Source organism: Bacillus sp. FJAT-49736 (genome assembly GCF_018343615.1).
Lineage (GTDB): Bacteria > Bacillota > Bacilli > Bacillales > Bacillaceae_C > Margalitia.
The window spans coordinates 862,474-920,144 of record NZ_JAGYPI010000001.1; the positions used below are offsets into that span (position 1 = coordinate 862,474).

Here is a 57,671-nt window from a genome sequence, read left to right on the forward strand (position 1 = left end):
CCAGGAGGTTTTATCAAAAGAGAAGGCAGGCCAAGTGAAAAGGCAATATTAGCAAGTCGACTAATTGACCGTCCTATTCGCCCACTTTTTGCTGATGGATTTCGCAATGAAGTTCAAGTTGTCAGTATTGTAATGAGTGTGGATCAGGATTGTCCAACAGAAATGGCAGCTATGTTTGGTTCTTCCCTTGCTCTTTCTGTATCAGATATTCCATTTGAGGGCCCAATCGCTGGTGTAATTGTTGGCCGAGTAGACGGCAATTTTATTATTAATCCTACAGTTGAGCAAACCGAAAAAAGTGATATGCATTTAACGGTTGCAGGTACAAAGGATGCCATTAATATGGTTGAAGCAGGTGCGAATGAAGTGCCGGAAGAAACGATGCTAGAAGCAATTATGTTTGGTCATGAAGAGATTAAAAAGCTAATTGCTTTCCAAGAAGAGATCGTTGCTAAAGTCGGAAAAGAAAAAATGGAAGTTGCTCTTTATGAAATTGATCCGCAAATTGAAGCAGAAGTGCGTGAAATTTGTGAAAAAGAGATGATTGCAGCAATCCAGGTTCAAGAGAAGCATGCACGGGAAGATGCAATTTCAGAAGTGAAAAAGAAAGTTATTGCAGTGTATGAAGAAAGAGAAAATCTCGAAGAAGAAACAATTAAGCAAGTGAAAAAAATTCTAGATAAATTAGTGAAAAATGAAGTACGGAGACTAATTACGGAAGATAAGGTTCGCCCTGACGGAAGAAGTATTGATGAAATTCGTCCGTTATCATCTGAAGTGGGAATATTACCACGTACGCATGGTTCCGGTCTCTTTACTCGAGGACAAACTCAAGCTTTAAGTGTGTGTACATTAGGTGCGTTAGGAGATGTACAAATTCTTGATGGATTAGGAATTGAAGAGTCCAAACGCTTCATGCACCATTATAATTTCCCGCAGTTTAGTGTGGGGGAAACAGGGCCGATGCGTGGACCGGGTCGCCGAGAAATTGGACATGGTGCATTAGGAGAACGTGCCCTCGAGCCGGTTATCCCGAATGAACAGGAATTTCCATATACGATACGTTTAGTATCAGAGGTTCTTGAATCAAATGGATCGACATCACAAGCAAGTATATGTGGAAGTACCTTAGCCATGATGGATGCAGGTGTGCCGATTAAAGCTCCAGTTGCTGGAATTGCAATGGGACTTGTGAAGTCCGGAGAACATTATACTATCTTAACCGATATCCAAGGGATGGAAGACCATCTAGGAGATATGGACTTTAAAGTAGCAGGAACAGAAAAAGGTGTTACCGCTCTACAAATGGATATTAAAATAGAAGGATTATCCAGAGAAATATTAGAGGAAGCATTGCAGCAAGCAAAACGTGGTCGTATGCAAATTCTTGCTAGTATGATGTCCACCATTTCTAAGCCTAGAGAAGAGCTTTCCGTATATGCGCCAAAAATATTAACCATGACTATTAACCCTGATAAAATCCGTGATGTAATTGGACCAAGCGGTAAACAAATTAATAAGATCATCGAAGAAACTGGAGTAAAAATAGATATTGAACAAGATGGAAAAATCTTTATTTCTTCTGCTAATGAGGAAATGAATAAAAAAGCCAAAAAAATCATTGAGGATATTGTCCGGGAAGTAGTTGTAGGACAAGTCTACCTAGGAAAAGTAAAACGAATTGAAAAATTTGGAGCTTTCGTAGAAATCTTTAATGGTAAAGATGGCCTGGTTCACATTTCAGAATTAGCGGAAGAACGTGTGAAAAAAGTGGAAGATGTGGTGAAGATAGGCGACGAAATTCTCGTTAAAGTCACCGAAGTAGATAATCAAGGAAGAGTAAATCTATCCCGCAAGGCAGTTATCAAGGAGCAAAAGGAAAAAGAACAGCAAGCATAGAAATAAAAAGTCAGGGATTCCTGACTTTTTTCATTGAAAAGAGGATAATTAAATCATTATTCTATGGCTTCAAGCATTCCAGCTTTTCGTTCTACCTTGTCCTTCTTCAACATAAAGTATAGATGAAGGAGGAAGGTGACCATGAAAAACAGGAAAAGCTTGATTGGAATCATTGTGATTGCTATTCTAACAGTAGTCCTAATTCAAAATCCATTATCAAATCAATATCTTGCAAAATTAAAACAAGGTACAGTTTACATATATGCTGATCAGAGTGATTTATACAATCAAATAGAACTAGCAGCAAAACAATACGCAAAACAACCGCAGGATGCAAAGGTTGATAAAATTTGGAAGGCAATACCAGGCTATAATGGACTTAAGGTGGATGTAAAAGCATCATATAACAATATGAAAAAGGATCATAAATATGATAAAAATAAATTAATTTTTACACAAATCCCGCCTAAGGTTCATTTGAAGGATTTACCCGCAAGTCCAATTTATAAAGGCAATCCCGAAAAACCGATGGTAAGTTTTTTAATTAATGTTGCATGGGGCAACGAATACTTGCCAAAAATGCTTGAAACATTAAAAAAGCATAATATTCATGCCACCTTCTTTTTAGAAGGAAGATGGACACAACAAAATCCGGAATTAGCTAAAATGATTGTAGAGGATGGTAATGAAATAGGAAACCATTCTTTTTCTCATCCTGATATGAAAATTTTAACTGCTGACCGAATTCGTCAAGAGTTAATAAAAACAAACCAAGTAATAGAAGCAACCACAGGGAAAAAAGTGAAATGGTTTGCTCCACCAAGTGGCAGTTATCGAGATGAGGTAGTTGATATTGCAGATTCCATGGATATGGGTACCATCATGTGGAGCGTGGATACCGTAGACTGGCAAAAACCTTCTCCAAATATCATTATTAACCGAGTAATGACAAAGGTTCACCCTGGTGCACTTATATTAATGCATCCAACTGATTCAACTGCAAAGGCATTGGAACATCTCATTTTAGAAATAAAGAAAAAGGAATACAGAATTGGGACTGTAACGAAGCTAATGGATGAAGAAAGAATCATAAAAAAATAATGATGGAAAACGAATAAAAGGAAAAGATAAGAAAAAAGCTTTTCGTAAGGTTTGTATTTTCCTAGTAACCGGTGGGGATTTCATCGATTAGGTAATGCAGCATGAATGAAGGAGGAATAATCGTGATAAAGAAATATACTTGTCAAAATGGTCTAAGAATTGTACTAGAAGAAATTCCAACCGTTCGTTCAGTAGCTATTGGGATTTGGATCGGAACAGGTTCCAGACATGAAACTAAGATTAATAATGGGATATCGCACTTTTTGGAGCATATGTTCTTTAAAGGAACTAAAACGAGAACAGCTCGTGAAATAGCGGAAGCTTTTGATTCTATAGGGGGACAGGTCAATGCCTTTACTTCTAAAGAATATACATGCTACTATGCAAAGGTCTTGGATAATCATTCTCAATTTGCCTTAGAAACTCTTGCGGATATGTTCTTTCATTCGACATTTGTGGAAGAGGAATTAAAAAAAGAGAAAAATGTTGTATATGAAGAAATTAAGATGTATGAAGATACGCCGGATGATATTGTCCATGATCTTTTAAGCAAAGCTGTATATGAAAATCATCCACTTGGATACCCAATACTTGGCACGGAAGAAACATTGGAAACCTTCAATAGCGACACTTTACATCAATATATGCATGATATGTATACCCCTGATCGGGTAGTAATATCTGTTGCAGGGAATGTTAACGAAGAATTTATAAAGAAAATCGAATCACTATTTGGCTCCTATACTGGTGGAAACGACAGTCGAAATGAATTAGTACCGATTTTCCATGCTGGTCAAATGGTTAAAAAGAAAGAAACAGAGCAAGCCCACCTTTGTATAGGGTATGAAGGTTTACCAGTGGGCCATAAGCAAATTTACGATTTAATCGTGTTAAACAATATTTTAGGAGGCAGCATGTCATCACGTCTTTTTCAAGAGGTAAGAGAGCAACGTGGACTTGCATATTCTGTATTTTCCTATCATTCTTCCTATAAGGATACAGGTATGGTAACTGTATATGGAGGAACGGGAGCGAACCAATTAGATCAATTATATGATACAATTTGTGAAACACTGGAAAAGATCAAAAATCAAGGTGTAACAGAAAAAGAAGTGCAAAATTGTAAGGAACAATTAAAAGGAAGCCTTATGCTCAGCCTAGAAAGCACTAATAGCCGGATGAGCAGAAATGGAAAAAATGAGCTTCTATTAGGCTATCATCGTTCATTAGATGAAATTGTCGAAGTGATCGATCAAGTAACAATGGATAAAGTAAATTCACTTTCGAAAAAAATATTCTCAAAGGAAAGCTCTATTTCTTTAGTTAGTCCAAATGGCAACTTACCACAAAATGCTTAAAAATCCCCAGTTGGGGATTTTTTATTTTCTCATAAATATAATTCTAAAAACCATATACGAGCTATACATTGATAATAAGACAATATTAAAAGGGGGATTTATATGCGGCTAAGTGAGTTAAGTGGAAAAGAAATAGTTGATTTCAAACGTGCCCAAAGGCTTGGTATATTAGGACAGACAGATTTGGAAATAAATGAGGCAACCGGGCATATTCAATCACTTATCATTCCAACTGGGAAATGGAGAAAAAAACATGTTGGAGAAATAAGGGTGCCTTGGCAGCAAATCCGTACGATTGGAACAGATATGATTATTTTAGAAGTTCCTAATTAGTAAGAATAAGTAAAATTTTGACCTCGCTATAGAAGCGGGGTTTTTTGCTTTTTTCATAAGATTAGTCTTTATCTAACACCAAGTGAAATTGGCACTTCAAATTTCACCAAGTGAAATTGGCACTTCAAATTTCACCAAGTGAAATTGGCACTTCAAATTTCACCAAGTGAAATTGGCACTTCAAATTTCACCAAGTGAAATTGGCACTTCAAATTTCACTAGCGCCTATCGGATGATCAAGGCGCTTCCACATTTCTTTTCACCGTTTACCCAATTCTTACATACTATGTGTAAGGTATAAACCCAATCAACATTGAAGAAGGTGACGATATTGATGTTGACAGGACTGCAGATTGCTGTGATTGGTGGAGATGCACGTCAATTAGAGGTAATCCGTAAATTGTCTGAGTTGGATGCAAAACTGTCATTAATCGGATTTGAACAATTAGATCATGTGTTCTCAGGTGTTAGTAAAGAGAAAATACACGAAGTGGATTTTTCGGAAATAGATGCTATTATTCTACCCATCACCGGCACGGATGCAAATGGTCAGGTAGAAATGATTTTTTCTGCAGAAACAGTCGAAATTACAGAAGAAATGCTACTAAAAACACCTGCCCACTGTACCATTTATACGGGTATTAAAAATGCATTCTTAGAAGAAATGACGAAAAAAGTGAAAAGGCGTTTAGTTATGTTATTCGAAAGAGATGATGTTGCAATATATAATTCGATCCCTACCGTAGAAGGCACTATTATGATGGCTATTCAGCATACTGAATTTACTATACATGGTTCCACAGTGGCTGTTTTAGGTTTAGGTAGGGTAGGGATGAGTGTAGCGCGTTCTTTTCACCACCTTGGCGCAAAAGTGAAGGTGGGGGCAAGAAAGAGCGAACATTTAGCAAGAATTACAGAAATGGGACTTGTGCCATTTCATCTAAATGATATTGATAAAGAAGTGCGAGATATTGATATTTGCATAAACACAATTCCACATCTGGTTGTAAATGCTTCTGTCATTCAAAAGATGCCAACCCATACATTAATTATTGATCTAGCCTCGAAACCCGGGGGAACAGACTTCCGTTATGCGGAGAAACGTGGAATTAAAGCATTGCTAGCTCCTAGCTTACCAGGAATAGTAGCGCCAAAATCTGCCGGACAAATTTTAGGAAATGTCCTAGCCCAATTACTGGAAGAAGATGTTGTGAAACGAAAGGGGAAATTAATATGAGTTTAAATGGTAAACGAATTGGTTTTGGATTAACAGGATCCCACTGTACGTATGATGCGGTATTTCCTGAAATTAAAAGATTGGTGGATTCAGGTGCTGAGGTAATACCAGTAGTTACCTTCACAGTAAAAAATACAGAAACACGCTTTGGAAGCGGTGAAGATTGGATAGATAGAATAGAGGAAGTGACGGGCAGAAAGGTAATTGATAGCATTGTCGGCGCAGAGCCGTTAGGGCCAAAACTTCCACTTGATTGTATGGTAATAGCGCCATTAACAGGGAATTCCATGAGTAAAATGGCAAATGCCCTTACTGACTCTCCTGTATTAATGGCTGCAAAAGCAACCTTAAGAAACAGAAAGCCTGTTGTTTTAGGTATTTCTACAAACGATGCTCTTGGTTTAAATGGAGTAAATTTAATGCGGCTAATGTCAACAAAAAATATATATTTTATTCCATATGGTCAAGATGATCCGATTAACAAACCAAATTCAATGGTTGCTAAAATGACTTTACTTCAAGAAACAGTAGAGGAAGCGATCGAGGGCAGACAATTACAGCCGGTAATCATTGAAAGGTTTCGAAATGAATAAACAATAAACGGATCTCACAGTAGCTCGCCTCATCGGCGAGTTTTCTATGGTACTCCGAAATATAGTACAAAAGTTTACTGTCTTGAGGTATATACCTAAGCCTTCCACTTTGCTATGTAATATGATGAATTAGAGAAAATGATATAATATCGTACGTTAATATGGTAAAATAAAATCGTTATTTTCTCTAGTTAAAGGCTTTTTTCATACACAATGTTGCATTTGTAGACGAAAACTTTAAAAATATCCTTAATTAGGTTAAGAATGAATAATATTTTAAAGAAAGATTCTTTTCAAAACTTTGTTACTTTTGGTAAGGAACATATCTCAATGCTTACTTTGGTTAAGACTCAGGTAAGTCATCGAAAGATGCCCAGAAACCAAATCGATATTAGGATGTAACAATATTTGCGAAAAAACATGAAGTGAAACTTAGCCTGAATTAGGATTCATAACAATATATGAACTGCAACATGTTAAAATCTCTTATAGATTTAACAGTCATACGAAAACAGCCCAAATAAAAATTTCGTGAAAAGCTTTATATAAATGAAAAGGGGAATGCTAAATGTCAATATCCAAAGGATTTCACGTGGCAGTGCTTGGTGCCACTGGTGCAGTTGGACAACAAATGATTAAAACGTTGGAAAAAAGAGAGTTTCCTATTAGCAAAATTTCATTCTTATCTTCAGCGCGTTCAGCTGGTACTGTAATAAAATTTAGAGGTGAAGATGTTGTAGTGGAAGAAGCAACACCAGAAAGCTTTAATGGAGTTGACATCGCTTTATTTAGTGCAGGCGGAAGTATTTCTAAATTGTTCGCACCGGAAGCTGTTAAACGTGGTGCAATTGTCATTGATAATACGAGCGCTTACCGAATGGAAAAGGATGTTCCTTTAGTTGTTCCGGAAGTCAATGAGGAAGATTTAAAGCTTCATAATGGAATTATTGCAAATCCAAATTGCTCAACGATACAAATGGTGGTTGCGTTAGAACCAATTAGAAAAGCTTACGGTTTAAAGAAAGTAATTGTTTCCACTTATCAAGCAGTATCTGGTTCTGGAACTGCGGCTATTCAAGAATTAAAGGAACAAACAAAGGCTATCATTAATGGTGATACATTTGACCCTAAGATTTTGCCTGTAAAGGGCGATAAAAACCATTATCAAATTGCATTTAATGCCATTCCTCAAATTGATACATTCATGGATAATGGATTTACTTTTGAAGAAATAAAAATGATTAATGAAACGAAAAAAATTATGCATATGCCAGAATTAAAAGTGGCAGCTACTTGTGTTCGTCTTCCGGTAGAAACAGGGCATTCTGAATCAGTATATTTTGAAGTGGAAAACGAAGGGCTGACAGCCAAACACGTTCAAGATGTGCTTATTACTGCAGAAGGTGTTGTTTTGGAAGATAATCCTGCTGAACAAGTTTATCCAATGCCGGCAAATGCGGTAGGAAAAAATGATGTATTTGTAGGCAGAATCAGAAAGGATTTAGATGAAGACCGCGGGTTCCATATGTGGGTTGTGTCCGATAACCTATTAAAAGGTGCTGCCTGGAACTCTGTTCAAATTGCTGAAAGCCTTATAAAGCTTGGTCTTGTTTAATCTGTATTGATAACTTCCATATTGGTTTACTGTCTAACCTCATCATGAAAAAAATATATACTTTATATAGAGGTGTTAGCATGAAGTTGATTGTGCAGAAATTTGGAGGCACATCTGTACGCGATGAAAAAGGCCGAACTCAAGCAATAAAGCATATTAAAAATGCTCTTCAGGATGGTTATAAGGTAGTGGTGGTTGTATCAGCAATGGGCAGAAATGGTGATCCATATTCTACAGATACTTTGCTTTCCCTTGTACAAAATCCCCAAACACTAATAAATAAGAGGGAACAAGATTTGCTTCTTTCGTGTGGAGAAGTAATTTCAAGCCTTGTATTTACGAACATGCTTCTTGAGGATGATATTAAAGCTACTGCTTTGACAGGATCTCAGGCAGGATTCAGGACAAATGGAGAGCATACTAATGCCAAGATTATAGATATGAAATGTGAAAGACTCATAAAAGAACTAAATACACATGATGTTGTAGTGGTCGCCGGATTCCAAGGATCAGCAAAAAACGGGGATGTTACAACAATCGGTAGAGGTGGCAGTGATACTTCTGCAGCTGCACTTGGTGCTGCTTTAAAGGCAGAATGGATTGATATCTTTACAGATGTAGAAGGAATTATGACTGCAGATCCAAGAATTGCGGATAATGCAAGAAAATTGCCAATCGTAACTTATACGGAAGTTTGCAATATGGCCTATCAAGGTGCAAAGGTTATCCATCCACGTGCTGTTGAAATTGCCATGCAAGCAAAGGTACCAATTCGGATTCGCTCCACCTATTCAGATAATTTAGGTACTCTTGTAACCTCGTTAAATAAACAATCAAGGGGAACGGATATTCGCGAAAGACCAGTAACTGGTATTGCCTATGTATCAAATGTTTCGCAGATAAAGGTGTATGCTAAGGAAGGTCAATATGAGCTTCAGTCTGAAGTGTTTAAAGCGATGGCAAACGAAAATATTAGTGTAGATTTCATAAACATCTCCCCAACTGGTGTAGTTTATACAGTTGCAGAGGATGCGATTGAAAGAGCTATTTCTATATTACAAAAAATGGGATATAAGCCTGAAGTCGAACGGGAATGTGCTAAGGTTTCCGTTGTAGGTGCAGGTATTCATGGTGTACCAGGGGTTACATTCAAAATTGTATCGGCATTATCGGAAAAAAGCATTCGGATATTACAGTCAGCTGATAGCCATACAACAATTTGGGTATTAGTAAAAGAAAACGATTTAGTCGCAGCTGTGAATGCATTGCATGATGCATTTAATTTGCAAGAAGAAACCTTCGAAGTGAATATATAGAGTCTGTAAATGGACAATGTAAATCTTTGAATAGATCTAACGGAAAAATAGAGGGAGTGTTCAATATGAGTCGTTTTGGTAGAATTTCTACTGCCATGGTTACTCCATTCGATGCAAAAGGGAATGTTGATTTTCAAAAAACTACTCAGCTAGTAGAATTTTTAATGGAGAATGGATCAGATTCTCTTGTTATTGCTGGTACAACGGGTGAATCACCTACCTTATCAACGGAGGAAAAGCTTGCATTATTCAGCCATGTAGTAAAAACCGTTAAAGGAAGGGTGCCAGTTATTGCAGGTACTGGAAGCAATAATACTCACGCAACAGTGGAGTTAACGAAAAAAGCAGAGGAAATCGGTGTGGATGCAGTATTAATCGTAGTCCCTTATTATAATAAACCAAATCAAGCGGGACTATATCAGCACTTTAAAACTGTTGCCGAAAATACTAATTTACCTGTTATGCTGTATAATGTTCCTGGTCGTACGGTTGCTAGCTTGCAGCCAGAGACAGTCATTAAATTAGCGGAAATACCAAATATTGTAGCCATAAAGGAAGCGAGCGGAAACTTAGACGCAATGGCTGAAATTATTGCTAATACACGTGAGGACTTTGAATTATACAGTGGCGATGATGGTCTAACTATCCCTGTACTGTCCATCGGAGGTAAAGGTGTTGTGTCTGTTGCATCTCACATTATTGGTAGGGAAATGCAAGAAATGATTAGCTCATTTTTAAATGGATCTAACGAGGCAGCAGCCAAACAACATCAAAAACTGCTTCCACTAATGAGAGGATTATTTGATGCCCCAAGTCCCGTTCCTGTAAAGACCGCTTTACAGCTTAAGGGTCTTAATGTTGGGTCTGTTAGACTTCCATTAGTTCCATTAACCGAGCAGGAAAGAGCAAACTTAGTAGCGTTATTAAATAAACTTTAATCATAGATAGGGAAGGGTGTTTTTTTAGCCCTTTCTTTTTTTATTCACTTTTGTATGTATTATTGGAATAAGTGGTAAAATAGAATCTCTTAAGAAAGTTTTCTTTTTTATATATTTAGCTCAAATTCTGAAAAAAATGGTAATATAATTATATATACCACTTTAGGAAGAAAGGCGAGCATGTAATGATTTTCATATATTTTCTTGCATACATATTTGGGCATATACTTTCAGCACATATAGTTGGGCGAATTTTTTATAATAGAAATATTTTCACGGAAGGCAGTGGAAATCCAGGTGCAAGAAATGCTGGAAGATCGTTTGGGAAAAAAGGATTCATGATTGTTTTATTCGGTGATATGTTGAAAGTAATCGTTATTTGTTTACTTGCAGAATATTTCAAAATGAATTTTTTGCAACAGACAATTCTTTTGCTGTTAGTTATTTTAGGACATATGTACCCTATTTTATATAAGTTTAAAGGCGGGAAAGGTGTGGCTTCTTTTATAGGAGGCATCCTCTATATTTCACCGCTGGCAGCATTGTGCCTCGGACTTACCTTCCTTATTACTTATCCATTTGTAAAATCGTTTACAAAAGCAGGGCTTGCAGGCATTGCATTAACGCCAATATTCACCTTTTTTTTTCATCATAATATAGCAGGAAGCCTCGTCATCTTCTTAATTATATTGCTTATAGTTATGAAACATAAAGAAAAACGGGTAATTGTGGGGGATGGAATATGAACTATACAATAAAAATCGCTAGAACTGCAAAGGAATTTGAGGGGATATTTCAACTCAATTATGATACTTTTGTGGAAGAAATTCCACAGCATCATGAAAACACGGAAAAAAAATTAGTCGATCAGTTTCATGATGAAAATGAATACGTTATTTGCAAGTTGGACGAGGAAGTTATTGGAATGATGGCGATTAGAGATATACGTCCTTTTTCATTAGATAAAAAACTAGGTAGAATTGAAAATTATCTTGACCAAGCCTTTGAGCGACCTTGTGAAATTCGGCTGTTGTCTGTTAAACAAAAATATCGAAACGGACGCGTATTTGCAAGTCTTACTGGCGCATTAATCCGCTATTGTCTACATAAAGGCTATGATATTGCTTTTATTTCAGGTACTACAAGACAATCAAGGCTTTATAAACATATAGGCTTCGAATCGTTTGCACATTTAGTTGGCCATGAAGATGTATTGTTTCAGCCAATGTATTTGACAAAAGATATGTTTTTTCAAAAGGAACATTTAAGATCTCTTTCTTTCATACATACCTTTTTGCCAGGCCCAGTAATGGTTGATAACAAAATCCAATCTGTTTTCTCTTCCCAGCCGGAGTGGCATCGGTCACAAGAGCATAAACAGCTTGCATCAAATGTATTTTCAAAGTTAAAAAAATTAACAAATGCACAAAATGTTTCCGTATTAACAGGCACTGGTACGGTTGCAAATGATGCCGTTGCAGCACAACTACATTCCCTTGGGACAAAAGGATTAATTTTAACAAACGGAGAATTCGGAGAACGCTTAGTTGATCATGCGAATCGTTTTGAGCTTCAATTTGATACATTTGCAGCCCATTGGGGGCAAGCGTACAATTTAGGAGAAATAAGAGCTTTATGTGAAATTAACCAATATGATTGGATTTGGTTTGTTCATTGCGAAACATCGACCGGGATGTTAAATGACTTTGAAGGTTTATCCGGTCTTTGCAGGGAATATTCAATCAAATTGTGCATGGATGCTATAAGTTCAATAGGGGCAGTTCCTTTAAATCTTGCAGACGTATATTTGGCATCAGGTGTTTCTGGGAAAGCGATTAGTGCAGTAACCGGTCTTTCCTTTGTATTCTTTAATCAGCTGGAATTAGGCTCTAGGCAGGTTCCACGTTATCTTGATATACTGTATTATCAAAAATGCGAAGGCATCCCTTTCTCGCAAAATTCCTATTTATTCAAGGCATTAGATATGGCATTGGATAAATTATTTAATCTTGACTATTTCGAAAATAGACTTAAGAGATTTTCTTTTGTTTATGATTCGTTAAAAAATCTTGGTTTTACCTTTGTTGTAGAAAAGAATCAATCTTCTCCATGTGTTATTACGATAGCTTTTCCTAAAGATGTAAAAGCAACTGATTTTGGTTTAGATTTATATTTGAATGGGTATCAAGTGCATTTTCTTAATCGTTATCTAATAAAAAATAATTGGATTCAAATTGCTTTGATGAATACAGATGAAAATACCGTGATAGTGGACCAGCTTCTACGTACATTACAAATATTATTAAGTGAAAATGCTGGAATGGCATTAGTGAAATAATCTAAAAGAATGAAATTGTAAAATCATATTGAACAGTAATTTCTTCTTCAAGTATAATGAGCTTAACTGATTTAGGTCGGAAAAACAGCATTGGAGGAACAAGAATTTGAAAAAGAAAAATGATTCTATTAAAATTATCCCACTTGGAGGAGTGGGAGAGATCGGAAAAAATATGTATGTCATCGAAGTGGATGAGGATATATTTGTCATTGACGCCGGGCTTATGTACCCGGAGAATGAGATGCTCGGAATCGATATCGTTATTCCTGATATTACATATTTAGAGGATAATAAAGAAAGAGTAAAGGGAATATTTTTAACACACGGACATGAAGATGCGATCGGATCCCTTCCATACTTGTTGATGAAATTAAATGTTCCTGTCTATGGAACAAAATTAACTATTGCATTCGCAAAGGAAAAACTGAAGGATGTAGCTATCAATAAAGAGGTTCAATTTATTGTCATTCATTCGGATACATCTTTACAATTTGAAACAGTGGATATTACTTTCTTTAAAACTACCCATAGCATACCAGATTCAATTGGTATTTGTATTCATACATCTGAAGGCAATATTGTCCATACAGGGGATTTTAAGTTCGATCAAAGTGTATCTAAAAACTATCAATCAGATATAGCAGAGATGGCAAAAATCGGGAATGAAGGTGTTCTTTGTCTACTGTCTGACAGTATTGAAGCAGAGCATCCTGGTGTAACAACTTCTGAAATGGTTATAGCTAGTGAAATGGCAAATGCTTTTTACTCCGCAAAGGGAAGAATTATTGTTGCATGCTTTGCCTCTAATTTGATTCGACTTCAACAAGTTTTTGATGCGGCTTTTGAAACCGGCAGAAAAGTAGTGGTGGTTGGAAAAAGCCTAGAAAGAGTTTATGAAATTGCTGTTTCTTTAGGATACCTTGATATCAAAACAGATGATTTAGTAATCCCTATTAGTGCCCTTAATAAATATTCGGATGAAGAAATTGTCATTCTAACAACCGGAAACCAAGGTGAACCGTTTTTAGTGTTACAAAAAATGGCCAAACGCACTCATAAATATATTAATATACAAAAGGGTGATACCGTCTTTATTACAGCATCACCATCTCCAGGCATGGAGCTAATTATGTCGAAAACGGTGGACATGTTATACCGTGCTGGTGCAGCGGTACTATCAGAACGGAGAAAAGTTCATGTAACGGGACATGGCTGTCAAGAAGATTTAAAACTAATGCTTAATTTAATGAAGCCTAAGTATTTTGTTCCTGTTCAAGGCGAATATAGAATGTTAGTGGCCCATTCAAGACTTGCGGAACAGGTTGGGATATCGAAGGATAGAATTTATATTCCTGATAAAGGGGAAGTACTCGAATATAAAAAGGAAAAAATGAGTTATAGCGGTAAAGTTCCATCTGGGAATGTGTTGATCGATGGAATTGGAGTTGGAGATGTCGGTAATATAGTATTGCGGGATCGAAGACTACTGTCTCAAGACGGAATATTAATTGTGGTGGTTACTTTAAGTAAACATAAGAGGACCATCGCTGCCGGTCCAGAAATTATTTCGCGCGGCTTCGTGTATGTAAGAGAATCTGAACAGCTCATGAATGATTCCACTTCATTAGTTCGCAGTATAGTGGAAAAAAACATGGAAAAAGATGCTTTTGATTGGTCAAGTATAAAGCAGGATATTCGTGACCAATTGAACTACTTTTTATTTGAGAAAACAAAACGCAGACCAATGATTTTGCCAATTATTATGGAAGTATAATGATATCATTACGGAACACCGACTTTTTGTCGGTGTTTTTTTTCTTTGAATCAAATTACTTCCGTAAGAGGATACTAATATTATTATGTAAAAATATAGTACCTTAAAAATATAGAAAAAGGAGCTTTTCTGATGACAAAAGATTTTCGTATGGAACAGCCGGGACCTGAAAAGGAGCAAGGGGACAATGATGTTAAATCTGGAATTGTTGAAAAGATTCAACAGCTTGGACAAACGAATGTTCCACAACTGCCACCGGAAAGTAATGTCCATTGCTTAACAATCGTTGGTCAAATCGAAGGGCATATGCAGCTGCCACCACAAAATAAAACAACGAAATATGAGCATATAATCCCACAGCTAGTGGCAATAGAACAAAACCCAAAAATTGAAGGTCTGGTCATTATATTAAATACAGTTGGTGGAGATGTCGAAGCAGGATTAGCTATTTCTGAAATGATCTCCTCCTTATCAAAGCCAACAGTATCCATTGTTTTAGGTGGAGGACATTCCATAGGAGTTCCAATCGCTGTATCAACTGACTATTCCTTTATTGCAGAAACTGCTACGATGACGATTCATCCTATCCGTTTAACAGGATTAGTAATAGGTGTTCCGCAAACATTTGAATATTTGGACAAAATGCAGGAAAGGGTCATAAAATTTGTTACAAGGAATTCCAAAGTAAAGGAAGAGGTTTTCAAGGACTTAATGCTAGCAAAAGGAAATTTAACCCGCGATATTGGAACAAATGTAGTCGGAGAAGATGCAGTTAAATATGGATTGATTGACGAAGTAGGTGGAATTGGAAAAGCATTAAAAAAATTAAATGAACTGATTGAAAGTAAAAAATCACAACACCACCATGAGGGGCTAATACAATGATACTTCATACTACTGTACCGTTAGAATTAATTTTTCCAACAGAGCTCTCCGAATACGAAAAGCAGGAATATATTACGTACAATGGAATACCAATGATTGTTGAGGCAATGGGAGAAGAAAAAAGAGTAATTAGAATATTAAGTACAAACCCAGAAGATTACTTAAACAATAGTATTATGCCGGGACAAATGATTTCAATTAATAAAGGTTATGATATAATGAAATAAAAGGGTAAGCAGCCTTAATATGGCTGCTTTCTTATATATTTGTAAATTATTTCAAAAGATTTCTGAGGGTGATGTCATGGCCAAAACAAAAAGAAGAACGAGAAAGGAAAAACAAATTAAATCGAATATACGCTTTGAATTAACTGGAATGATATTAATCGCTGTAAGTATCATTTCTATTATTAAATTAGGAGCTGTTGGCAAAGCGCTCGTTTTTTTCTTTCGCTTTTTTCTTGGGGAATGGTATATATTTGCGTTAGTTGGCATCATTTGGCTCGCCGGCTATTTAATGATAAAAAGAAAGATGCCAATTTTCCTAACAAGACGTCTAATAGGTACATATATTTTTATTATGAGTCTATTATTGCTTAGTCATGTTAAATTATTTGAACTAAAGGCTCAAGAAGGACATTTATCGAATGCAAGTGTTGTTACAAATACATGGGAAATTTTTTGGCAGGAAGTAATGGGAGAAACGTCTACTCATGATTTAGGCGGTGGGATGATTGGTGCTGTTTTATTTGCTGCATCTCATTTTTTATTTGATTCCCTAGGAACAAAAATAGTTTCTATCGTTTTTATCTTAATTGGTTTTATATTAGTAACAGGAAAATCTCTTGGACCTTTATTCGAGAAAATGGGCACAAAGCTTGCTGAATTTATTAAAGGGCAATGGAAGTTGTCTAGAGAAGATATCAAGGCTTGGAAAAACAATCGAAAGGAAAGAAAAGAATCTAAGCAGGCGAAGGAAGCCCCAGTGCCTGCTGAAGTGACTATTAAAGATTCAAGAGCAGAAAGTACAAAAGGAGCTGCTCCAATTATTTCAAGCTTTACCGAAAGAGCATACACTCCAGAAGAAAACGGAGCTGTAAATCATAATATGGTATCTACTGAAGTGATGGAGGATGATCAAGAGGATGATCTGCCACCAAATATTAGCTTTACAGAAATAGAAAATGAAGACTATCAGCTTCCGTCTATTACATTATTAAAAAGACCTAAAGCAACGGATCAGAGCAGTGAATATGAACTGATACATGCCAATGCGGCAAAGTTAGAAAGGACCTTTAATAGTTTTGGCGTAAAAGCACATGTAACTCAAGTTCATTTAGGCCCTGCTGTTACTAAGTATGAAATTCATCCTGATATAGGTGTTAAGGTAAGTAAAATTGTCAGTTTAAGCGATGATCTGGCATTGGCATTGGCGGCTAAAGATATACGAATGGAAGCGCCTATTCCAGGAAAATCAGCAATTGGAATTGAAGTTCCAAACTCAGAGGTTGCAATGGTTTCCTTAAGGGAAGTATTGGAATCTAAAACTAATGATAACTCTGACTTGAAATTGCAAATAGCACTTGGAAGGGATATTACTGGTGAGGCAGTTTTGGCGGAATTGAATAAAATGCCGCATTTGCTTGTAGCAGGTGCAACAGGTAGCGGAAAAAGTGTTTGTATTAATGGAATTATTACAAGTATTTTAATGAGAGCGAAACCTCACGAAGTGAAGCTTATGATGATTGATCCGAAAATGGTAGAGCTAAATGTGTACAATGGTGTTCCGCATCTTCTCGCACCAGTAGTAACAAATGCCAAAAAAGCATCACAAGCATTGAAAAAAGTAGTAAGCGAAATGGAAAGAAGATATGAATTATTCTCACATAGCGGAACTCGTAATATCGAAGGATATAACGACCATGTTAAGCGCAGCAATCTGGAAACCGGGGAAAAACAACCGCTGTTACCATATATTGTCGTCATTGTGGACGAGCTTGCTGATTTAATGATGGTTGCTTCCAATGATGTGGAAGATTCTATTACAAGGCTAGCACAAATGGCTCGTGCTGCTGGTATTCATCTAATCATTGCTACTCAGCGTCCATCCGTTGATGTTATAACTGGTGTCATAAAAGCAAATATTCCATCCCGGATTGCCTTTGCGGTATCATCTGCAACTGATTCCAGAACTATTTTGGACATGGGTGGTGCAGAAAAGCTTTTAGGGCGCGGTGATATGCTATTTCTACCAGTTGGTGCCTCAAAGCCTGTCCGCGTTCAAGGTGCTTTTCTATCAGATGAGGAAGTAGAGAGTGTGGTAGATTTCGTTATCTCTCAACAAAAAGCTCAGTATCAAGAGGAAATGATACCGGACGAATTACCGGATGTTGCGGAAGAAGTAGATGATGAATTATACGATGATGCTGTACAATTAATAGCAGAAATGCAAACAGCATCTGTATCCATGCTCCAAAGACGTTTTCGAATTGGATATACTAGGGCCGCACGATTAATTGATGAAATGGAAAATAGGGGAGTAGTGGGTCCATATGAAGGAAGCAAGCCAAGAGTTGTTCTAATACCGAAACCATCTGAAGAACAAACTTCATAAATAAATAATTAAATAAAACAGAAGATGCCGTTTCTAATGAACTTAACATCCCAAGACTTAATGGGGAAAATAGCAACGGCATCTCTCTTTGATTATTCTCAATATTTATTTTAGTAAGAAAATAAGTAAATTGGAAAAAACATCGAACTTTCTATCATGTTATTTCGATATTTTTCGACAAACATTTAAATTTCTATTTATTATACCTTTAAAAAATGTTATAGTATTTTCGATTAGTAGGAATAATACATCAGAGGTCTGATGTCTTAAGAAAATATGGGGTGTTTCTTCAAATGTCGGTCAAAGCAGATAATCGCCATTTATATCTTCAAGTCATTGATCATTTAAAAAATGATATAGAAAATGGCGTATATAAAGAAAAAGAAAAGCTGCCTTCAGAGTTTGATTTGGCAAAAAAGCTGGGAGTCAGCAGGGCAACACTAAGAGAGGCTCTACGTATTCTCGAGGAAGAAAACGTAATAACGAGGAGGCATGGTGTCGGCACATTTGTAAATGCAAAGCCATTGTTTACCTCTGGCATAGAGCAACTAAATAGTGTTACTAATATGATTCTTCAAGCGGGAATGGACCCTGGTACTATTTTCTTAAGTACAACAACTTTAGGACCTTCAGAAGAGGATATCCGACGATTTTCCTGTCAAAAAGAAGATGAGATTGCAGTAATTGAACGGGTTCGCACAGCAAATGGAGAACCGGTAGTCTATTGTATTGATAAAATTCCAGCAAATCTATTTCCGTGGAATTTTTCAAAACATGACGGGTCGATTTTTGAAACATTAGAAACGTATAGCAAAAAGAAAATTGCGTATGCGGTTACACAAATCGAACCAATTGGTTACCATGATAAAATTTCTCCAATCTTGGATTGTGATCCCGAAACGGCATTACTGATTTTGAAACAGCTTCATTATGATGAGGAAGACCAACCGATATTATTCTCTGTAAATTATTTTAAGGCGGACAAATTCAGCTTCCATGTTCTAAGGAAGAGAATTTAGTATGCTTAATGACGTATTTCTACTAAATCACAAATATAGGAGGAACAAAGGTGAAAAAGCGTAAAATTGGTTTAGCTCTCTCACTAGTATTGGCTGCTGGTACACTTTTAGGTGCTTGTGGTACAAGTTCAAAAAACGAGGGGAAAAATGGGAAAAGCGACCATTTCACTGTAGCAATGGTTACAGATACTGGTGGTGTTGATGACAGATCATTCAACCAGTCTGCGTGGGAAGGTCTACAAAAATTTGGAAGCGACAACAACCTTACTAAAGGTACAAATGGCTTTAATTATATTCAATCAACAAGTGATGCGGATTATGTAACTAACTTAAATACAGCTGTTCGTAATCACTATAATTTGGTATATGGAATCGGATTCAAAATGCAAGATGCGGTTTCAAAAGTTGCTAAACAACGTCCAAATACTGAATTTGCTATCGTAGATAGTGTTATTACAGACCGTAACAACGTTGCTTCCATCACTTTCAAAGAAAATGAAGGATCATTCCTTGTAGGTGTTGTAGCAGGATTAACAACAAAAACAAATAAAATCGGCTTTATCGGCGGAATTGAAAGCGATTTAATTAATAAATTTGCTGCTGGCTTCCAAGCTGGTGTGAAAGCGGTTAATCCAAATGCAAAGGTAGATATTCAATGGGCTGGATCCTTCGATGATGCTAGTAAAGGTCAATCCATTGCTTCTGCAATGTATAAATCTGGTGCAGACGTAATTTATCATGCAGCTGGTAACGTTGGTAAAGGTGTATTCGCTGAAGCGAAAAACATTAAAAAACAAGATCCTAATAAAAATGTTTGGGTAATCGGTGTAGACCGTGACCAAAATGACGAAGGTAAAGTTACTGTAAATGGCAAGGATTATAATGTTACGTTAACATCTATGGTTAAGCGTGTAGACTTAGCAGTTGAAGATTTATCTAAAAAAGCAAAAGATGGCAACTTCCCTGGTGGAAAACTACTTGAGTATGGATTAACTGATAATGCAGTGGGTATTGCTCCATCTCAAGAAAATCTGTCTCCTGATGTTTTAAAAGCGGTTGATGATTGGAAGAAAAAAATCATTAATGGTGATGTGAAGGTTCCTTTAAAACCTACAAAGTAATTCATTAAGGGATTGGCATTTTGCCAATCCCCATAAAAATGTTAACGGAAGTGCAGAAAAAGATTTTGCTTTTCCGTTAGGATTTTTTAATCCTATTAAAGCTTAGCTAAGAATTATGCCTTTACAAATGTCAGACCTCTAACCACATAGGTTACAAATATATATAATTTATAAGGAGTGGATGCGGGTGGATTATGTAATTGAAATGCTCAATATTCGTAAAGAATTTCCAGGCATTATTGCAAATGACAACATTACATTACAGTTGAAAAAGGGTGAAATTCATGCGCTACTTGGCGAGAATGGAGCAGGAAAGTCAACTTTGATGAATGTGTTGTTTGGCCTCTATCAGCCTGAAAAAGGGGAAATTCGTGTAAATGGTAAACCGGTTAAAATAACAAATCCTAATATTGCAAATGATTTAGGAATAGGAATGGTTCATCAGCATTTCATGCTAGTGGAGAAATTTACAGTGACAGAAAATATCATTCTTGGCAAAGAACCTAAATCTGCTGGTGCAATTGATATAAAGAGGGCTGAAAAGGAAGTTCGGGAAATCTCCGAGAAGTATAATTTATCAGTGGATCCGCGGGCGAAAATCTCTGATATTTCTGTAGGTATGCAGCAAAGGGTAGAAATTTTGAAAACATTATATCGTGGTGCAGATATTATTATTTTCGATGAGCCAACTGCTGTCTTAACCCCTCAAGAAATTACAGAGCTTATACAAATTATGAAAGCATTAATCCGTGAAGGAAAATCGATTATCCTTATTACCCATAAATTAAAAGAAATTATGGAGGTTTGTGACAGGGTAACGGTAATTCGTAAAGGTAAGGGGATTGGCACAGTTAATGTAAGCGAGACAAATCCTACTGAGCTTGCTAATTTAATGGTTGGCCGAGAGGTTGTTTTTAAAACCGAGAAAAAGGGTGCTAATCCAAAAGAAACTGTATTGGAAATTAATAATTTAATAGTTAAAGACTCACGCGGTGTTGATGCTGTTAAAGGACTTAATCTAGCTGTACGTAGTGGAGAAATCATCGGGATTGCAGGAGTCGATGGAAATGGACAAACAGAATTAATTGAAGCAATAACAGGTCTTCGTAAATCTGAAAGCGGCTCCATAAAATTAAATGGTAAAGAAATAAGTGCACTAAAACCAAGGAAAATAACGGAAAGTGGGTTAGGACATATTCCGGAAGATCGTCACAAGCACGGCCTCGTATTAGATTTTCCTATTGGTGAAAATATGGCGTTGCAATCTTATTATAAAAAGCCATTTTCAAAAAATGGTGTTCTAAACTTCAAAGAAATCTATAAAAAGGCAAAACAGCTAATACTTGAGTTCGATGTCCGGACACCGAGTGAATATACTCTTGCCCGTTCCCTTTCAGGGGGGAATCAGCAAAAAGCCATTATTGGCCGGGAAGTTGACCGAGACCCAGATTTGCTAATTGCTGCTCAACCTACCCGTGGTCTGGATGTTGGAGCTATTGAATTTATTCATAAGCGCTTAATTGAGCAACGTGACAAAGGTAAGGCAGTATTACTAATATCCTTTGAACTTGAGGAAATCATAAATGTTAGCGATCGAATTGCCGTTATTTACGAAGGAAATATCATAGATATTGTCGATCCGAAAGAAACCTCTGAGCAAGAGCTCGGATTATTAATGGCTGGATCGAAACGTACGGGAGAAGGTGAATCAGCAAATGTCTAATAGATATATGAATTTATTAATACCAGTAATTGCGGTTATTCTCGGACTGGTTGCAGGTGCGATAATCATGCTAATTACTGGATACAATCCGATTTCGGGTTATGCTGCACTTTGGAATGGAGCATTTGGCCAGACCTTTTATATCGGCGAGACTTTAAGGCAAACAACTCCTTATATACTTGCTGGTCTTGCGGTTGCTTTTGCATTTCGAACTGGTTTGTTCAACATTGGGGTAGAAGGTCAATTGCTAGTTGGCTGGGTTGCCTCTGTATGGGTGGGTTTGGCTTTAGACCTTCCAAAAATCATTGAATTGCCCCTTGCAATTATCGCTGCAGGAGTAGCTGGTGCAATTTGGGGATTTATTCCTGGGTTTTTAAAGGCAAGGCTTCGTGTTCATGAGGTTATTATTACTATTATGATGAATTATATTGCTTTGCATGTAACGAACTATATTATCCGTAATGTTCTATCAAAGCAAGGGGATAAGACAGCACAAATTCACGATTCTGCATCGTTGCAATCGAATTTTCTACAAAACATTACTGATTTTTCCACTTTGCATAATGGAATTTATCTTGCGATTATTGCAGCTATTATCATGTGGTTCTTGTTGGAAAAGACTACAAAAGGCTTTGAATTAAGAGCTGTCGGTTTTAATCATCATGCATCACAATATGCAGGTATGAACGTTAATCGTAATATTGTTCAGTCTATGGTAATTTCAGGGATATTCGCCGGAATCGGCGGTGCAATGGAAGGCCTTGGAACTTTTGGATTTGCTTTTATTCACACAGGCTTTTCGGGAGTTGGATTTGATGGAATTGCCGTTGCGTTATTAGGTGGTAATACTGCTTTTGGCGTTGTTATTTCAGCGTTGCTATTTGGTGCTTTGCGAGTCGGGTCATTGAACATGCCGCAAGAAGCAGGAGTGCCGAATGAACTTGTTGAAATTGTTATAGCACTTATTATTTTCTTTGTTGCTTCAAGCTATATTATTAAATGGGCAATTGCTCGATTTAAAAGGGAGGCAAAATAAATGAGCTTTATGACCGCTTTAGAAATAATAATTACTTCATCCCTTTTGATGGCAGCCCCTCTTATTTTTACTTCTTTGGGTGGAGTGTTTTCTGAACGATCCGGTGTTGTAAATATTGGATTAGAAGGATTAATGATCATAGGTGCCTTTAGTTCTATTATTTTTAACCTGACTTTTGCGAATACCTTCGGTGCTGCAACACCGTGGATTGGTCTTCTTGTTGCCATGATAATCGGAGGAATTTTTGCACTTATTCACGGTCTTGCTGCGATTAGCTTTCGAGCGGATCAAACTGTTAGTGGTGTGGCGATAAACTTTTTAGCGTTAGGATTATCCGTGTTCCTTGTGAAAATACTTTATCAAGGTAAGGGACAAACAAATACCATAACAGAAAATTTCAATAAAATTGATATCCCGGTTTTAAATCATATCCCGTTTATAGGAAAATTATTTTTTAAGGATGTAACCTATCCTTCCTATTTAGCTATTATCATTGCAATTATTGTTTGGTATGTTATTTATAAAACCCCATTCGGTTTAAGACTTCGTTCTGTTGGTGAACACCCAATGGCAGCAGATACGATGGGGATTAATGTTATAAAAATGCGCTATATTGCTGTATTTTTATCTGGTGTGTTTGGTGGTCTTGGTGGTGCGGTTTATGCACAAACAATTACATTAGACTTCGGCGCAACAACTATCGCCGGACAAGGCTTTATGGCCCTTGCAGCGATGATCTTTGGAAAATGGCATCCACTTGGAGCGATGGGGGCAGCATTATTCTTTGGTTTTGCACAGTCTTTAAGTATTGTAGGCGATCAAATCCCATTCCTGAAAGATATTCCAAGTGTATACCTATTAATCGCGCCTTACGTTCTTACCATCTTGGCGTTAGCAGGATTCGTAGGAAAAGCAGAAGCACCAAAGGCGGATGGTATACCATATATTAAAGGACAGCGTTAACAAAGATTAAATCCCGGAATCATATCCGGGATTTTTTTATGTACTGAAAAATGATGTATCAAATTTCGCTTAACTGTACAGCGGTTAGCAAGGCGCTTGCACTTTTAGATGTAAATACTTGTAGGACAACAAGATAAAAATGTATAGTTAGAATAACTTCATTACAAAATAGTAAAAGAAACCAAAAGGAGGTTAGTACATATGACGGTTGCGAGTGAGATAATCATCCCCAAGAATGGATTTAATCTACATATTGTCAAAACAAAAAAATATAAAACAAATACGCTAGTCTGGAAAATGAAAGCTCCTTTAGAGGAAAAAACGGTGACTTTAAGAGCATTGCTCCCAAATGTATTACAAAGCAGCACAAAACAATATCCAACAACAACCGCATTACGCTCATACTTAGATGATCTTTACGGTGCAGGCTTCTATGTTGATTTGGCCAAAAAAGGTGAATATCATGTTATGTCCTTTACGGTAGATATCGCTAATGAGAAATTTTTAAAGGATTCAACATCACTTCTACAAAGAGCGATCGATTTTCTTGCGGAGGTATTACTTAATCCTAATGTTGAAAATAATTCCTTTCATGCGGAAACGGTAGAAAAGGAAAAAAGAACTTTAAAGCAGCGCATACAATCGATTTACGATGACAAAATGAGATATTCAAGCGTTAGATTGGTAGAAGAAATGTGTAAAGGTGAGCCATATGCTCTGGATGCAAACGGTATAAAGGATCAAGTCGATTCGATTACAGCCTCTTCATTATATGATTACTATGTAAAAGCATTGAATGAAGATGAGCTAGACTTATATATTATTGGTGATATTGAAGAAACTCAAGTAGAGGATTTTTGTAAAGAGCTTCATTTTTCCAATAGAACCCCTTTGCAAATAGAAAATAGAAATAATATTCAAGTAAAAGAGCCTAAGGAAATTAAGGAGAGGCAAGATGTCAAGCAAGGCAAATTAAATATCGGGTATCGTACACATATCCGATTTGGTGATGATGATTATTTCGCATTACAGATGTTTAATGGTGTTTTTGGCGGGTTCTCTCATTCCAAATTGTTCATCAATGTCAGAGAGAAAGCTAGCCTAGCTTACTATGCGGCAAGTCGTCTGGATAGTCATAAAGGTTTGATGATGGTGATGAGCGGAATTGAGGCTCAAAACTATGATCAAGCAATAACTATTATTAAAGAACAGCTTGAGGCGATGAGGAAGGGCGATTTTTCTGACCAAGAAATAGAACAAACTAAAGCTGTAACAAATAATCAATTACTGGAAACAACCGATACCTCTAGGGGATTAGTGGAAATTTTATATCATAATGTAATTGGTAAGCAAAATTTAACGGTAAAAGACTGGTTGGAAAATATTAATAAGGTAACGAAAGAAGAAATTGTAAATGCTGCTGCGAAAATTGAATTGGATACCATTTATTTCTTGACTGGATTGGAGGGGACGGATGATGCAAAATAAAGTTTTTGATCAGCTAAAGGAAACCTTGTATTTTGAAAAGATGGAAAATGGATTAGAAGTGTATGTTCTACCTAAAGAAGGATTTAGCAAGACATTTGCAACCTTTACGACAAAATATGGTTCCGTTGATAATGATTTTATTCCCCTTGGCAAGAATGAATTCCATCATGTTCCCGACGGCATCGCCCATTTTCTTGAACACAAGCTATTTGAAAAAGAGGATGGAGATGTATTCCAACAATTCAGTAAACAAGGAGCATCTGCTAATGCGTTTACGACCTTTAATCGTACAGCTTACTTATTTTCAAGTACTTCAAATGTAGAGAAAAATCTTGAAACGTTAATAGACATGGTGCAAAGTCCCTACTTTACGGAAAAGACTGTCGAAAAAGAGAAGGGGATAATTGGCCAGGAAATTACAATGTATGACGACAATCCTGATTGGCGCCTTTATTTTGGTGTCATTGAAAATATGTATAAGCACCACCCCGTAAAAATTGATATCGCAGGTACCATTGAATCCATCTCACATATTACGGATCAGTTGTTATATGAATGTTATCATACGTTCTATCATCCAAGTAATATGCTGTTATTTATCGTTGGCCCTGTAGAACCGGAAACAATCTTGAAAATGGTTCGAGACAATCAAAATAATAAAGATTATAAAGAACAGGCAGAGATTAAAAGACGATTTGAACAAGAGCCAGTGGAAGTGGCAGAAAAGAAAAAGGTTTTGCAAATGAACGTGCAAACCTCTAAGTGCTTAGTTGGTGTAAAGGCCAAGAATATTCAGCTATCGGGAGCGGAAATGCTTAAGAACGAGCTTACTGTTAATGTGATGTTAGATATGCTATTTGGCAAAAGCTCAGAAAATTACTATACCCTTTACAATGAAGGTTTAATAGATGAGTCTTTTTCCTATGATTTCACCTTAGAATCCGGATTTGGATTTGCGATGGTAGGTGGCGATACGGACCGTCCTGATGAGCTTGCCGAGCGTCTTCAAAAAGTTTTGATGGAAGCTAAAAATGGTGATCATTTATCAGAAGAGGCTTTAGATAGAACAAAGAAAAAGAAAATTGGCGGATTTTTAAGGCAGCTCAACTCGCCTGAGTATATTGCGAATCAATTTACACGATATTTCTTCAATGGAATGAATTTATTCGATGTTGTACCTGCATTGGAAGATATCACATTTTCTGAATTAAAAAAGGCAGCAAATGAACTTATCGAGGAAAACCGATTCACAGTATGTCAGGTTGTTCCTAAAAAATGAGGTTCAAAAACTCGGGCCAACCGAGTTTTTTCCATTTTCGAAGGGAGAGAAGAAAATGAAAAAATACGTTCTCATTACAGGAGCTAGTGGAGGAATTGGAAAAGAAACAGCTATATATTTGGCTAAAAAGGGATGGAATTTATATCTCCATTATCATCAAAATAAAAAAGAGATAGAAGATATAATGCATACGGTTGAATCTTACCCAATAGAAATAATCCCAATACAAGCAGATCTTTCCTCTCCACATGGGGTGGAAAAAGTATTAAATAATATTTTTCATATTGATGCTGTGTGCTTTATTAGTGGTATAGCCCATTACGGCCTATTTGTGGATACAATACCAGCCTTAATGGAAGATATGTGGAACATACATGTCCATGCCCCAATGCTCTTAACAAGGAAGCTACTTCCAAAATTAATGAAAAACGAAGCATCCCACATTATTTTTGTAAGTTCAATATGGGGACAAACAGGAGCATCGTGTGAAGTAGTGTATTCCACCGTAAAAGGTGCACAAATTGCTTTTGTAAAGGCTCTAAGCAAAGAGGTGGCAAGGAGTGGCGTAAAAGTAAATGCAGTGGCACCCGGGGCAGTAAAAACAAATATGCTCGCCAATTTTTCTGATATGGAACTGCAAGAACTTGAAACTGATATTCCATTAGGAAGATTGGCGGATCCAAAAGAAATTGCAGGGACCATAGCTTTCTTATTATCGGACGAAGCAAGCTATATTACTGGACATGTCCTTGCGGTAAATGGCGGTTGGTATACATAAAAGCGACCAAAAAATTCCTTCATTTTAAGGTATAAGAATTTCTTCCTGTAGCAAAATAACATCGAACAAATATGAAGGAGGTTCATCATATGTCTGTTTTAGATAATTGGGATCATTGGAAAAACTTTTTAGGTGATCGCTTGAACCAAGCACAATCTCAAGGGATGTCTCAAGAAACCATTAACCAACTTGCTGGACAAGTAGGAGATTACTTGGCAAGTCAAGTAGACCCTAAAAATGAGCAGCAAAGAGTATTAGCTGATCTTTGGTCTGTTGCAAATGAGCAGGAACAACAAGCCATTGCTAATGTTATGGTGAAATTAGTTCAAAACAATGGTACACAATAATAGGTGCAAATGTAAGAGGGGAGAACCCCTCTTTTTATTTTTCGACAAGAAAATTATTTTATCTGGAAATAGGGTAGTTTTTCCTTTCATATTCTGTAAAAATCATATATTATATTAGCTAGAGTCAATAGTGAGTTTTTTTATCATTAGGAGGTTTATATGGATAGAAAAGAATGGTATTTAGAATATGAAATTCAAATAAACCGCCCAGGACTTCTTGGTGATATATCTTCGTTACTTGGAATGTTATCTATAAATATTATAAGCATCAATGGTGTGGATGAAGGAAAACGTGGTCTTCTTTTATTGGTAAAAGATGAGGAACAAATCGGAAGACTTGAATCTATATTACAAACAATGGAAACAATAAATATAACAAAATTTCGCGAACCAAAATTACGAGATAAATTAGCTGTCCGACATGGCCGATATATTCAAAGAGATGCGGATGATAAGAAAACATTTCGATTTATTCGTGATGAGCTAGGCATATTGGTTGATTTTATGGCAGAATTATTTAAAAAAGAAGGCCATAAGCTTATCGGGATACGAGGTATGCCACGTGTTGGGAAAACTGAATCAATTGTTGCCGCAAGTGTTTGTGCTAGTAAAAAGTGGCTTTTTGTTTCTTCTACCTTATTAAAGCAAACTATTCGAAATCAACTTATTAATGATGAGTACAATGCAGATAATATTTTTATCCTGGATGGTATTGTATCAACACAACGTGCGAATGAAAAACATTGGCAGTTAGTTCGAGAGATAATGAGGATTCCTGCTGTAAAAGTCATCGAACACCCGGATATTTTTGTTCAAAACTCAGAATACTCACTTGAAGATTTTGACTATATTATTGAACTTCGAGATAATCCTGACCAGGAAATTACATATGAAGTCATTCAAAGACATAATTTTATGAGTGATGAAGGCTTTGGCGGCTTTGATTACTAATGCAGTACATACATATTATAGATAGATTTAATTTGAGATTGGCAGGTGTTAATGTTGACGGAACTAGGAACTCGGTTAAGAGAAGCTAGAAAGGCGAAAGGCTTAAGTCTAGACGACCTTCAGGAAATGACGAAAATTCAAAAAAGATATTTAAAAGGCATTGAGGAAGGAAACTACGATATTATTCCTGGGAAGTTTTATGTCCGTGCGTTTATTAAACAATATGCAGAAGCAGTAGGACTCGAATCAGAACAGGTTTTTGAGGAATTCAAAAGTGAAGTTCCGGTTACTCATAATGAGGAAATCACAGAACAAATTTCCAGAGTTCAGTCGAGGAGAACTGTTTCGGAAGGCACCTCGAAAGTTTTTAGTATTTTACCGACTATTCTTGTAGTTGCTTTTATTGTTGCTGCGGTATTTTTGGTTTGGATATTAGTCCAAAAGTATTCCGGTTCTCCACAGGCTGGGAATCAAAGCAATACAAATAGCTCGCAAGTGAAGGTGAATGAGTCAGGGAAGTCTAGTGCCACTAAGCCTAAAGATAATGCTTCTGCAGACGATCAATCAGGCAGTATAGATGATAATACTGGTACCGATAGTACTACTAACAATGATTCTCCCAATTCAGAGGATACACCTAAACCGGAACAAGAATTAAAGGTTGTCAGTTCTGCCGGAAAAAATACTACATACAAATTATCCAATACGGATACATTTAAATTAACGATATCATCTTTAGGAAGAACTTGGGTTCAAGTGAACAACGACAAAGGTAAATTCATTTATCAAGGTATCTTGAACAAAGGTGACAAACAGGATTTTGATATAACTCAAGAAGGCGGAGCTAATATTCAAATTGGGCATGTTCCTGATACTGAGATATTTGTAAATGATCAAAAACTTGAGTTTGCATCACAACAAACGACTCAAAACATTACAATTCAATTTGAACCGTTAAAAACTGAATAGTCATCTGTAGATGGCTATTTTTCTCTTTGAATTTAGTATCGGAAATAAATGGATAAATGGCACTTTTTCCATTTTGACTTATATTAAAAACGAAATTATTAATATAATTTAGTCAAAGATTACTTTCATATATAAATGGTTAAAATCCAAATGACGATTATAAACTTGTTGCTTTTCGTAAATGCTGTATATCTTAATACAGCTTTCGTTTCAGGGCATCTTTTCAAAAAAGCTAATCGAAATATTATTTTTTTATCCGCATAACCGAGAAAAATTCAGAAAAGAGTCTTGTCAGAACATTATAATGGAGGAAGTATCTTGAATTTACCAAATAAAATTACAATAACACGTATATGTTTAATTCCGATATTTATTATCATTATGCTTGCACCCTTTCCGTGGGGAAATGTGGAGCTATTAAATATTAGTATACCCACAGCCCATTTAATAGGAGCTATCATTTTTATCATCGCATCCATTACAGATTGGTTTGACGGACATCTTGCCCGAAAATATAATCTTGTTACAAATCTTGGAAAGTTTCTTGATCCTTTGGCAGATAAACTTCTTGTTTCGTCCGCATTAATAATATTGGTAGAGTTAGGCTCTGCTCCTTCATGGATTGTGATTGTCATCATAAGCAGAGAGTTTGCTATTACTGGACTACGCGCAATCCTGGCTGGTGAAGGGGAAATTGTTGCAGCCGCTATGCCTGGAAAAATTAAAATGTGGGCACAAACCATTGCAATAGCGGCATTATTGCTGCATAACTTTCCATTTGAACCACTCCATTTCCCTTTTGCCACGATTGCATTATGGATTGCAATGATTTTCACTATATACTCTGGATGGGATTATATTTATAAAAACCGTTCGATTTTTTCTAACTCCAAATAAAGGGAGAGTTCTGAATATGAATGCAGAGATAATAGCTGTCGGATCGGAGCTATTGCTTGGGCAAATCGTTAATACAAATGCCAAATTTCTTTCAACTGCTTTAGCTGAAATGGGGATTAATGTTTTCCATCATACAGTTGTTGGAGATAACCCTCATAGATTAAAAAGAAGTATTGAAATAGCAGAGAAAAGAGCTGATTTGATTATTTTTACAGGAGGCTTAGGTCCTACGAAGGATGATCTAACAAAGGAAACGATTGCTGCTCATTTAGGAAAGAGCCTGGTAACCGATCAGCATGCTATGTCATCTATCGAAGCTTATTTCAAAAAAGTGAATCGGATAATGACAGAAAATAATAAAAAGCAAGCGCTCGTTCTGGAAGGTGCACAAGTTTTGCCAAATAATTTTGGCATGGCGCCTGGAATGTTTCTTAAAAACAACGAGCATTTTTATATGCTTCTGCCAGGACCACCTTTTGAAATGGAGCCGATGTTTAATGCATTTGGTCGAAAGGCAATCCTTGCTGAAATGGATGTAGTTGAACATATTGAATCAAAGGTACTGCGTTTTTTTGGAATAGGAGAAGCACAATTAGAGACTGAAATCGAAAGCATTATTGCCAATCAATCCAATCCGACGGTTGCACCATATGCCTCTGACGGTGAGGTTACACTGAGGATAACAGCAAAACATGCTTCCAGTTCAAAAGCAATGCGAATGATTAAAGAGACCGAGCGCAATATCCTTCAAATAGTGGGTAAATATTGTTACGGGTATGATCAAACTACACTTATGCTGGAGGCTGTTCAAAAGCTGAAAGAGCGCGGGCTCACGATAGCAATAGCGGAGAGCTTAACAGCTGGAATGTTTTCCTCTCAAATGGCATCGATTTCCGGTATTAGTTCCATTCTTAAAGGCGGGATTGTTTGCTATTCTAATGAGGCGAAACATGACTTAGTGAAGGTGAAAAAAGAGGTAATAGAGAAGTATGGTTCTGTCAGTAAGGAATGTGCGGCTGCTCTGGCGGAAAATATTCGAATGTTGCTAGATTCAGATATTGGCATTAGCTTCACCGGTGTTGCAGGTCCTGATTCACTAGAAGGAAAGGAACCAGGGACTATCTGGATTGGAATATCTGTGAAAAATAAACCAACTAATACATTTTTATTAGAGCTTGCTGGCAATCGGAATAGTAATCGACTTCGCACGGTTAAGTATGGATGCTATTATTTGCTTCGAGAATTGACTTCAAGTCAATCAAGTAAATGAATGGGACTTTTAAAAATAATTTTTTTATAAATTTATAAAAAGGCTATTTCACAATAAAATAGGTACTAAAATAAGCATTTTCTCTAAAGTAAATGCTTATTTTAGTGCCAACAATCAAAAGAAATCAATCGAATGAATGTTCGATTTTTTGCTTGGCAAATGGAGAGAAAACAGTTATAGTAAAGATAAGGGATTTTTAAACTTAATAGAATACGTGGAGAACGAGGAGGAAACATGGTGAACGATCGTCAAGCAGCCTTAGATATGGCTCTTAAGCAAATAGAGAAGCAGTTCGGTAAAGGATCTATAATGAAACTTGGGGAACAAACGGATAGAAAGATTTCTACTATTCCAAGCGGCTCCCTAGCCTTAGATGTCGCATTAGGTGTCGGTGGATATCCAAGAGGGCGCGTTATTGAAATATATGGTCCGGAAAGTTCTGGTAAGACAACTGTTGCACTTCATGCGATTGCAGAAGTACAAGCTAAAGGCGGCCAAGCAGCTTTTATTGATGCAGAGCACGCTTTGGATCCGGTATATGCACAAAAATTAGGTGTTAACATTGATGAATTATTATTATCCCAGCCTGATACAGGGGAACAAGCTCTTGAAATCGCCGAGGCTCTCGTACGTAGTGGTGCCATAGATATTATTGTTATCGACTCTGTTGCTGCACTTGTTCCGAAGGCAGAAATTGAAGGGGAAATGGGAGATTCGCATGTAGGCTTACAAGCTCGTCTAATGTCTCAAGCTCTACGTAAGCTTTCTGGCGCTATTAACAAATCAAAAACAATCGCCATCTTCATTAACCAAATAAGGGAAAAGGTTGGTGTAATGTTTGGAAATCCAGAAACAACACCTGGTGGGCGAGCTCTTAAGTTTTATTCCTCTGTCCGGTTAGAGGTACGTCGTGCTGAGCAACTCAAGCAAGGGAATGAAATTGTAGGGAATAAAACAAAAATTAAAGTGGTAAAAAATAAAGTAGCGCCTCCATTCCGTACTGCAGAAGTGGATATCATGTATGGTGAAGGGATTTCCAAAGAGGGAGAAATCATTGATATGGGTTCTGAGCTAGATATCGTTCAAAAGAGCGGTGCTTGGTATTCCTATGATGAGGAGCGTTTAGGTCAAGGAAGAGAAAATGCGAAGCTATTTTTAAAGGAAAATTCAGAGGTTCTTAATGAAATTATGTTAAAAATTCGCGACCATTATGGATTGGATGAAGAAAAAGAAGCTCCAATTGATGATAGTCAAGAAGAGTTTGAATTAGAATAAAATCATTAAAGCAAAGCTATTGAATGGCTTTGCTTTTCTAATTCTTCATATTATGTCTACTTCTTTCCAACACTCCCCAACTTTTCTATTTGACGGTAGCCACTTGACAATAAATATTCACAACTATAAAATTAATATGTATAATTTTTTTTAAAAAATGATATTTTTTGAAGCCTAAGTGCTGTTTATTGAAACCTTTGTAACAATGTAGCAGCCGACATGTTTGAGACATGATACAAGTTCATAGCAAGGGGAGGTGAAAAGATGCCACCAGTATTAGCAATCATCTCCATTTTGCTTGGCCTAATCGTTGGTGTAGTTGTTGGCTATTTTATTCGTAAGTCTTTTGCAGAAGCGAGAATAACAGGAGCTAAAAATGCCGCTGAGCAGATCATAGAAGATGCAAAGCGCGAAGCTGAAGCCTTGAAAAAAGAGGCTCTGTTGGAAGCAAAGGATGAAAATCATAAACTTCGTACTGATATTGAAAATGAACTTCGTGAACGAAGAAATGAATTGCAAAAACAAGAAAATCGATTATTGCAAAAGGAGGAGAACCTCGATCGTAAAGATGAATCACTTGATAAGCGTGAAACAACTCTAGAAAAGAAAGAGGACTCTCTGAATCAAAGACAACAACATATTGAAGAGATGGAAAGCAAAGTGGACGAGATGGTACAGACACAAAAAGCAGAACTAGAACGTATCTCTGGTCTTACCCGCGAAGAAGCGAAGGCGATTATCATAAAGAAAGTGGAAGATGAACTTTCACATGAAATAGCCATTATGGTCAAGGAAAGTGAAAATCGCGTGAAAGAGGAAGCGGATAAAAAGGCTAAGAGCATTCTCTCTCTTGCAATTCAGAGGTGTGCTGCTGAACATGTTGCCGAAACAACTGTATCAGTAGTCAATCTTCCAAACGATGAGATGAAGGGCAGAATTATCGGCCGTGAAGGGCGTAATATTCGAACATTAGAAACATTGACTGGAATTGATCTAATAATAGATGACACTCCTGAAGCTGTTATTCTTTCAGGATTCGATCCAATACGAAGAGAAACTGCAAGAATTGCACTTGAGAAACTAGTTCAAGACGGACGTATTCATCCTGCACGAATTGAAGAAATGGTCGACAAGGCGAGACGCGAGGTGGATGAACATATCCGCGAAATAGGTGAACAAACAACATTTGAAGTTGATGTTCATGGACTCCATCCAGATTTAATCAAAATTTTAGGACGTATGAAGTTCCGTACAAGCTATGGGCAAAATGTTCTAAAACATTCGATGGAGGTTGCACATCTATCAGGTATGCTAGCAGCAGAGCTTGGTGAAGATGAAAGACTAGCACGTCGAGCAGGCTTATTACATGATATTGGAAAAGCTGTGGATCATGAAGTGGAAGGCAGTCATGTTGAAATTGGTGTGGAATTAGCAACGAAGTATAAAGAACACCCTGTCGTTATTAACAGTATTGCTTCCCATCATGGAGATACAGAACCAACGTCCATCATTTCCGTCTTGGTTGCAGCTGCGGATGCATTATCGGCAGCAAGACCAGGTGCACGTAGTGAAACACTTGAGAACTATATTCGACGCCTTGAAAAGTTAGAGGAAATTTCTGAATCGTATGAGGGTGTAGAAAAATCCTTTGCAATTCAAGCCGGAAGAGAAGTTCGCATTATGGTGAAGCCGGAACAAATTAATGATCTAGAAGCACACCGATTAGCTCGAGATATTCGAAAACGAATTGAAGGTGAGCTTGATTATCCAGGTCATATTAAGGTAACGGTAATACGTGAAACAAGAGCAGTAGAGTATGCCAAATAATCTTCATAAAATCATTTTAGAAGCGGTGTGAATACACCGCTTTTCTTATTATCCAAATGAAAATTTCACTTTACGATGGAAATCTTATAAAATATAAAGGTAAAAAAACAATTGCATACTAGAAAGGGATACAAATGAAAATATTGTTTATTGGAGATGTGGTCGGTTCACCCGGTCGTGATATGGTGTCAGAATATTTACCGAAGTTAAAAGCGAAATATCGACCACAATTTACTATTATTAACGGTGAGAATGCTGCAGGCGGAAAAGGGATAACAGAAAAAATCTACCGTCAGTTCCTTGAGAAAGGCGCTAATGTCATTACATTAGGAAATCATACTTGGGATAATAGAGAGATTTTTGAATTTATTCATGATGCGAAATATATGATAAGGCCAGCTAATTTTCCTGAAGGAACACCTGGAAAAGGTCTGGTTTTTGGAAATATCAATGGAGTCGAAATAGCGGTAATCAATTTGCAAGGCAGAACATTTTTGCCGCCTTTGGATGATCCTTTTAGGAAAGCGGATGAATTAGTTAATATTGCGAAAGCAAGAACAAATATCATTTTTGTTGATTTTCATGCGGAAGCAACAAGCGAAAAGCAGGCAATGGGATGGTATTTGGATGGGAAAGTTTCTGTGGTAGTTGGAACTCATACACATGTTCAAACGGCGGATAATCGGATACTTCCTAATGGTACCGCTTATATTACAGATGTAGGAATGACGGGTCCATATGATGGTATTTTAGGTATGGACCGAGAAGTAGTAATGAAAAGATTTCTTACCAGCCTTCCTGTACGATTTGAAGTGCCTAAAACGGGGAGAAACCAGTTAAGCGCATGTATTATTGAAATTGATTCCAATACAGGTAAATCAAAAAAAATCGATACTATTTTGATTAATGAAGATCACCCTTTCTATTCTTAATAATAAGTTTCTTTTCCTCTTTTTTTAGGGCAAGCCGGAATACTATTGCTTCCAGGTGAATATAGTAGAAATGGAATGATTATACCAGGATGGTTCACTCTGAATGGGCATTCGGTATTGGGAAATAACAAGGAGGAGAAGAAATGGAGATATTAAAAGTTTCAGCAAAATCCAATCCTAACTCTGTAGCTGGTGCACTTGCCGGTGTTCTTCGTGAGAGAGGTGGCGCAGAAATTCAAGCTATTGGAGCGGGAGCATTAAATCAGGCAGTGAAAGCAGTTGCTATTGCAAGGGGATTCGTTGCACCAAGTGGTGTCGATCTAATTTGTATTCCAGCTTTTACGGACATACAAATTGAAGGGGAAGAAAGAACAGCAATCAAATTAATTGTTGAACCAAGATAAATATAACGCGGAAAAATGCATCAATTCCATAACATAAAAAATCCATTCCTGATTGCGGCTATTATGCAATCAGGTTTATTTTTGCTTCCATCCGTTATTAGTATTGTCATATTGAATGAACAACTTTCGACAATTGTTTGAGACTATTGTATTCAACCCTAAAAGGCTTTATACTAAAATAATGTGTATAATAGTATTTATTATTGGGAACCTGTGAAAATTTAGTATAAAATAGATTGAATTCATTCTTGTTTTTGTGTAACGAAGAAAGGAGATTCTTATGAACGAGAAACAGCGTTTAGAAGGACAACAAGTTAGCACGGCTAATCCAGCGGACAAAAAATCCGAAAAGGATTACAGCAAATACTTTCAATCCGTTTATATTCCTCCAAATTTGAAGGAAGCAAGAAAACGTGGTCGTGAGGAAGTAAAATATCATAATGATTTTCAAATTGATGAAGAATTTCAAGGAATGGGAAACGGCCGGAAATTCTATATTCGCACATATGGCTGCCAAATGAATGAGCATGATACAGAAGTAATGGCTGGTATCTTTTTGCAGCTTGGTTATGAGCCTACTGATACCGTAGAAGATGCGAATGTAATTCTGCTTAATACATGTGCGATCCGAGAAAATGCTGAAAACAAGGTTTTCGGTGAGATTGGCCACTTAAAGCCACTTAAACTGGAAAAGCCTGATTTATTAATTGGTGTTTGCGGATGTATGTCCCAAGAAGAATCTGTAGTTAATAAAATTCTTGAAAAACATCATCATGTCGATATGATCTTCGGGACACATAATATTCATCGCCTTCCACATATTTTAAAAGAAGCGTATATGTCTAAAGCCATGGTAGTGGAAGTTTGGTCAAAAGAAGGAGACGTAATTGAAAATCTTCCGAAAGTCCGAAAAGGAAGCATTAAAGCATGGGTAAACATTATGTACGGTTGCGATAAGTTCTGTACGTATTGCATCGTTCCTTATACGCGCGGAAAGGAAAGAAGCCGCAGACCGGAGGATATTATTCAAGAGGTTAGACATCTTGCGTCAATTGGATATAAGGAAATTACCCTTCTTGGTCAAAACGTTAATGCTTACGGTAAGGATTTCGAGGATATCGAATATGGTCTAGGAGATCTCATGGATGATATCAGAAAGATAGATATTCCACGAATCCGCTTTACCACAAGTCATCCACGCGACTTTGACGATCGTTTGATTGAGGTATTAGCGAAAAAAGGTAACTTAGTGGAACATATCCATCTTCCTGTTCAATCAGGTTCTAGTGATATTTTGAAAATTATGGGCCGTAAATATACAAGAGAACGTTATCTTGAATTAGTAGGGAAAATTAAAAAGGCGATTCCAGAAGTAGCCCTTTCAACGGATATCATTGTTGGTTTCCCTAATGAAACAGATGAACAATTTGAAGAAACACTTTCTTTATATAAAGAAGTTGGGTTTGAAATGGCGTATACTTTCATCTACTCTCCACGCGAAGGTACACCTGCAGCAAAAATGCAGGATAATATTCCTATGGATGTAAAGAAAGAACGTCTCCAACGATTAAATGATGTTGTAAACGATCTCTCCCGTAAAGCCTTAGAGAAATATAAAGGACAGACAGTAGAAGTACTTGTAGAAGGCGAAAGTAAAAACAATCCGGATGTTTTAGCAGGCTATACTAGAAAAAATAAGCTTGTAAACTTTAAAGGACCAAAATCAGCGATTGGAAAACTTGTACAAGTAAAAATTACAGAAGCGAAAACTTGGTCCTTAAATGGAGAAATGGTGGAAGAACTAGAAGTTGCCGAGGTGAACTAATAATGAAAAAATATACAAAAGATGATATTGTATCACGTGCTACAGAGCTTGCAAAAATGATATCCGAAACAGAGGAAGTTGATTTTTTTAAGCGGGCAGAAGCACAAATCAATGAAAACCAAAAAGTACGGGAAATGATTGCAAGTATTAAAAGCTTGCAGAAACAAGCCGTTAATTTTCAGCATTACGGAAAAACGGAAGCTCTTAAAATGGTAGAAGCTAAAATTGAAAAGATCGAGGAAGAATTGGATGGAATTCCAATCGTGCAAGAGTTCAAGCAATCACAAACGGATGTAAATGACTTGCTTCAAATTGTAGCTTCAACTATTTCTAATACGGTGACGGATGAAATAATCATGTCAACCGGTGGAGATCTTCTTCGTGGCGAAACAGGATCAAAAGTAAAAAATAGTACTCCAGGCAGCTGTGACTAATGCATATGAGACCATTATCTTATTTTAAGATAATGGTCTTTTTTATTTTTATGTCTTGTCATTATTTTGGGTTCATAATTGCTTAATACGTCAAAAATTCCATCTGAAATAGGGAATATTACCAGTCCAAATACATTTTAATGAATATTGTAATAATATGAGCGGTCACCTTTTTAAATATTTCCTGATGGGTACCATATATTGTGTTTTTTTTGCGCCACTCTTACTCCTCTCTATGTATTTGATCTTCTTAATATAATTGTATAACAAAATACAAATGGTTAGATTTCTAAGACCAAGCGTTAATCTAATGCAAGAAAGTATTCTGAATTTAAAAGGTTTATGTTACATGCATCAACGTTAGTAATCGCCTAGAACACAAAACCCACCTTTACATATAATGAATTAACCCATAAATAGTTACTGTTTTCAATGTTGCACATAGTACTGAGATTCCTCCAAATAGGAGAATACAGTACTGTAGCTTCCGTAGTGAACGCAAAAATATTGGCACACTAGTCTATAGGCATGCATAGGATGAATTGAAAATAAATGAGGAGGGTTCGCTCGAATGGCAGAATATAGAGAAATAATAACGAAAGCGGTCGTAGCGAAGGGACGCAAATTTACACAGTCCAATCATACGATCACACCGCCGCATCATCCATCGAGCATATTAGGTTGCTGGATTATAAACCATCGGTATGAAGCAAAAAAAGTAGACAAAAGAGTCGAAATTAATGGTTCATACGAAATAAATGTCTGGTATTCCCATGGTAACAATACAAAAACATCTGTTGTTACAGAAAAAGTGGAATATACGGATGTTGTAAAGCTAAGCTATCGTGACCCAGATTGCTTAGACGATAAAGAAGTAGTTGCCCGCGTCCTTCAGCAACCTAATTGTGTCGAAGCAGTAATATCGCCAAATGGAAATAAAATCATTGTAAATGTAGAAAGAGAGTTCCTCGTCGAGGTCATCGGTGAAACAAAGGTATGTGTTGCTATCCATCCAGATGGCTGTGACTGTGATGACGAGTGGGAAGAAGAACTTGATGAAGAGTTTGAAGAACTAGATCCGGACTTTTTGGTAGGATCGGAGGAAGAATAACGACTAGGAAGATAGCTTCCTAGTTTTTCTTTTGCAAAGGCTCTTTTCTTAAACTTTTGTGTCCTTTTCAGACAAAAATCTTAATATAGCCATGGTTTGCAATCCTGGAGGAAAACCCTTTTTTTAGAAAAGATGCCCTTGCTAAGACTATATTAGGAATTATAACAATATACGAAAAACAACATTTTATACGAAAACAGCTTTTAAATAGACTTCTACATATAACTAATGTATAGAAAACTGCTCAGATTATTCGTTTTTCTTATAGTTATCCATAATAATATTGTATAAGTATTTTTGGATGAAAATATATACAATAGAGGTGTAAATTATCAGAAGGGGATGTTCTAAATGTCTTTCGTGTTTCATGGTATTGATCATATTCAATTAGCTGCGCCTAAAGGCTGTGAAGAACAAGCTAGACAGTTTTTCGCTACTATTTTAGGTTTATCTGAGATTCCAAAGCCTGAAAATCTAAGAGCAAGAGGTGGCTGTTGGTTTAAATGCGGTAATCAGGAAATTCATATCGGGGTGGAAGAAGATTTTAAACCGGCAAAAAAAGCACATCCAGGATTGATTGTTACAAATATAGAGGAATTGAAGGCTACATTAAACAAGCATCAAATAGACTGGAAGGAAGAACCGAAAATTGAAGGCAGAAGCCGTATACATGTGTCAGATCCATTCGGAAATAGGATGGAATTTCTTGAATTTTTCAATGAATAGAAATCAGGGTGGTTAATACCACTCTTTTTTATATCTTTTTATAAATCCAAATATTAGATTTCATGAAGTAATAGAGGGGTTTATGATATAATAATGTTTATCTAAAGATGTCGAACGGAAAGGAATTTGGTAGGAATGAGTCAATACACCCCGATGATTCTTCAATATTTGCAAGTGAAGGCAGAATATCAAGATGCCTTTTTATTTTTTCGCTTAGGTGATTTCTATGAAATGTTTTTCGAGGATGCTGTTAAAGCATCACAAGAATTAGAGATTACGTTAACGAGTCGAGATGGAGGCGGATCGGAAAGGATTCCGATGTGCGGTGTCCCATATCACTCTGCTCCCAATTATATAGAACAATTAGTGGACAAAGGATATAAAGTAGCGATATGTGAACAGGTGGAAGATCCTAAAACAGCAAAGGGTGTTGTAAAGAGGGAAGTAGTTCAGCTAATCACTCCAGGTACCGTGATGGAGGGAAAAGGCATTGCTGAAAAGGAAAATAATTATATCGCTTCTATCACTGTATTTGAAAATGAAACCTACGGGTTAACCTATATTGACCTGTCCACCGGAGAGGGCAAAGTAACTTCCATTAACTCATATGAACATGTTGTAAATGAGCTTTCCATTCTTAGTGCCAGGGAAGTAGTTGTTGCTGATTCATTCAAGGAACTGTATGTGAAACAATTAAAAGAGCGAAATAACATGACTATTTCCTTTGAAAATAATACTCAGTGGAAACCGGAGTTTTCCAGATTACTAGAGAATGTGGAAACAGAGGAGCTAAAGCAGGCAGTTATACGCCTTTTAAATTATTTACACAGGACTCAAAAGCGAAGTCTAGATCACTTACAGGCTGTAACTAAATTCGATCTTCATCAATATATGAAAATAGATTATTATTCAAAGCGAAATCTAGAATTAACAGAAACGATTCGTTCAAAAGGGAAAAAAGGTTCTTTATTATGGCTACTCGATGAAACCATGACTGCTATGGGCGGACGACTATTAAAGCATTGGATTGACCGTCCGTTAATCGAGCAAAAGGAAATAGAAAGAAGACATGCTTTAGTAGAAATTTTTATGGAGCGTTTTTTCGAACGACAGGAATTAAGAGAACGCTTGAAGGAAGTATATGATATAGAAAGACTTGCTGGGAGAGTTGCGTTTGGAAATGTGAACGCTAGAGATTTAGTTCAATTAAAATATTCTCTGCAGCAAGTGCCAGCCATACATTCCATTTTAGAACAGCTTCATGATGACGAAGCATTGCAATTATCAACGCGATTAGACCCTTGTGAGGATCTTACGGATCTTCTTGAAAGAGCCATTCTAGAAAATCCTCCAATTTCTGTGAAGGAAGGAGGTATGATTCAACAAGGGTATAATGAAGAGTTGGATCGATACCGTGATGCAAGTCGAAATGGAAAGACATGGCTTGCCCAGCTGGAGCAGGAGGAACGAAATCGGACTGGAATAAAATCTTTGAAAATCGGATATAATCGTGTGTTTGGCTATTATATTGAAGTAACCAAATCTAATTTGCATTTATTAGTGGAAGGCCGTTATGAAAGAAAGCAAACATTGGCAAATGCAGAAAGATTTATTACGCCAGAATTAAAAGAAAAGGAAGCTCTTATTTTACAAGCTGAAGAGAAAAGCGTCGATTTAGAATATGAATTATTTTTACAGCTTCGTGAAATGGTGAAAGACTATATACCGCGCTTACAAAGCCTAGCAGGGATCATTAGTGAAATAGATGTATTGCAGTGCTTTGCAACCGTCAGTGAAACAAGACATTATGTTAAGCCAGTCTTCAACCAAGAGCGGAAAATTATCATTAAAGACGGAAGGCATCCTGTTGTCGAAAAAGTCATGGATGCACTGGAATATGTGCCAAATGATTGCTATATGGACAGTGAAAGGGAAATGCTCTTAATTACAGGACCAAATATGTCCGGTAAAAGCACATACATGAGGCAGATCGCCTTAACATCGGTTCTTGCCCAAATAGGATGCTTCGTACCAGCACGAGAAGCCGTACTGCCTATCTTCGATCAAGTATTTACAAGAATTGGCGCTGCAGACGATTTAATCTCAGGTCAAAGCACCTTTATGGTAGAAATGCTGGAAGCCAAAAATGCCATTATGAATGCAACGGAAAACAGTCTGATTTTATTTGATGAAATAGGAAGAGGGACTTCAACCTATGATGGAATGGCCCTTGCTCAGGCGATTATAGAATATATACACAATCGTATTAATGCAAAAACATTATTCTCTACTCATTATCATGAGCTTACGGTTTTGGAGGAAGAGTTATTACAGCTTAAAAATGTTCATGTTAGTGCGATGGAGCAGAACGGAAAGGTTGTCTTTTTGCACAAAATAAAAGAAGGACCTGCAGATAAAAGCTATGGTATTCACGTGGCGGAATTGGCAGAGCTGCCAAGTGAATTAATTGTAAGAGCAAATGAAATCTTGGCCGAATTGGAAAAGGATTCAAAGGAAGTGGAAGTTCCTAAAAAGATGAAGGAACCGCAATTGCAGCTTTCCTTCTTTGATGAACCGCAAGTGAAGACGAAGCTAGAACCACTCCAAAAGGAAATGAAGATAATGGAAGAACTCAAAAATATAAATATATTGGAATTAAATCCTTTGCAAGCAATGAACGTTCTATACGAATTACAGAGGAAATTGAAAGGTTAGGCGGTGTTACCTTTGGGTAAAATCATTCAGCTTGATGATATTCTTTCCAATAAGATTGCGGCAGGAGAGGTGGTAGAAAGACCGGCCTCCGTTGTAAAGGAGCTTGTCGAAAATGCTATAGATGCTGGCAGTACCATCGTCGAAATAGAAATTGAGGAAGCGGGACTTGGAAAGATTCGCATTATCGATAATGGATCAGGAATTGAAGAGGATGATATGCTAATTGCTTTCCAACGACATGCGACTAGTAAAATTAAGGATGAAAATGATCTTTTCCGCATTCGAACATTAGGGTTTAGGGGAGAGGCATTACCAAGTATCGCTTCTGTATCTCATCTTGAAATGACATCTTCAACCGGAAATGGTTCTGGTACAAAAGTAACGATCGAGGGTGGGCATGTAATAAATCATGAGAAAAGCTCCGGGAGAAAAGGCACGGATATTTCGGTAACTGACCTATTCTTTAATACACCTGCACGATTAAAATATTTAAAAACGATCCATACAGAGCTTGGTAATATCACCGATGTTGTAAATCGTTTGGCTCTTGCCCATCCAGAAGTATCGATCCGCTTGCGGCATAATGAGCGTCTTCTGTTGCAAACGAATGGAAATGGCGATGTTCGTCAAGTTTTAGCCGCTATTTATGGAATGAATATAGCGAAACAAATGATTCCCATTTCTGCTGGTTCACTTGATTTTAAAATAAACGGTTATATTTCCATGCCAGAAGTAACGAGAGCTTCGCGGAATTATATTTCCACGATGATAAATGGGCGCTTTATTAAAAATTATTCATTAGTAAAAGCTATTCAGGAGGGGTATCATACTCTTCTTCCTATTGGCCGGTACCCTATCATTCTTTTAAATGTAGAGATGGATCCTATTTTAGTGGATGTGAATGTTCATCCGGCTAAATTGGAGGTAAGGCTTAGTAAGGAACAAGAATTAAATGAACTTGTAACAAATACAATTAAAGAAGCGTTTAAAGATAAAGTACTGATTCCTACAGGTAATTTGCATTCAAAGGAAAAAGAAACAGCACCGGTTCAAACCTCCCTGCAGTTGGATCATTTACCTGATGTAACTCGGCCTGTTCAAGCAATTTATAAGCGAGAGTCTATTCCTTTTCAACAAACAAAGGAAGAAATCTTACCTTTAGAGGAAATGAAAAAAGTGTTTCATTTAGAGGATGGGGAGCCGAAGCATGAAGCAAATGCTTTGAAGGAGGATGCCATTTTTCCGGAAGTAATTCTTGAAAAGTCTGATGACATGGATAGCAGTTACCCGGAAATTGCAGAAGAAGAGGTAACAGAAATAACATCAAGTAGGATCCCGCCGTTATATCCAATTGGACAAATGCATGGAACGTATATTTTTGCTCAAAATGATAAAGGGCTCTATATAATTGACCAACATGCAGCTCAGGAAAGGATTAAATATGAATATTTCAGGGAAAAGGTCGGCAGGGTAGAGAAACAGCTTCAGGATATGCTAGTACCGATTACTTTCGAATATTCAACGGATGAATGCATCAAAATCCAAGAAAATATGGATGAACTGGCTTCTGTTGGTGTTTTTATGGAGCCATTTGGTCATAATAGCTTTATTGTTCGTTCCCATCCAGTGTGGTTTCCTAAAGGAGAAGAAAAGGAAATAATTGAAGACATGGTAGAACAGCTATTGTCGATGAAAAAAGTAGATGTTAAAAAACTTCGGGAGGAAGCGGCAATTATGATGAGTTGCAAGGATTCCATTAAAGCAAATCACTTTTTGCGAAATGATGAGATTCAAGCATTGCTCGATTCATTGCGTCAAGCCTCCGACCCATTTACCTGTCCACATGGACGTCCAATCATTATTCATTACAGTGTATATGAAATGGAAAAAATGTTTAAGCGTGTAATGTAGAATAAATAGTTAAAATCGGTTAGTAATAGCCCTTTTTAACTATTTTTTTTGTGGAAATGTCATTTGTCTTTTGGAAAAACCGATTGTAAAATAAAAAATCGTATCAATTAAGTTTTAAAAGAACGTATGTTTGTGTATAATAATATCAAACGTACGTTCGTGAGGTGGTTGTGTTGAAAGGTATTCTTTTGCGAGCCCTTGAAACTGGTGCACGGCTCGAAATGATTTATGTATCTAATAAAAATGAAATCACTCAACGCAAAATAAAAGTTCTCTCTGTTGAAATAGATTCATTCCGAGCATTTTGTTATTTACGGAAAGAGCAACGAACATTTATGTTAAAAAATGTGCTTTCTATTGCTCCGGAGAGAGTAAAGTATAAAAAGGAAATTTCTTAAAAGGTCATAACATTTTCTCATTTTATTTGTTTCATTCTGTTATGAAGCATTTGTACCTCTTCAAATACTTTTTTTCGGTCCGCCTGTACAATGTGAATGATCTGGTCTACGTTTTTGTCCTCTTTTTTGTATTGAATAATTTGTGATAATTCGGTATTGCTTGTTTTGGATATAGCTGCAGCTATTAGCAAAAAGTGTATATCTGCATCTTCCTTTAAATATTGACTAATATTCGCAGTGGACATTTTCGTATAGGTTGCAATAATCTTAATCATTTTTTCTTTGTATTCTTGTTGTGAATTTTGCATATTACGAGTATCGTTTGCTTCTAGCTTTTTTAAATCGACACCAAAATGTTGCGCTGTTTTATCCCATGAAGAATATTTCTTATAATACCGTAAGATGCTTTCAATACTGTTATTCGTATACATGGAAATATGGGCTGCTCTTACAATATCTTGAACTTTATAACCTTGCCTTTCAAGCTTTAAGAATTCTTCATGATTTAATTGAGAGTGCTCTCTATCCCTATAGGAAATTTGACTAGAAGCGTCTGCTTCAAGGATATGGACAAAGAAAAGAAAAAGAAATGCGATGTATACTCTCCATAAAATTCTTTTAGTCATTCCACAAAATACCTCCTATGTGTCATTCCTATATATGATAGCCATTAAATCCAGAAATCATAAAAAAGAAATAAAAACCCTGAAGAATAAATATCTTCAGGGCTTTATTTAGAAAGATGAAAACTAGTTTAATTACTTTGCTTTGAACCCATGTTCCAAAAGCTAAATAAAATAGTAACAAGACCAAGAATGACACTGGTCCAAGTCTCTCCGCTAGATAATGAATAAACAAATGGTAAAAGAACGAACCATGCACCAGTTATTACTGTGAGCCAATTCTTCCAAGAATTCCAGCCTGCTTCACCGGATGCCCAGAAGGATAAGATAACCTGGATAAGACCAATTACGACACTTGACCAGAGTGCTCCTGACTGATCTGAAAATCCGACAACCCAAGGAGCAATAATAAACCAAACACCAATCAAAGCATTTAATGTACTTCTTGTTTTCATGTTTGCACCTCCTTGATGGTTTACGAAATATAAATATTTCGTTACTAAATTGTATGAAAGATAAAGATAATGTTTCACACAATTTTCAATTATTAACAAAAAAAGTTCCCCTTTTTTCAGAATAAATAGCAAAAAAGAAAAACAAAAACGATTAAGTTTTTGTTTTATAATTCATCCATAATGGCACATTTTAATTTTTTCGAGAATCTGAATTTAATAGTCTGCGCTTTTCAGCCTCAGCTTTTAGAATTGCAATAAATTCATCTGGCAGGTCAAGCTGGATTGCCTTTTCGTATGCTTTTATCAGCCGTTCATCTGATAGAGGAAGGCATCGGTCCATTATAAAAAAACTCTCCCTTCTTATTGATCACCAGCAGTATAAATGTTTGATTATATAAGGCTCTTTTCTTAAACTTTGTTGTTTTTTTTAACGAAATCTTAAATAAAGCCATGCTCTTTGGTTATGAATGAATAACTTCCTTAGGAAAAGATGCCCGAGCTAAAACTGTATTAGGATTTATAACAATATACAAAGAAAAACTACCTATACGAAAACAGCCTTATGTAAAAATACACTCCTTAGGATTATGGAGGAGTGTACTTGTCTTACGGTGTATTGTTGCCTAGTCTGCACAGCAAAATTAATTATAGTAAAGTTATTGTAATATTTCAATAGATTTTGATAAAAATAAGCTGAATTTTTATTATTTTCGAATTCAAATTTATAATCTGAATTTATGTTGCTTTCGAAAGGATTTTTCCGAAAAACAGCTAATATTCTTATAGCAAGGGGGATGAATAAAATGGAAGTTGTAATAAATAAAAAGCCGATTAAGAAATGGAAGAAGCCCGTCATTTGGACATTATCAATTTTCATCATTATCGTATTTTTAATTGCAATGCTGCTTAATTTTTACACCTTAAGATCCTTGCCGAAAATATCTGGTCAAATTTATTTACTTGGCATACAAAAGCCTGTAAGCGTTATTCGAGATGCGAATGGTGTTCCTCATATCAACGCAAAAAATCTCCATGACCTGTACTATGCCCAAGGTTATGTGGAGGCACAAGACCGACTTTTCCAAATGGATTTAAGCCGCAGGCAAGCCTCAGGAACATTAAGTGAAGTGGTGGGGGAAGCTACGGTAAATCGGGATAAGTTTTTTCGTACACTAGGGCTAAGACGGGCAGCAGAAAAATCCTATCAGCAGTATTCAGAAGAAGGGAAAAATGTATTAAAATGGTTTGCTGATGGTGTCAATGCCTATATGAAGGATGCGATTGACAAAAAAACATTGCCAATAGAATTTAATTTATTAAATTATCATCCCGAAAAATGGACTCCAACAGATTCATTAACGATTGGAAAATATATGGCATTTGACTTAGGAGGACATTGGAACGAACAGGCCTTTAATTACTGGGCACTAAGCAATTTATCGGAGGATAAGGCGAAAGAACTTCTGCCTAGTTATCCAAAGGATGCACCTTTGATCATTTCTCAAATAAAGAACAACCATATTGATATTGGAAAAAGCTTCGCAGAGGCTATCAATCCTCCAGTATTTAATGGCAGTAATGATTGGGTGGTAAGCGGTGAAAAAAGTATTTCAGGCAAACCACTGCTAGCAGACGATCCTCATTTATCACTGGCAACACCCTCTATTTGGTATCAAATGCATTTACAAGCAGGAGACATGAATGTGAGTGGTGTAATATTTGCTGGTATACCTGGGATAATACTAGGATCTAATGAACATATTGCATGGGGTGTGACAAATACAGGTCCTGATGTTCAGGATTTATATATTGAAAAACGAAACCCCGATAATCAGGCCCAATTTCTTTATAATAATAAATGGTATAATGGAACGGTTATTGAGGAGCCAATTAAGGTTAAAGGTAAAAAAACGATTCCGTATAAGGTTACGATTACAAAACATGGACCAATCATTTCAGAATTTGCCTATCAAAATAAAGAGAACACTGTTTTTTCATTGCAGTGGACAGCACTAGAACCTTCCAGAGAATTAGAAGCTGTTTTGAATATGAACAAAGCAAAGAATTGGAATGAATTTGAAAATGCACTACTGGATTTTCATACTCCTACACAAAATTTTGTGTTTGCAGCAAATGATGGAACAATAGCATACAAAGCAAATGGGAAAATTCCAATACGAAAAAAAGGGATAGGGCTTTTACCAGTACCTGGATGGACTGATGAGTATGGATGGAAGGGATATATTCCATATGATCAGCTTCCAAAGATAGTTAATCCTGCTCAAGGCTTCATCTCCAGTGCGAATAACAAAGTTATTGATGACAACTACCCTTATCATATCAGTAATGTATGGGCACAGCCTTACCGCCAAATGAGAATTCAAGAGGTTTTGAAATCAAAAAATAAGATAACGGTAAATGATATGAAAGCGCTGCAAATGGATCAAATCAATGAATCAGCACGTGAATTTGTTCCCCAATTCCTGACTATATTAAACAATGCACCTTTATCACCAACAGAGAAAAAAGCGTTGAACGAATTGAAAAAGTGGAATTATAAAGATGATAAATCAAAAGCAGCACCGTTAATATATAATCTTTGGATGAAAGAAATACCAAACGTAATATTTAAAAAAGAGATTCCCAATAATGTTTTAGATCTATTTGAAGATAAATCACAAGCGGTGGATCAGCTTTTACGAAGCGCCATCAGTGGAAATGAAGGTGTATGGGTAAAAGATAGAGGCGGGATAGAGCAAGTTTTACAAAAATCGCTTCAACAGGTTCTTAGTCAACTAGAAGAAAAATATGGTGGCGAACCTGAGACATGGAAGTGGGGAGACTATCATCAACTATACTTTGCGCACCCGTTATCAGCATCATCCGATATATTGGCATTTATTTTTAACCGTGAAAGTCCAGTTCCTATAGGGGGCAGTAAAGTGACTGTTCAAGCAGCGAGTAATCGGGATGATGGAATCGTTGATCATGGGGCCTCCTGGCGTTTTGTTATTGATACGAGTGATATGAATAAATCGTACCATATTGTAGGTCCAGGCCAGTCGGGACATATTAGAAGCAAATGGTATCATGATCAAATTAATGACTGGGTTAATGGCAATTATCACGAAACAACTTTAAACATAGCTGTGAAGGATGGGAAGGAATTAACTCTACTGCCACTTAAAAAATAGGTTTTTGACCGGCTTTTGTTAAGAGCCGGTTTTATTATTCAATTATTTATTTTTAATGTGTAGGAATGTTTAATCCATAAAACAAACGGGTATACTAAATAACTGTTCCAATCTGTTTTATTATAAATATGGTACGATAATAAGTGATGCGGATTTGCGTCTTGTTTGCCTATGTATAGAGTCTTAGGAAGAACAATTCTATGCTATCTGCTGGACAAATATTATACTCACTGTAAATATAATAAGTATAATAAATTCTTATTTTATCAAAAAGGCTGTGAAATGGTTGAGTGATCTTCAAAAGCTTATCGTACTAATTGGACCCACTGCTGTTGGAAAAACAGATTTAAGCATTTATTTAGCTAAATTGTTTAATGGTGAAATCATCAGTGGCGATTCCATGCAAATTTATAAAGAGATGGATATTGGAACAGCGAAAATTTCGATAGAGGAAATGAAAGGAGTTCCGCATCATCTTATTGATATCAAAGAACCGGAAGATTCATTTTCAGTTGCTGAATTCCAGCAGCTTGTTCGCAGTAAAATTGCGGAAATACATAAAAGAAATGCGATTCCGATGATCGTTGGCGGAACAGGTCTTTATATACAATCCGTTATATATGATTACCAGTTTTCTGATGATGTTGGGAATGATGAATTTCGAAAAATGTTAGAAATGAGAGCAAAAACAGAAGGGAATATGGCACTATACAATGAATTCATGGCGATAGACCCTATAAGTGCTGAAAAAATACACCCAAACAATATTCGAAGAGTCATTAGAGCATTGGAAATATTTCATTGTACTGGAAAAACAGCGTCCGACTATCACCAAATGCAAAAGCCCCACTTATTATATAATGTCGCTTTAGTTGGGTTGACGATGGAAAGGGAAAAGTTATATAACAGAATAAATAGGCGTGTAGATATCATGATGGAAAAAGGGCTAATGGAAGAAGTAAAAAAGCTATACGATGCTAATCTTCGGGATGTACAATCTATTCAAGCAATTGGATACAAAGAGCTTTATGCCTATTTCGATGGAGAAATTACATTGGATGAGGCTGTAGAAAGATTAAAACAAAACTCTAGAAATTATGCGAAAAGACAGCTTACATGGTTCCGGAATAAAATGGATGTCACATGGTTTGATATGACAGAAGCTTCAGAGCGCTCAAAAAAAATAAAGGAAATTTCAAATTTTATTGCAGGAAAGCTGCAGGTAAAAATCGAATAAATAGTAATAGAGATAGAAGAGGAGGACTAAGCATGAAACAAGCAGTTAATATTCAAGACCAATTCCTAAATCAGTTAAGAAAAGATGGAACTTCTGTTACGGTTTTTTTACTCAATGGATTTCAGTTAAGGGGCCAAGTAAAAGGGTTCGATAATTTTACTGTTTTGTTTGAATCGGAAGGGAAGCAACAGCTCGTTTTTAAGCATGCCATATCAACTTTTGCCCCTCAAAAAAATGTTCAAATAAATTTTGAAGAACAATAAGATAATCATTGCTCCCTGCTCATCGCTGAATAATAAAAATGTGTAGCCTAGCGGTTACACATTTTTATTTTGCTTTATAAACCTGCACTTTCATTTTAATAGGTAAGTAATGTTTAGGAAGCAACACGAATAGAATAAAGGTAAGGCATTATTTCTTGGGAAAGCGCGAGAAACGACAAATCAAACAATTTTACGAAAAAAATATTGAGATTTTTGTCATATTTTCGTGGTTTCTTGCTTAAATTTGAAAGTTATGTAGAAACATTCAATAATTCAGAGGAATGTTCCATATTAAAATGGGCATTTGTCACAACTTATGCTTCTAAGCGTATACTGTTTTTAGAATGTGAGGTGAACGCTTTGGACCAACCAATACGCATGAAAAATAACGGACAGATTAGTATTGTACTGAATGCCCAGCAAAGAGAACTACCTCCATCTTCTATACAAAGGGAAGTTGTTCCAAAGACGAATTCCGCAGAGCATGAAGCATTAAAGGAAATTGAATCTGAATTAAGCGCTCTTGTCGGAATGGATGAAATGAAGAGAATGATTAAAGAAGTGTATGCTTGGATATATGTGAATAAAAAAAGGGAATCTGCAGGACTAAAAACGGGCAAACAAGCGCTTCATATGATGTTCAAAGGAAATCCGGGAACTGGAAAAACGACAGTGGCCAGAATCATTGGGAAACTTTTTCAGAAAATGAACGTACTATCGAAAGGGCATTTAATCGAAGCAGAACGAGCAGACTTAGTTGGAGAATATATTGGTCACACGGCACAAAAGACTCGGGATTTAATTAAAAAGGCGATCGGCGGTATTCTCTTTATTGATGAGGCGTATTCTCTTGGGCGCGGAGGGGAAAAGGATTTTGGAAAGGAAGCGATTGATACACTCGTAAAGCATATGGAGGATAAACAACATGAATTTATCCTGATACTTGCAGGGTATTCCAATGAAATGGACTATTTTTTAAGTTTGAATCCAGGGCTTCATTCCAGATTCCCACTTGTCTTTCATTTCCCTGATTACTCGGTAGAACAATTGATGGAAATAGGAAAACGAATGTTAAAGGAGAAGGAATATAATCTTAGTCAAGATGCAGAACGAAAGCTGAAGGAACATTTAAGCTTAATAAAAATGGTGAATCCCGTAAGTTTTTCAAATGGACGCTATGTTAGAAATATTATTGAAAAATCCATTCGTTCACAAGCGATGAGATTACTATCTGACGGGACTTATGATCGCTATGATTTAATAACATTAAGAAGCATTGATTTAGTATTTCCGGATTCATAGACTTATGTAGCTAGTCGAACTGACTAGCTTTTTCTTTTTTTTCTTGTGATGAACGGTATTGGTTATGCTAAATTTTTTATTATTTGGTAAGATAATAAAATATGTACAAGAAAGCGAGTTGGTCAAATGGCTAATGAAATGAAGGAGAAAGCAATTTTAGTTGGCTGCCAGATAGGTGACAATGCAGAGCGGTTTCAATATTCTATGGAGGAATTAGCCTCTTTAACTGAAACGGCACAAGGTGAAGTTGCAATAATAGTCTCCCAGAAAAGAGATCGGATAGATTATTCCACCTATATAGGAAAAGGGAAAGTAGAAGAAATTGAACGTCTGGAAGAAGAATTAGAAACGGATTTAGTAATCTTTAACGATGAGCTTTCCCCAAGTCAATTGCGGAATTTATCTCGTATTTTAAAGAGCAGGGTTATCGATCGTACACAGTTAATCTTAGATATATTCGCTGGAAGAGCAAGATCTAAGGAAGGAAAACTTCAGGTGGAGCTTGCCCAATTACAATACTTGCTTCCTCGATTAATTGGTCAAGGGACAGAATTATCAAGACTTGGTGGAGGTATTGGAACAAGAGGTCCCGGTGAAACCAAGCTTGAATCAGACAGGCGCCATATTCGTAGACGAATTACCGAAATTAAGAACCAATTAGAAACAATTGTAAGTCATCGCGAACGATATCGTGAACGAAGAAAAAAGAACAAAGCTTTTCAAATTGCTTTAGTTGGTTATACAAATGCTGGAAAGTCCACTCTGTTTAATCGCTTATCAAGCGCCGATTCCTATGAGGAAAATCAATTATTTGCTACATTAGATCCATTAACAAGAAAATTGGTTTTGCCTAGCGGATATTCTGCGTTATTAACAGATACAGTAGGCTTTATTCAAGATTTACCTACAACATTAATTGCTGCTTTTCGTTCTACATTAGAAGAGGTAAAAGGAGCGGATATTCTCCTCCATATCGTCGACAGTTCAAATCCCGATTATCATAACCATGAGAAAACGGTCCAAAAATTATTGAAGGAACTGGAAATGGATCATCTTCCTCAATTAACCGTGTATAATAAAATGGATGCGCGGCATTCGGATTTTGTACCAACTGCTGAGAATCATATTATGATCAGCGCTTTGCATGCAGATGATCGGCATCTGTTGAAGCAACATATTGAAAATGAAGCCATTCAATTAATGGTTCCGTATGATGTTTTAGTGCCATCAACGGAAGGGAAGCTTTTAGCACAACTTAAAGCCGATACTATATTAAGAGAGCTTCTTTTTATAGAAGAGGAACAGGTTTATAAATGCAAAGGATATGCCTTGCAAGACCACCCAGTTCTTGGTCTTTTAGAACAATTTTAGTAATAAAAGGAGTATATAAGAAATGTTTCAACATTTAATGAACGCAGATAAACTTCAGCCAATTGTAGTGGAAACGGAAAAACAAATTGCAGCTATTCATCAGCAAATTGATCAAAGGGTGGAAGAAAACCAGTTTAGGGTATTACAAAGCTTTCAAAACCATCGTGTCAGTGATACGCATTTTATTCCTTCAACCGGGTACGGATATGATGATATCGGACGGGATACGTTGGAAAAAATTTATGCACAAGTTTTTGGAGGAGAAGTAGGCTTAGTTCGCCCGCAAATTATTTCTGGTACACACGCTATTTCCATTGCTTTATTTGGTATTCTTCGTCCTGGCGATGAATTACTTTATATAACAGGAAAACCATATGACACGTTAGAGGAAATTGTCGGAATCCGAGGAAGCGGTAATGGTTCATTAAAAGAATTTAATATCCATTATAATAGTATCCCTTTAACTCCAAGTGGTCAGGTAGATCTGGAAGCTGTTCGGAGCGCAATAAAGCCTAACACGAAAATGATCGGAATCCAAAGGTCGAAAGGATATGCGAACAGACCGTCTTTTACAATTGCTGAAATAGAAGAAATGATATCCTTTGTAAAAAAAATCAAACCGGATACAGTGGTATTTGTTGATAATTGCTATGGTGAATTTGTTGAGACAAAAGAGCCATGTCATGTAGGCGCTGATTTAATGGCCGGCTCTTTAATTAAAAATCCCGGGGGAGGAATTGCTAAAACAGGCGGATATCTCGTGGGTAAAAAAGAGTTCGTTGAGTCATGTTCTTATCGGATGACTTCACCGGGGATTGGCGCGGAAGCTGGTGCTTCTTTATATAGTCTCCAAGATATGTATCAAGGCTTCTTTCTAGCTCCGCATATTGTTGGACAGGCATTAAAAGGCGCAATTTTCACCTCGGCTATTCTACAAAAGTTTGGTATGAATACTCATCCAGCTTGGAATACATATAGAACCGATTTAATTCAATCTGTTCAGTTTGATGACCCGGATAAAATGATTGAATTTTGTCAAGCTATCCAGTTCTCATCCCCTGTAAATTCATACGTAACGCCATATCCTAGCTATATGCCAGGTTATGAAGATGATGTAATAATGGCAGCGGGTACTTTTATACAAGGTGCGAGCATGGAACTTACGGCAGATGGACCTCTGCGTCCCCCATACACTGCCTATGTGCAAGGTGGTTTAACCTATTCACACGTGAAAATCGCCATCTGCTCTGCATTAGACCGCTTAATGAATAAAGGGTTAGTTTAATAAATATCGAGATGACTTTTATTGTCCTAAAGGAGAAAAAAGGTCAAATCACTGAATCATTTGCAATTTTTACGCCACAATATTCTCAAATTACATAATTCTTTGTCTAGAGAAAAGATATTTTTTAATGCTTTGGGTGGTAATACCAAGCTTAAAAGAAACCGAAATTTTGTAACCAGGCGATGATTAGGGTAATCAATCGGGATATAGGTGCCCGAAAAGGAGTAACAAGGGGACAAATGGGAACCAAACGAGGGAATAGGTGCCGAAATCGAGTGACAAAGGGACAAAAGGGAATCAAACACGGGGATAGATGCCCGAAATGGAGCCGCAAGAGGAAAAAGGGTAACCAATCGAGGGGTTAGGTGCCCGAAATGGAGCCGCAAGAGGAAAAAGGGTAACCAATCGAGGAGTTAGGTGCCCGAAATCGAATGACAAGAGGAGAAAAGGGAACCAAACACGGGGATAGATGCCCGAAATGGAGCCGCAAGAGGAAAAAGGGTAACCAATCGAGGGGTTAGGTGCCCGAAATCGAATGACAAGGGTACAAAAGGGAACCAAACACGGGTATAGATGCCCGAAATAGAGCCGCAAGAGGAAAAAGGGTAGCCAATCGAGTGGTTCGGTGCCCGAAAAGGGATAACAAGGGGACAAAAGGGAACCAAACACGGGAATAGATGCCCGAAATGGAGCCGCAAGAGGAAAAAGGGTAACCAATCGAGGGGTTAGGTGCCCGAAATGGAGCCGCAAGAGGAAAAAGGGTAACCAATCAAGGAGTTAGGTACCGAAATCGAATGACAAGGGTACAAAAGGGAACCAAGCACGGGTATAGATGCCCGAAATGGAGCCGCAAGAGGAAAAAGGGTAGCCAATCGAGTGGTTCGGTGCCCGAAAAGAGATAACAAGGGGACAAAAGGGAACCAAACACGGGTATAGATGCCCGAAATGTAGCTGCAAGAGGAAAAAGGGTAACCAATCGAGGGGTTAGGTGCCCGAAATCGGATGACAAGAGGACAAAAGGGAACCAAACACGGGTATAGATGCCCGAAATGGTGCCGCAAAGGGAAAAAGGGTAACCAACCGAGGGGTTAGGTGCCCGAAATCGAATGACAAGAGGACAAAAGGGAACCAATCGAGGGGTTAGGTGCCCGAAATGGAGCCGCAAGAGGAAAAAGGGTAACCAATCGAGGAGTTAGGTGCCCGAAATCGAGCCACAAAAGGAAAGGGGGAACCAAACTAGGATATAGTTGCCCGAAAAGAAGTACCATTAGAAAAAAGGGAACAAACAGTAAAATGCACTTCAAATTCGTATATACTCCAATCATTATCTTACAGATTGAAATATCTAGATCATTTCAGATATGGAAATAAAGTGATAATTTTATTAAGTCTAGACTTTAACAAAAGCACACTGTGATTTTATATGTGAAATCCAGTGTGTTTTTTTTTGCTATTTGATAGTTTGCACTTCTAAAGTAAACCCGTAACTAAAAGAAGTAATCGACAATAAAAAAGTTTCCATGAAATAATTTTCATGTTAGAAATACTAACATGAGTTTGACAATTTTTCTTACATTGAATATAATCTTAAATAAGAAAGGGAGAAGGGGGAAATCAAATATGACGAAAAAAGAAATCCGTCGTTCTATGGCAATCTTACCAATTAGTACTGTTATGCAATTAACTGAGCTCTCCGCACGTCAAATTAGATATTATGAAGAACATCAGTTGATCTCTCCTTCTCGTTCTGAAGGTAATCGTCGCCTTTATTCATTAAACGATGTCGATATGCTTTTAGAAATTAAAGAGTTTTTAGATCAAGGAATTAATATGGCTGGCATTAAACAGATACTCGCTATGAAGGTAACGAATAATGAAGCAGAGACTGCTCAACTTACAGAAGAAAATAAAACAATTATTACGGATGAACAAATTCGCCGAGTACTAAGGGAAGAAATGCTGCAGGCTGGAAGATTTCAGCGCCCTTCTATGAAACAAAATGAAGTACCGAGATTTTATCATTAAAAACTCAAGTAAGTTTTAATTTACAAAAATAATTTATCCTATAGGAGGATGGGTCAAGTGTCAAAGTATAGTCGTGAGGATATTATTCGTATTGCCGAAGAAGAAAATGTTAAGTTTATTCGTCTCCAATTTACAGATATTTTAGGAACAATCAAAAACGTTGAGATTCCTCTAAGTCAATTAGGGAAGGCTTTAGATAATAAAATGATGTTTGACGGTTCTTCTATAGAAGGATTTGTTCGTATTGAAGAGTCCGATATGTATTTATATCCGGATTTGGATACTTGGGTTGTTTTTCCGTGGACTGCAGAAAAGGGAAAAGTAGCAAGATTAATTTGCGATATTTATAATCCAGATGGAACACCGTTTGAAGGTGACCCTAGAAATAACTTAAAACGAGTTCTTAAGGAGATGGAGGAGTTAGGCTTTACTGATTTCAACCTTGGACCAGAACCGGAATTTTTCTTATTTAAGTTAGATCAAAATGGTGAGCCTACCCTTGAACTAAATGATAATG

At 36.8% G+C, this 57,671-nt stretch carries 50 protein-coding genes (2 of these 50 only partly in view); 47 read left to right on the forward strand and 3 right to left on the reverse strand.

All coding sequences use genetic code 11. The annotated features are described in order from the left end of the window. The 39 genes from pnp to KHA87_RS04840 form a co-directional block, all read left to right on the forward strand. A protein-coding gene (gene pnp, locus KHA87_RS04650; protein WP_213092934.1) for a polyribonucleotide nucleotidyltransferase crosses the window boundary here: on the forward strand, positions 1-1,899 show its 3' portion. Its footprint begins 219 nt before the window's first position; only the last 1,899 of its 2,118 coding nucleotides appear in the window; its start codon lies off the left edge, out of view; it ends in the stop codon at positions 1,897-1,899. Positions 1,900-2,040: 141 nt separating this feature from the next. Continuing rightward, entirely contained in the window at positions 2,041-3,000 is a 960-nt protein-coding gene (locus tag KHA87_RS04655; protein WP_213092935.1) for a polysaccharide deacetylase family protein, read from the forward strand. Between the two features lie 122 nt (positions 3,001-3,122). Beyond that, positions 3,123-4,358 carry a M16 family metallopeptidase gene (locus KHA87_RS04660; RefSeq protein WP_213092936.1) on the forward strand — a complete coding sequence of 412 codons (1,236 nt, stop codon included), beginning with the start codon at positions 3,123-3,125 and terminating at the stop codon, positions 4,356-4,358. A gap of 102 nt (positions 4,359-4,460) precedes the next feature. After that, positions 4,461-4,691 carry a YlmC/YmxH family sporulation protein gene (locus tag KHA87_RS04665; protein ID WP_213092937.1) on the forward strand — a complete coding sequence of 77 codons (231 nt, stop codon included), beginning with the start codon at positions 4,461-4,463 and terminating at the stop codon, positions 4,689-4,691. A 334-nt stretch (positions 4,692-5,025) separates the two neighbouring features. After that, entirely contained in the window at positions 5,026-5,928 is a 903-nt protein-coding gene (gene dpaA / locus KHA87_RS04670) for a dipicolinic acid synthetase subunit A (protein ID WP_213092938.1), read from the forward strand. After that, complete coding sequence (gene dpaB, locus KHA87_RS04675) at positions 5,925-6,521, forward strand: dipicolinate synthase subunit B (protein WP_213092939.1); 597 nt, start codon at positions 5,925-5,927, stop codon at positions 6,519-6,521. The genes dpaA and dpaB overlap by 4 nt, the downstream gene beginning before the upstream one ends. A gap of 568 nt (positions 6,522-7,089) precedes the next feature. Further along, positions 7,090-8,136, forward strand: a complete 1,047-nt coding sequence (asd, locus tag KHA87_RS04680; protein ID WP_213092940.1) for an aspartate-semialdehyde dehydrogenase — start codon at positions 7,090-7,092, stop codon at positions 8,134-8,136. Between the two features lie 80 nt (positions 8,137-8,216). Beyond that, a complete protein-coding gene (gene dapG / locus KHA87_RS04685) occupies positions 8,217-9,452 on the forward strand; it encodes an aspartate kinase (RefSeq protein WP_213092941.1) in 1,236 nt (411 codons plus the stop codon). 65 nt (positions 9,453-9,517) lie between these two features. Beyond that, positions 9,518-10,390, forward strand: a complete 873-nt coding sequence (dapA, locus tag KHA87_RS04690) for a 4-hydroxy-tetrahydrodipicolinate synthase (protein WP_213092942.1) — start codon at positions 9,518-9,520, stop codon at positions 10,388-10,390. 185 nt (positions 10,391-10,575) lie between these two features. Continuing rightward, complete coding sequence (locus KHA87_RS04695) at positions 10,576-11,136, forward strand: glycerol-3-phosphate acyltransferase (protein WP_213092943.1); 561 nt, start codon at positions 10,576-10,578, stop codon at positions 11,134-11,136. Continuing rightward, positions 11,133-12,728 (forward strand): aminotransferase class V-fold PLP-dependent enzyme, encoded by a 1,596-nt coding sequence (locus KHA87_RS04700; RefSeq protein WP_213092944.1) that lies wholly within the window; start codon positions 11,133-11,135, stop codon positions 12,726-12,728. The genes KHA87_RS04695 and KHA87_RS04700 overlap by 4 nt, the downstream gene beginning before the upstream one ends. A gap of 106 nt (positions 12,729-12,834) precedes the next feature. Continuing rightward, positions 12,835-14,502 (forward strand): ribonuclease J, encoded by a 1,668-nt coding sequence (locus tag KHA87_RS04705; RefSeq protein ID WP_213092945.1) that lies wholly within the window; start codon positions 12,835-12,837, stop codon positions 14,500-14,502. 132 nt (positions 14,503-14,634) lie between these two features. Continuing rightward, on the forward strand, positions 14,635-15,387 hold the full coding sequence (locus KHA87_RS04710; protein WP_481748334.1) for a ClpP family protease: 753 nt from the start codon (positions 14,635-14,637) through the stop codon (positions 15,385-15,387). Next, complete coding sequence (locus KHA87_RS04715) at positions 15,384-15,614, forward strand: YlzJ-like family protein (RefSeq protein WP_213092946.1); 231 nt, start codon at positions 15,384-15,386, stop codon at positions 15,612-15,614. Before KHA87_RS04710 ends, KHA87_RS04715 begins: the two co-directional genes overlap by 4 nt. Before the next feature lie 76 nt (positions 15,615-15,690). Continuing rightward, positions 15,691-18,000: an FtsK/SpoIIIE family DNA translocase gene (locus KHA87_RS04720; RefSeq protein ID WP_213092947.1), complete on the forward strand. Its 2,310-nt coding sequence runs from the start codon at positions 15,691-15,693 to the stop codon at positions 17,998-18,000. 293 nt (positions 18,001-18,293) lie between these two features. Further along, positions 18,294-19,019, forward strand: coding sequence for a GntR family transcriptional regulator (locus KHA87_RS04725; protein WP_213092948.1), 726 nt, complete (start codon positions 18,294-18,296; stop codon positions 19,017-19,019). 50 nt (positions 19,020-19,069) lie between these two features. Further along, positions 19,070-20,140 (forward strand): BMP family lipoprotein, encoded by a 1,071-nt coding sequence (locus KHA87_RS04730; RefSeq protein ID WP_213092949.1) that lies wholly within the window; start codon positions 19,070-19,072, stop codon positions 20,138-20,140. Positions 20,141-20,327: 187 nt separating this feature from the next. Next, entirely contained in the window at positions 20,328-21,863 is a 1,536-nt protein-coding gene (locus tag KHA87_RS04735; protein ID WP_213092950.1) for an ABC transporter ATP-binding protein, read from the forward strand. After that, a complete protein-coding gene (locus KHA87_RS04740) occupies positions 21,856-22,899 on the forward strand; it encodes an ABC transporter permease (RefSeq protein WP_213092951.1) in 1,044 nt (347 codons plus the stop codon). The genes KHA87_RS04735 and KHA87_RS04740 overlap by 8 nt, the downstream gene beginning before the upstream one ends. Further along, on the forward strand, positions 22,900-23,862 hold the full coding sequence (locus KHA87_RS04745; protein WP_213092952.1) for an ABC transporter permease: 963 nt from the start codon (positions 22,900-22,902) through the stop codon (positions 23,860-23,862). A gap of 201 nt (positions 23,863-24,063) precedes the next feature. Continuing rightward, the gene (gene yfmF / locus KHA87_RS04750) at positions 24,064-25,350 is read left to right on the forward strand and encodes an EF-P 5-aminopentanol modification-associated protein YfmF (protein ID WP_213092953.1); all 1,287 of its coding nucleotides are present in this window, start codon (positions 24,064-24,066) and stop codon (positions 25,348-25,350) included. Next, positions 25,340-26,629 carry an EF-P 5-aminopentanol modification-associated protein YfmH gene (gene yfmH, locus KHA87_RS04755; protein WP_213094244.1) on the forward strand — a complete coding sequence of 430 codons (1,290 nt, stop codon included), beginning with the start codon at positions 25,340-25,342 and terminating at the stop codon, positions 26,627-26,629. Before yfmF ends, yfmH begins: the two co-directional genes overlap by 11 nt. A 55-nt stretch (positions 26,630-26,684) precedes the next feature. Next, entirely contained in the window at positions 26,685-27,407 is a 723-nt protein-coding gene (ymfI, locus tag KHA87_RS04760; protein WP_213092954.1) for an elongation factor P 5-aminopentanone reductase, read from the forward strand. An 89-nt stretch (positions 27,408-27,496) separates the two neighbouring features. Continuing rightward, positions 27,497-27,754 (forward strand): DUF3243 domain-containing protein, encoded by a 258-nt coding sequence (locus tag KHA87_RS04765; protein WP_213092955.1) that lies wholly within the window; start codon positions 27,497-27,499, stop codon positions 27,752-27,754. A 159-nt stretch (positions 27,755-27,913) separates the two neighbouring features. Beyond that, positions 27,914-28,705 carry a DUF3388 domain-containing protein gene (locus tag KHA87_RS04770; RefSeq protein ID WP_213092956.1) on the forward strand — a complete coding sequence of 264 codons (792 nt, stop codon included), beginning with the start codon at positions 27,914-27,916 and terminating at the stop codon, positions 28,703-28,705. A 51-nt stretch (positions 28,706-28,756) separates the two neighbouring features. Continuing rightward, a complete protein-coding gene (locus tag KHA87_RS04775; RefSeq protein WP_249310127.1) occupies positions 28,757-29,674 on the forward strand; it encodes a helix-turn-helix domain-containing protein in 918 nt (305 codons plus the stop codon). Between the two features lie 318 nt (positions 29,675-29,992). After that, a complete protein-coding gene (pgsA, locus tag KHA87_RS04780; protein WP_213092957.1) occupies positions 29,993-30,571 on the forward strand; it encodes a CDP-diacylglycerol--glycerol-3-phosphate 3-phosphatidyltransferase in 579 nt (192 codons plus the stop codon). 16 nt (positions 30,572-30,587) lie between these two features. After that, positions 30,588-31,841, forward strand: a complete 1,254-nt coding sequence (locus KHA87_RS04785; RefSeq protein ID WP_213092958.1) for a competence/damage-inducible protein A — start codon at positions 30,588-30,590, stop codon at positions 31,839-31,841. A 237-nt stretch (positions 31,842-32,078) separates the two neighbouring features. Then, entirely contained in the window at positions 32,079-33,116 is a 1,038-nt protein-coding gene (recA, locus tag KHA87_RS04790) for a recombinase RecA (RefSeq protein ID WP_213092959.1), read from the forward strand. 264 nt (positions 33,117-33,380) lie between these two features. Then, the gene (rny, locus tag KHA87_RS04795) at positions 33,381-34,943 is read left to right on the forward strand and encodes a ribonuclease Y (protein ID WP_213092960.1); all 1,563 of its coding nucleotides are present in this window, start codon (positions 33,381-33,383) and stop codon (positions 34,941-34,943) included. A gap of 134 nt (positions 34,944-35,077) precedes the next feature. Continuing rightward, positions 35,078-35,875, forward strand: coding sequence for a TIGR00282 family metallophosphoesterase (locus KHA87_RS04800; RefSeq protein WP_213092961.1), 798 nt, complete (start codon positions 35,078-35,080; stop codon positions 35,873-35,875). A gap of 143 nt (positions 35,876-36,018) precedes the next feature. After that, positions 36,019-36,279: a stage V sporulation protein SpoVS gene (gene spoVS / locus KHA87_RS04805; RefSeq protein ID WP_055740338.1), complete on the forward strand. Its 261-nt coding sequence runs from the start codon at positions 36,019-36,021 to the stop codon at positions 36,277-36,279. A gap of 280 nt (positions 36,280-36,559) precedes the next feature. Next, a complete protein-coding gene (gene miaB / locus KHA87_RS04810) occupies positions 36,560-38,104 on the forward strand; it encodes a tRNA (N6-isopentenyl adenosine(37)-C2)-methylthiotransferase MiaB (protein WP_213092962.1) in 1,545 nt (514 codons plus the stop codon). A 2-nt stretch (positions 38,105-38,106) separates the two neighbouring features. Beyond that, positions 38,107-38,538 carry a YlbF/YmcA family competence regulator gene (locus KHA87_RS04815; protein ID WP_213092963.1) on the forward strand — a complete coding sequence of 144 codons (432 nt, stop codon included), beginning with the start codon at positions 38,107-38,109 and terminating at the stop codon, positions 38,536-38,538. 571 nt (positions 38,539-39,109) lie between these two features. Then, positions 39,110-39,649, forward strand: coding sequence for an outer spore coat protein CotE (locus KHA87_RS04820; RefSeq protein ID WP_213092964.1), 540 nt, complete (start codon positions 39,110-39,112; stop codon positions 39,647-39,649). A 351-nt stretch (positions 39,650-40,000) separates the two neighbouring features. After that, positions 40,001-40,375 carry a VOC family protein gene (locus KHA87_RS04825; protein ID WP_213092965.1) on the forward strand — a complete coding sequence of 125 codons (375 nt, stop codon included), beginning with the start codon at positions 40,001-40,003 and terminating at the stop codon, positions 40,373-40,375. A 135-nt stretch (positions 40,376-40,510) separates the two neighbouring features. Continuing rightward, a complete protein-coding gene (mutS, locus tag KHA87_RS04830) occupies positions 40,511-43,090 on the forward strand; it encodes a DNA mismatch repair protein MutS (protein ID WP_213092966.1) in 2,580 nt (859 codons plus the stop codon). Between the two features lie 12 nt (positions 43,091-43,102). After that, positions 43,103-45,001: a DNA mismatch repair endonuclease MutL gene (gene mutL / locus KHA87_RS04835; RefSeq protein ID WP_213092967.1), complete on the forward strand. Its 1,899-nt coding sequence runs from the start codon at positions 43,103-43,105 to the stop codon at positions 44,999-45,001. A 173-nt stretch (positions 45,002-45,174) separates the two neighbouring features. Next, complete coding sequence (locus KHA87_RS04840) at positions 45,175-45,399, forward strand: hypothetical protein (RefSeq protein ID WP_213092968.1); 225 nt, start codon at positions 45,175-45,177, stop codon at positions 45,397-45,399. A 17-nt stretch (positions 45,400-45,416) separates the two neighbouring features. On the opposite strand, the gene KHA87_RS04845 is transcribed toward KHA87_RS04840, so the two are convergent. From KHA87_RS04845 to sda, 3 genes are all read right to left on the reverse strand, one after another. Then, complete coding sequence (locus tag KHA87_RS04845; RefSeq protein ID WP_213092969.1) at positions 45,417-46,025, reverse strand: hypothetical protein; 609 nt, start codon at positions 46,023-46,025, stop codon at positions 45,417-45,419. 128 nt (positions 46,026-46,153) lie between these two features. Beyond that, a complete protein-coding gene (locus KHA87_RS04850) occupies positions 46,154-46,477 on the reverse strand; it encodes an SPW repeat protein (RefSeq protein WP_213092970.1) in 324 nt (107 codons plus the stop codon). Between the two features lie 190 nt (positions 46,478-46,667). Continuing rightward, complete coding sequence (gene sda / locus KHA87_RS04855; RefSeq protein WP_213092971.1) at positions 46,668-46,817, reverse strand: sporulation histidine kinase inhibitor Sda; 150 nt, start codon at positions 46,815-46,817, stop codon at positions 46,668-46,670. Positions 46,818-47,280: 463 nt separating this feature from the next. Here sda and KHA87_RS04860 point away from each other — a divergent pair, with 463 nt between their 5' ends. From KHA87_RS04860 to glnA, 8 genes are all read left to right on the forward strand, one after another. Next, the gene (locus tag KHA87_RS04860) at positions 47,281-49,671 is read left to right on the forward strand and encodes a penicillin acylase family protein (RefSeq protein ID WP_213092972.1); all 2,391 of its coding nucleotides are present in this window, start codon (positions 47,281-47,283) and stop codon (positions 49,669-49,671) included. A gap of 286 nt (positions 49,672-49,957) precedes the next feature. Next, positions 49,958-50,908: a tRNA (adenosine(37)-N6)-dimethylallyltransferase MiaA gene (miaA, locus tag KHA87_RS04865; protein ID WP_213092973.1), complete on the forward strand. Its 951-nt coding sequence runs from the start codon at positions 49,958-49,960 to the stop codon at positions 50,906-50,908. 32 nt (positions 50,909-50,940) lie between these two features. Then, positions 50,941-51,171, forward strand: coding sequence for an RNA chaperone Hfq (hfq, locus tag KHA87_RS04870; protein ID WP_213092974.1), 231 nt, complete (start codon positions 50,941-50,943; stop codon positions 51,169-51,171). A 360-nt stretch (positions 51,172-51,531) separates the two neighbouring features. Further along, positions 51,532-52,473: a stage V sporulation protein K gene (spoVK, locus tag KHA87_RS04875; protein WP_213092975.1), complete on the forward strand. Its 942-nt coding sequence runs from the start codon at positions 51,532-51,534 to the stop codon at positions 52,471-52,473. A 126-nt stretch (positions 52,474-52,599) separates the two neighbouring features. After that, complete coding sequence (hflX, locus tag KHA87_RS04880; RefSeq protein ID WP_213092976.1) at positions 52,600-53,844, forward strand: GTPase HflX; 1,245 nt, start codon at positions 52,600-52,602, stop codon at positions 53,842-53,844. A gap of 22 nt (positions 53,845-53,866) precedes the next feature. Beyond that, positions 53,867-55,129 carry a methionine gamma-lyase family protein gene (locus tag KHA87_RS04885; RefSeq protein ID WP_213092977.1) on the forward strand — a complete coding sequence of 421 codons (1,263 nt, stop codon included), beginning with the start codon at positions 53,867-53,869 and terminating at the stop codon, positions 55,127-55,129. Between the two features lie 1,620 nt (positions 55,130-56,749). Further along, positions 56,750-57,154: a MerR family transcriptional regulator gene (locus KHA87_RS04890; protein WP_213092978.1), complete on the forward strand. Its 405-nt coding sequence runs from the start codon at positions 56,750-56,752 to the stop codon at positions 57,152-57,154. Between the two features lie 57 nt (positions 57,155-57,211). Then, positions 57,212-57,671: the beginning of a type I glutamate--ammonia ligase gene (gene glnA / locus KHA87_RS04895; protein ID WP_213092979.1), read on the forward strand. The gene runs 875 nt beyond the window's last position; 460 of the gene's 1,335 nt are visible here — the first part of the coding sequence; its start codon is at positions 57,212-57,214; the stop codon falls past the right edge of the window.

Coding starts and splice junctions, on each gene's coding strand:
- ymfI (WP_213092954.1), top strand. CDS start 26,685: ATGAAAAAATACGTTCTCATTACAGGAGCTAGTGGAGGAATTGGAAAA.
- miaB (WP_213092962.1), top strand. CDS start 36,560: ATGAACGAGAAACAGCGTTTAGAAGGACAACAAGTTAGCACGGCTAAT.
- KHA87_RS04815 (WP_213092963.1), top strand. CDS start 38,107: ATGAAAAAATATACAAAAGATGATATTGTATCACGTGCTACAGAGCTT.
- dapA (WP_213092942.1), top strand. CDS start 9,518: ATGAGTCGTTTTGGTAGAATTTCTACTGCCATGGTTACTCCATTCGAT.
- KHA87_RS04700 (WP_213092944.1), top strand. CDS start 11,133: ATGAACTATACAATAAAAATCGCTAGAACTGCAAAGGAATTTGAGGGG.
- KHA87_RS04720 (WP_213092947.1), top strand. CDS start 15,691: ATGGCCAAAACAAAAAGAAGAACGAGAAAGGAAAAACAAATTAAATCG.
- KHA87_RS04800 (WP_213092961.1), top strand. CDS start 35,078: ATGAAAATATTGTTTATTGGAGATGTGGTCGGTTCACCCGGTCGTGAT.
- KHA87_RS04765 (WP_213092955.1), top strand. CDS start 27,497: ATGTCTGTTTTAGATAATTGGGATCATTGGAAAAACTTTTTAGGTGAT.
- KHA87_RS04850 (WP_213092970.1), bottom strand. CDS start 46,477: ATGAAAACAAGAAGTACATTAAATGCTTTGATTGGTGTTTGGTTTATT.
- sda (WP_213092971.1), bottom strand. CDS start 46,817: ATGGACCGATGCCTTCCTCTATCAGATGAACGGCTGATAAAAGCATAC.
- KHA87_RS04820 (WP_213092964.1), top strand. CDS start 39,110: ATGGCAGAATATAGAGAAATAATAACGAAAGCGGTCGTAGCGAAGGGA.
- KHA87_RS04715 (WP_213092946.1), top strand. CDS start 15,384: ATGATACTTCATACTACTGTACCGTTAGAATTAATTTTTCCAACAGAG.
- yfmF (WP_213092953.1), top strand. CDS start 24,064: ATGACGGTTGCGAGTGAGATAATCATCCCCAAGAATGGATTTAATCTA.
- dpaB (WP_213092939.1), top strand. CDS start 5,925: ATGAGTTTAAATGGTAAACGAATTGGTTTTGGATTAACAGGATCCCAC.
- KHA87_RS04710 (WP_481748334.1), top strand. CDS start 14,635: ATGACAAAAGATTTTCGTATGGAACAGCCGGGACCTGAAAAGGAGCAA.
- KHA87_RS04775 (WP_249310127.1), top strand. CDS start 28,757: ATGTTGACGGAACTAGGAACTCGGTTAAGAGAAGCTAGAAAGGCGAAA.
- hflX (WP_213092976.1), top strand. CDS start 52,600: ATGGCTAATGAAATGAAGGAGAAAGCAATTTTAGTTGGCTGCCAGATA.
- dpaA (WP_213092938.1), top strand. CDS start 5,026: ATGTTGACAGGACTGCAGATTGCTGTGATTGGTGGAGATGCACGTCAA.
- spoVS (WP_055740338.1), top strand. CDS start 36,019: ATGGAGATATTAAAAGTTTCAGCAAAATCCAATCCTAACTCTGTAGCT.
- KHA87_RS04740 (WP_213092951.1), top strand. CDS start 21,856: ATGTCTAATAGATATATGAATTTATTAATACCAGTAATTGCGGTTATT.
- KHA87_RS04725 (WP_213092948.1), top strand. CDS start 18,294: ATGTCGGTCAAAGCAGATAATCGCCATTTATATCTTCAAGTCATTGAT.
- KHA87_RS04655 (WP_213092935.1), top strand. CDS start 2,041: ATGAAAAACAGGAAAAGCTTGATTGGAATCATTGTGATTGCTATTCTA.
- hfq (WP_213092974.1), top strand. CDS start 50,941: ATGAAACAAGCAGTTAATATTCAAGACCAATTCCTAAATCAGTTAAGA.
- KHA87_RS04885 (WP_213092977.1), top strand. CDS start 53,867: ATGTTTCAACATTTAATGAACGCAGATAAACTTCAGCCAATTGTAGTG.
- KHA87_RS04785 (WP_213092958.1), top strand. CDS start 30,588: ATGAATGCAGAGATAATAGCTGTCGGATCGGAGCTATTGCTTGGGCAA.
- KHA87_RS04665 (WP_213092937.1), top strand. CDS start 4,461: ATGCGGCTAAGTGAGTTAAGTGGAAAAGAAATAGTTGATTTCAAACGT.
- KHA87_RS04860 (WP_213092972.1), top strand. CDS start 47,281: ATGGAAGTTGTAATAAATAAAAAGCCGATTAAGAAATGGAAGAAGCCC.
- mutS (WP_213092966.1), top strand. CDS start 40,511: ATGAGTCAATACACCCCGATGATTCTTCAATATTTGCAAGTGAAGGCA.
- asd (WP_213092940.1), top strand. CDS start 7,090: ATGTCAATATCCAAAGGATTTCACGTGGCAGTGCTTGGTGCCACTGGT.
- yfmH (WP_213094244.1), top strand. CDS start 25,340: ATGCAAAATAAAGTTTTTGATCAGCTAAAGGAAACCTTGTATTTTGAA.
- KHA87_RS04890 (WP_213092978.1), top strand. CDS start 56,750: ATGACGAAAAAAGAAATCCGTCGTTCTATGGCAATCTTACCAATTAGT.
- KHA87_RS04695 (WP_213092943.1), top strand. CDS start 10,576: ATGATTTTCATATATTTTCTTGCATACATATTTGGGCATATACTTTCA.
- rny (WP_213092960.1), top strand. CDS start 33,381: ATGCCACCAGTATTAGCAATCATCTCCATTTTGCTTGGCCTAATCGTT.
- KHA87_RS04770 (WP_213092956.1), top strand. CDS start 27,914: ATGGATAGAAAAGAATGGTATTTAGAATATGAAATTCAAATAAACCGC.
- KHA87_RS04745 (WP_213092952.1), top strand. CDS start 22,900: ATGAGCTTTATGACCGCTTTAGAAATAATAATTACTTCATCCCTTTTG.
- dapG (WP_213092941.1), top strand. CDS start 8,217: ATGAAGTTGATTGTGCAGAAATTTGGAGGCACATCTGTACGCGATGAA.
- KHA87_RS04845 (WP_213092969.1), bottom strand. CDS start 46,025: ATGACTAAAAGAATTTTATGGAGAGTATACATCGCATTTCTTTTTCTT.
- KHA87_RS04825 (WP_213092965.1), top strand. CDS start 40,001: ATGTCTTTCGTGTTTCATGGTATTGATCATATTCAATTAGCTGCGCCT.